General features: G+C 65.7%; 54 protein-coding genes and 1 riboswitch (2 of these 55 cut by a window edge). Of the genes, 13 read left to right on the top strand and 41 right to left on the bottom strand.

Going from position 1 to position 57,094, the window contains the following annotated elements; translation table 11 throughout:
- A protein-coding gene (locus WG908_RS01675) for a transglycosylase domain-containing protein (protein WP_445326642.1) crosses the window boundary here: on the top strand, nt 1–1,689 show its 3' portion. 366 nt of this gene lie to the left of the window's left edge; the window shows 1,689 of its 2,055 coding nt (coding positions 367–2,055); the start codon falls outside the window, past its left edge; the stop codon is at nt 1,687–1,689.
- A gap of 173 nt (nt 1,690–1,862) precedes the next feature.
- On the opposite strand, the gene rpmE is transcribed toward WG908_RS01675, so the two are convergent.
- The 16 genes from rpmE to WG908_RS01755 all read right to left on the bottom strand — a co-directional run bounded on the left by rpmE (nt 1,863) and on the right by WG908_RS01755 (nt 16,538).
- Nucleotides 1,863–2,087: a 50S ribosomal protein L31 gene (gene rpmE, locus WG908_RS01680; protein ID WP_340184809.1), complete on the bottom strand. Its 225-nt coding sequence runs from the start codon at nt 2,085–2,087 to the stop codon at nt 1,863–1,865.
- Between the two features lie 111 nt (nt 2,088–2,198).
- On the bottom strand, nt 2,199–2,639 hold the full coding sequence (gene fabZ, locus WG908_RS01685; protein ID WP_445326650.1) for a 3-hydroxyacyl-ACP dehydratase FabZ: 441 nt from the start codon (nt 2,637–2,639) through the stop codon (nt 2,199–2,201).
- A 45-nt stretch (nt 2,640–2,684) separates the two neighbouring features.
- On the bottom strand, nt 2,685–3,338 hold the full coding sequence (locus WG908_RS01690; RefSeq protein WP_340184811.1) for an OmpH family outer membrane protein: 654 nt from the start codon (nt 3,336–3,338) through the stop codon (nt 2,685–2,687).
- A complete protein-coding gene (bamA, locus tag WG908_RS01695; RefSeq protein ID WP_340184812.1) occupies nt 3,338–6,019 on the bottom strand; it encodes an outer membrane protein assembly factor BamA in 2,682 nt (893 codons plus the stop codon). The genes WG908_RS01690 and bamA overlap by 1 nt, the downstream gene beginning before the upstream one ends.
- A 92-nt stretch (nt 6,020–6,111) precedes the next feature.
- Entirely contained in the window at nt 6,112–7,245 is a 1,134-nt protein-coding gene (rseP, locus tag WG908_RS01700; RefSeq protein WP_340184813.1) for an RIP metalloprotease RseP, read from the bottom strand.
- On the bottom strand, nt 7,242–8,402 hold the full coding sequence (locus tag WG908_RS01705) for a 1-deoxy-D-xylulose-5-phosphate reductoisomerase (RefSeq protein ID WP_340184814.1): 1,161 nt from the start codon (nt 8,400–8,402) through the stop codon (nt 7,242–7,244). Before WG908_RS01705 ends, rseP begins: the two co-directional genes overlap by 4 nt.
- Nucleotides 8,399–9,175 carry a phosphatidate cytidylyltransferase gene (locus WG908_RS01710; protein WP_340184815.1) on the bottom strand — a complete coding sequence of 259 codons (777 nt, stop codon included), beginning with the start codon at nt 9,173–9,175 and terminating at the stop codon, nt 8,399–8,401. Before WG908_RS01710 ends, WG908_RS01705 begins: the two co-directional genes overlap by 4 nt.
- A 5-nt stretch (nt 9,176–9,180) precedes the next feature.
- The gene (uppS, locus tag WG908_RS01715; RefSeq protein WP_340184816.1) at nt 9,181–9,921 is read right to left on the bottom strand and encodes an undecaprenyl pyrophosphate synthase; all 741 of its coding nucleotides are present in this window, start codon (nt 9,919–9,921) and stop codon (nt 9,181–9,183) included.
- Nucleotides 9,922–9,970: 49 nt separating this feature from the next.
- Nucleotides 9,971–10,528 (bottom strand): ribosome recycling factor, encoded by a 558-nt coding sequence (gene frr / locus WG908_RS01720; protein WP_340184817.1) that lies wholly within the window; start codon nt 10,526–10,528, stop codon nt 9,971–9,973.
- Nucleotides 10,529–10,531: 3 nt separating this feature from the next.
- Entirely contained in the window at nt 10,532–11,257 is a 726-nt protein-coding gene (gene pyrH / locus WG908_RS01725; RefSeq protein WP_340184818.1) for a UMP kinase, read from the bottom strand.
- 312 nt (nt 11,258–11,569) lie between these two features.
- The gene (locus tag WG908_RS01730) at nt 11,570–11,869 is read right to left on the bottom strand and encodes a putative quinol monooxygenase (RefSeq protein WP_340184819.1); all 300 of its coding nucleotides are present in this window, start codon (nt 11,867–11,869) and stop codon (nt 11,570–11,572) included.
- A 146-nt stretch (nt 11,870–12,015) separates the two neighbouring features.
- The gene (gene grpE, locus WG908_RS01735) at nt 12,016–12,582 is read right to left on the bottom strand and encodes a nucleotide exchange factor GrpE (RefSeq protein WP_340184820.1); all 567 of its coding nucleotides are present in this window, start codon (nt 12,580–12,582) and stop codon (nt 12,016–12,018) included.
- On the bottom strand, nt 12,579–13,622 hold the full coding sequence (gene hrcA / locus WG908_RS01740) for a heat-inducible transcriptional repressor HrcA (protein ID WP_340184821.1): 1,044 nt from the start codon (nt 13,620–13,622) through the stop codon (nt 12,579–12,581). The genes grpE and hrcA overlap by 4 nt, the downstream gene beginning before the upstream one ends.
- A gap of 142 nt (nt 13,623–13,764) precedes the next feature.
- Complete coding sequence (locus WG908_RS01745) at nt 13,765–14,472, bottom strand: CatB-related O-acetyltransferase (protein ID WP_340184822.1); 708 nt, start codon at nt 14,470–14,472, stop codon at nt 13,765–13,767.
- Nucleotides 14,473–14,528: 56 nt separating this feature from the next.
- Nucleotides 14,529–15,803, bottom strand: a complete 1,275-nt coding sequence (locus tag WG908_RS01750; protein WP_340184823.1) for a hypothetical protein — start codon at nt 15,801–15,803, stop codon at nt 14,529–14,531.
- A gap of 444 nt (nt 15,804–16,247) precedes the next feature.
- Entirely contained in the window at nt 16,248–16,538 is a 291-nt protein-coding gene (locus tag WG908_RS01755) for a 4a-hydroxytetrahydrobiopterin dehydratase (protein WP_340184824.1), read from the bottom strand.
- Between the two features lie 42 nt (nt 16,539–16,580).
- Between WG908_RS01755 and WG908_RS01760 the strand changes: the two genes are divergently transcribed.
- The 5 genes from WG908_RS01760 (at nt 16,581) to WG908_RS01780 (ending at nt 19,590) form a co-directional block, all read left to right on the top strand.
- Nucleotides 16,581–16,988 carry a metallopeptidase family protein gene (locus WG908_RS01760; protein ID WP_340184825.1) on the top strand — a complete coding sequence of 136 codons (408 nt, stop codon included), beginning with the start codon at nt 16,581–16,583 and terminating at the stop codon, nt 16,986–16,988.
- A 10-nt stretch (nt 16,989–16,998) separates the two neighbouring features.
- Nucleotides 16,999–17,613: a heme ABC exporter ATP-binding protein CcmA gene (gene ccmA, locus WG908_RS01765; protein WP_340184826.1), complete on the top strand. Its 615-nt coding sequence runs from the start codon at nt 16,999–17,001 to the stop codon at nt 17,611–17,613.
- Nucleotides 17,610–18,257 (top strand): heme exporter protein CcmB, encoded by a 648-nt coding sequence (locus WG908_RS01770; protein WP_340184827.1) that lies wholly within the window; start codon nt 17,610–17,612, stop codon nt 18,255–18,257. The genes ccmA and WG908_RS01770 overlap by 4 nt, the downstream gene beginning before the upstream one ends.
- A gap of 40 nt (nt 18,258–18,297) precedes the next feature.
- Nucleotides 18,298–19,191: a DMT family transporter gene (locus tag WG908_RS01775; protein WP_340184828.1), complete on the top strand. Its 894-nt coding sequence runs from the start codon at nt 18,298–18,300 to the stop codon at nt 19,189–19,191.
- Between the two features lie 237 nt (nt 19,192–19,428).
- On the top strand, nt 19,429–19,590 hold the full coding sequence (locus WG908_RS01780) for a hypothetical protein (RefSeq protein ID WP_340184829.1): 162 nt from the start codon (nt 19,429–19,431) through the stop codon (nt 19,588–19,590).
- Here the strand turns inward: WG908_RS01780 and WG908_RS01785 are convergent.
- Nucleotides 19,587–19,874 carry a chorismate mutase gene (locus WG908_RS01785; protein WP_340184830.1) on the bottom strand — a complete coding sequence of 96 codons (288 nt, stop codon included), beginning with the start codon at nt 19,872–19,874 and terminating at the stop codon, nt 19,587–19,589. The two genes, WG908_RS01780 and WG908_RS01785, sit on opposite strands and share 4 nt — an antisense overlap.
- A gap of 98 nt (nt 19,875–19,972) precedes the next feature.
- On the opposite strand from WG908_RS01785, the gene WG908_RS01790 reads away from it, so the two are divergent.
- Both WG908_RS01790 and WG908_RS01795 read left to right on the top strand, forming a co-directional pair.
- Entirely contained in the window at nt 19,973–20,998 is a 1,026-nt protein-coding gene (locus WG908_RS01790; RefSeq protein WP_340184831.1) for a polyprenyl synthetase family protein, read from the top strand.
- A gap of 127 nt (nt 20,999–21,125) precedes the next feature.
- Complete coding sequence (locus WG908_RS01795) at nt 21,126–21,905, top strand: TSUP family transporter (RefSeq protein WP_340184832.1); 780 nt, start codon at nt 21,126–21,128, stop codon at nt 21,903–21,905.
- A 39-nt stretch (nt 21,906–21,944) separates the two neighbouring features.
- Here the strand turns inward: WG908_RS01795 and WG908_RS01800 are convergent, their stop codons facing one another.
- The gene (locus WG908_RS01800; RefSeq protein WP_340184833.1) at nt 21,945–22,298 is read right to left on the bottom strand and encodes a glycine zipper 2TM domain-containing protein; all 354 of its coding nucleotides are present in this window, start codon (nt 22,296–22,298) and stop codon (nt 21,945–21,947) included.
- A 125-nt stretch (nt 22,299–22,423) separates the two neighbouring features.
- Here WG908_RS01800 and hrpB point away from each other — a divergent pair, with 125 nt between their 5' ends.
- A complete protein-coding gene (hrpB, locus tag WG908_RS01805; RefSeq protein ID WP_340184977.1) occupies nt 22,424–24,880 on the top strand; it encodes an ATP-dependent helicase HrpB in 2,457 nt (818 codons plus the stop codon).
- Nucleotides 24,881–24,935: 55 nt separating this feature from the next.
- Complete coding sequence (locus WG908_RS01810) at nt 24,936–25,214, top strand: ETC complex I subunit (RefSeq protein WP_340184834.1); 279 nt, start codon at nt 24,936–24,938, stop codon at nt 25,212–25,214.
- Between the two features lie 3 nt (nt 25,215–25,217).
- Here WG908_RS01810 and WG908_RS01815 read toward each other — a convergent pair whose 3' ends face one another.
- Nucleotides 25,218–25,742: a Pycsar system effector family protein gene (locus tag WG908_RS01815; RefSeq protein ID WP_340184835.1), complete on the bottom strand. Its 525-nt coding sequence runs from the start codon at nt 25,740–25,742 to the stop codon at nt 25,218–25,220.
- 153 nt (nt 25,743–25,895) lie between these two features.
- On the opposite strand from WG908_RS01815, the gene WG908_RS01820 reads away from it, so the two are divergent.
- The 3 genes from WG908_RS01820 (at nt 25,896) to WG908_RS01830 (ending at nt 29,593) form a co-directional block, all read left to right on the top strand.
- On the top strand, nt 25,896–26,141 hold the full coding sequence (locus WG908_RS01820) for an acyl carrier protein (RefSeq protein ID WP_340184836.1): 246 nt from the start codon (nt 25,896–25,898) through the stop codon (nt 26,139–26,141).
- A 142-nt stretch (nt 26,142–26,283) separates the two neighbouring features.
- Nucleotides 26,284–27,516, top strand: coding sequence for a serine palmitoyltransferase (gene spt / locus WG908_RS01825; protein WP_340184837.1), 1,233 nt, complete (start codon nt 26,284–26,286; stop codon nt 27,514–27,516).
- Nucleotides 27,517–27,601: 85 nt separating this feature from the next.
- Entirely contained in the window at nt 27,602–29,593 is a 1,992-nt protein-coding gene (locus WG908_RS01830) for an ATP-binding protein (protein WP_340184838.1), read from the top strand.
- Here the strand turns inward: WG908_RS01830 and WG908_RS01835 are convergent.
- The 22 genes from WG908_RS01835 to WG908_RS01940 form a co-directional block, all read right to left on the bottom strand.
- Nucleotides 29,550–30,428, bottom strand: a complete 879-nt coding sequence (locus WG908_RS01835) for a hypothetical protein (RefSeq protein ID WP_340184839.1) — start codon at nt 30,426–30,428, stop codon at nt 29,550–29,552. The genes WG908_RS01830 and WG908_RS01835 overlap by 44 nt on opposite strands.
- 5 nt (nt 30,429–30,433) lie before the next feature.
- A complete protein-coding gene (locus tag WG908_RS01840; RefSeq protein WP_340184840.1) occupies nt 30,434–31,033 on the bottom strand; it encodes a DUF938 domain-containing protein in 600 nt (199 codons plus the stop codon).
- Nucleotides 31,030–32,598 carry an aminomethyl-transferring glycine dehydrogenase subunit GcvPB gene (gcvPB, locus tag WG908_RS01845; protein ID WP_340184841.1) on the bottom strand — a complete coding sequence of 523 codons (1,569 nt, stop codon included), beginning with the start codon at nt 32,596–32,598 and terminating at the stop codon, nt 31,030–31,032. Before gcvPB ends, WG908_RS01840 begins: the two co-directional genes overlap by 4 nt.
- Nucleotides 32,595–33,953 (bottom strand): aminomethyl-transferring glycine dehydrogenase subunit GcvPA, encoded by a 1,359-nt coding sequence (gene gcvPA, locus WG908_RS01850; RefSeq protein WP_340184842.1) that lies wholly within the window; start codon nt 33,951–33,953, stop codon nt 32,595–32,597. The genes gcvPB and gcvPA overlap by 4 nt, the downstream gene beginning before the upstream one ends.
- Before the next feature lie 46 nt (nt 33,954–33,999).
- Complete coding sequence (gene gcvH, locus WG908_RS01855; protein WP_340184843.1) at nt 34,000–34,371, bottom strand: glycine cleavage system protein GcvH; 372 nt, start codon at nt 34,369–34,371, stop codon at nt 34,000–34,002.
- Between the two features lie 26 nt (nt 34,372–34,397).
- A complete protein-coding gene (gene gcvT, locus WG908_RS01860; protein WP_340184844.1) occupies nt 34,398–35,558 on the bottom strand; it encodes a glycine cleavage system aminomethyltransferase GcvT in 1,161 nt (386 codons plus the stop codon).
- 174 nt (nt 35,559–35,732) lie between these two features.
- Nucleotides 35,733–35,831, bottom strand: a riboswitch (glycine riboswitch).
- A 68-nt stretch (nt 35,832–35,899) separates the two neighbouring features.
- Entirely contained in the window at nt 35,900–37,141 is a 1,242-nt protein-coding gene (locus tag WG908_RS01865) for a hypothetical protein (protein ID WP_340184845.1), read from the bottom strand.
- 100 nt (nt 37,142–37,241) lie between these two features.
- A complete protein-coding gene (locus WG908_RS01870) occupies nt 37,242–38,402 on the bottom strand; it encodes a deoxyguanosinetriphosphate triphosphohydrolase (protein ID WP_340184846.1) in 1,161 nt (386 codons plus the stop codon).
- A gap of 52 nt (nt 38,403–38,454) precedes the next feature.
- Nucleotides 38,455–40,494: a tetratricopeptide repeat protein gene (locus WG908_RS01875; RefSeq protein ID WP_445326643.1), complete on the bottom strand. Its 2,040-nt coding sequence runs from the start codon at nt 40,492–40,494 to the stop codon at nt 38,455–38,457.
- Nucleotides 40,495–40,732: 238 nt separating this feature from the next.
- Nucleotides 40,733–42,160: a cell division protein FtsZ gene (gene ftsZ / locus WG908_RS01880; RefSeq protein WP_340184847.1), complete on the bottom strand. Its 1,428-nt coding sequence runs from the start codon at nt 42,158–42,160 to the stop codon at nt 40,733–40,735.
- 106 nt (nt 42,161–42,266) lie between these two features.
- Nucleotides 42,267–43,550 (bottom strand): cell division protein FtsA, encoded by a 1,284-nt coding sequence (ftsA, locus tag WG908_RS01885; RefSeq protein ID WP_340184848.1) that lies wholly within the window; start codon nt 43,548–43,550, stop codon nt 42,267–42,269.
- Between the two features lie 3 nt (nt 43,551–43,553).
- A complete protein-coding gene (locus WG908_RS01890) occupies nt 43,554–44,492 on the bottom strand; it encodes a cell division protein FtsQ/DivIB (protein ID WP_340184849.1) in 939 nt (312 codons plus the stop codon).
- Nucleotides 44,489–45,427: a D-alanine--D-alanine ligase gene (locus tag WG908_RS01895; RefSeq protein WP_340184850.1), complete on the bottom strand. Its 939-nt coding sequence runs from the start codon at nt 45,425–45,427 to the stop codon at nt 44,489–44,491. Before WG908_RS01895 ends, WG908_RS01890 begins: the two co-directional genes overlap by 4 nt.
- Entirely contained in the window at nt 45,424–46,371 is a 948-nt protein-coding gene (gene murB / locus WG908_RS01900; protein ID WP_340184979.1) for a UDP-N-acetylmuramate dehydrogenase, read from the bottom strand. The genes WG908_RS01895 and murB overlap by 4 nt, the downstream gene beginning before the upstream one ends.
- Nucleotides 46,372–46,400: 29 nt before the next feature.
- Nucleotides 46,401–47,828, bottom strand: coding sequence for a UDP-N-acetylmuramate--L-alanine ligase (gene murC, locus WG908_RS01905; RefSeq protein ID WP_340184851.1), 1,428 nt, complete (start codon nt 47,826–47,828; stop codon nt 46,401–46,403).
- A 148-nt stretch (nt 47,829–47,976) separates the two neighbouring features.
- Entirely contained in the window at nt 47,977–49,143 is a 1,167-nt protein-coding gene (gene murG / locus WG908_RS01910) for an undecaprenyldiphospho-muramoylpentapeptide beta-N-acetylglucosaminyltransferase (protein WP_340184852.1), read from the bottom strand.
- Nucleotides 49,140–50,342 carry an FtsW/RodA/SpoVE family cell cycle protein gene (locus WG908_RS01915; RefSeq protein WP_340184980.1) on the bottom strand — a complete coding sequence of 401 codons (1,203 nt, stop codon included), beginning with the start codon at nt 50,340–50,342 and terminating at the stop codon, nt 49,140–49,142. The genes murG and WG908_RS01915 overlap by 4 nt, the downstream gene beginning before the upstream one ends.
- A gap of 41 nt (nt 50,343–50,383) precedes the next feature.
- Nucleotides 50,384–51,709 carry a UDP-N-acetylmuramoyl-L-alanine--D-glutamate ligase gene (murD, locus tag WG908_RS01920; RefSeq protein ID WP_340184853.1) on the bottom strand — a complete coding sequence of 442 codons (1,326 nt, stop codon included), beginning with the start codon at nt 51,707–51,709 and terminating at the stop codon, nt 50,384–50,386.
- Between the two features lie 7 nt (nt 51,710–51,716).
- Nucleotides 51,717–52,787, bottom strand: coding sequence for a phospho-N-acetylmuramoyl-pentapeptide-transferase (gene mraY / locus WG908_RS01925; protein ID WP_340184854.1), 1,071 nt, complete (start codon nt 52,785–52,787; stop codon nt 51,717–51,719).
- Nucleotides 52,787–54,181 carry a UDP-N-acetylmuramoyl-tripeptide--D-alanyl-D-alanine ligase gene (locus WG908_RS01930; RefSeq protein ID WP_340184855.1) on the bottom strand — a complete coding sequence of 465 codons (1,395 nt, stop codon included), beginning with the start codon at nt 54,179–54,181 and terminating at the stop codon, nt 52,787–52,789. Before WG908_RS01930 ends, mraY begins: the two co-directional genes overlap by 1 nt.
- Before the next feature lie 139 nt (nt 54,182–54,320).
- Entirely contained in the window at nt 54,321–55,748 is a 1,428-nt protein-coding gene (locus tag WG908_RS01935) for a UDP-N-acetylmuramoyl-L-alanyl-D-glutamate--2,6-diaminopimelate ligase (protein WP_340184856.1), read from the bottom strand.
- A protein-coding gene (locus WG908_RS01940) for a peptidoglycan D,D-transpeptidase FtsI family protein (protein ID WP_340184857.1) crosses the window boundary here: on the bottom strand, nt 55,748–57,094 show its 3' portion. 360 nt of this gene lie beyond the right edge of the window; only the last 1,347 of its 1,707 coding nucleotides appear in the window; the start codon falls outside the window, past its right edge — the gene reads right to left on this strand; it ends in the stop codon at nt 55,748–55,750. The genes WG908_RS01935 and WG908_RS01940 overlap by 1 nt, the downstream gene beginning before the upstream one ends.

Genomic DNA, 57,094 nt, shown 5'->3' on the forward strand with positions numbered 1-57,094 from the left:
CATTGGGGCATCGACCCGCGCGGCATCGCCCGCGCGCTGTGGCACAATATCTGGTCGGATGGCGCATCACAGGGCGGCAGCACGATCACTCAGCAGCTTGCCAAGGGCGTTTTCCTGTCGAGCGACCGCACCTTTGGCCGCAAGGCGCGCGAAGCGCTGATCGCGCTCTGGCTGGAAGCGTGGCTGACCAAGGACCAGATCCTCGAACGCTATCTGTCCAACGTCTATTTCGGCGACAATGTTTACGGCCTGCGCGCCGCCTCGCTCCATTATTTCAGCCGCCGGCCCGAACGGCTGACGGTGCCGCAGGCCGCGATGCTCGCCGGGCTGCTCAAGGCCCCATCGCGGCTCGCGCCCACCTCCAATCTCAAGGGCGCCCGCGCCCGCGCGGCGCTGGTGACGCAGGCGATGGTCGATGCCGGCTATCTTGGCCAGCGCGAACGCAATGCCCTGCCCCCTGCCCGCCTCGACGTCCGGCCGGAACCGGACGCGACCAGCGGCACCTATTTCGCCGACTGGGTGCTGCCGCAGGCGCGCGACCGCGCCGGCGCGGTCTATGGCGCGCAACAGGTCGTCACGACGCTCGATCGCAGCGTCCAGCGCTATGCCGAAGGCGCGATCCGCCGTGCGGGGCTGGGCGGCGCCCAGGCCGCGCTGGTGGCGATGAAGCCTGACGGCAGCGTCGTCGCCATGGTCGGCGGCAAAAATTACGCGAAAAGCAGCTTCAATCGCGCGGTCCAGGCCAGGCGCCAGCCCGGATCGACCTTCAAGCTGTTCGTCTATCTCGCCGCCTTCCGCGCGGGCATGACCCCCGACGACCTGATCGAAGACACGCCGATCACCACCGGCGCCTATCGCCCCGCCAACCATGGCGGGCGCTATCGCGGCCGCATCACCCTGCGCCAGGCCTTCGCCATTTCCAGCAATGTCGCCGCCGTGCGCCTGACCCAGAAGGTGGGCGTCGATGCCGTCATCAAGGTCGCGCGCGACCTTGGCATCCGCGCGCCGTTGACGCAGGATCTCAGCCTCGCGCTTGGCACGTCCGAAATTCCGCTGGTCGATCTGGCGCAAGCCTATGCCGCGGTCGCGGCTGGGGTCTATCCGGTCATCGCCCATGGCCTGCCGCCAGAGGAACGGGGCTGGTTCGAACGGCTGCTCGACCGGCAAAAGGCGTTCGACGACGACCATCTCGACATGATCCGCGACCTGTTGTCGTCCGCCGCCAATCGCGGCACCGGCAGCGCGGCGGCGCTGCGCACCAGCACCTTTGGCAAGACCGGCACGACGCAGGACAGCCGCGACGCGATCTTCGTCGGCTATGCCGGCGGGCTGGTGACGGCAGTATGGGTCGGCAATGACGATAACACCCCGCTGCCCGGGGGCGCGGCTGGCGGCGGGCTACCCGCGCGCATCTGGCGCGATTTCATGAGCCGCGCGATCGACGAGCCGGCGGACGAAGTCGCACCGGCGGAACTGGATGGCGACCTGGTCAACGCCATCGCCAATGTGACGGTCGAAACCGGCCTTGGCGACATGAACATCGGGCTGGATCAGGATGGCATGACCATCGACCTCGGCCCGGCCACCGTCCGCATCCCGGCCGACGCCCCGCCATCCCCCGCTCCGCCGCCGGTGCGCGTGGTGCCGACCCAGCCGCCCACCGCCCCGCAGGATGAAGGCGAACGATAATCCTGTCCTACAGCCAAGGCCCCGTGCCATATTTGTCGCGCGCGATTGGCGGCCGGGGCGGTCGGCGCAATAAAATGTCAAATCGGGCGGGAAAAGTGCGAAGTTAAGGATCGCACCCCACGAAAAAGGGCGCCCGCAGGCGCCCTGATCCGGTTCCGCTGGGCGGCGACGGATTATTTCTTGAGCGAAAGCCCGCCAAAACGCTTGTTGAAGCGCGCAACCTGGCCACCCTGGTCGAGCTGGCGCTGGCCACCGATCCAGGCGGGGTGCGACTTGGGGTCGATGTCGAGCGCCATCGTGTCGCCTTCCTTGCCCCAGGTGGAACGGGTCTGGAAGGTGGTGCCGTCGGTCATCTGGATGGTGATGAAATGGTAATCGGGGTGGGTATCGGCCTTCATGGCGGTAAAGCTCCATTAATGGCCGGTTTCCGACCGGCCGGGGATGCACAATATCTGGCAAAGCGCGCCGTTAGCGGGTTTGCCTGGACATGGCAAGGGGCGGCGCGCCGATCAATCCTTGGGCGGATCGGTGATCATCGCGACGAAATTGGCCTCCGCCGCCAGCTTGCCGTCGACCAGCGCCCTGCCGGCGAACTTGCAGATCGCCCCGCGATTCTGCGTCACCTCGACATGCAGGTCGAGCAGGCATCCCGGCTCCACCGGCACGCGGAACTTCGCGCCGTCGATGCTCATGAAATAGACGAGCTTGCCCGAATCGGTCAGGTTCATCGATTCGACCGCCAGCACCCCCGCCGCCTGCGCCATCGCCTCGACGATCAGCACGCCGGGCATGATCGGCCGGGTGGGGAAATGCCCCTGAAAGAAAGGCTCGTTGACCGACACCGCCTTGATCGCATGGATCGACTGGCTCGGCACCAGCGCGACCACGCGGTCGATCAGCAGCATCGGATAGCGATGGGGCAAAGCGGCCATGACCCGACGAATATCCATCGGGCCACGGACGGCATGCGTCTCGACGTCAGCCGTCATCGCTGGTTAGCGCGACGTCGGCTGCTGGGCCGGATTGGCTGGCGCGGGTGCAGCGGCGGGCTGACCCTGACGACCCGGCTGCCATCCGGCTGGCGGCTGGATACCGACGCTGGGCACCAGCGCGTTGAGTTCGTTCACGACCGCTTGGGTGATGTCGACGCCCGGCTGGTAGGACACTGTCGCTTCGGGCGTCAGCAACAGGTCGACCTTCGCCTTGCTCATCGCCGCCTTGAGCGCATCGGAAAGCTTGGCGCCGATCTGTTCCTGCACATAGGCGTCGGCAAGCTGGATCGGCTGGCCGAGGCGCTGCAATTCGGCCTGTGCGTTCTGCTGCTGCTGCTGGAACTGCTGATACTGGGTTTCGATCGCCGGGGTCGGCTTGTTGCCAGCCGCACGGAGCGCGGCCTGAAGCGCATCACCCTTGGTCTTGAGGTCGGCGTCGATCGCGGCCTTGCGTGTGTTGAACGCATCGATCTGCGGCTTGTAGGTCGTCTGCATCTGCGTCCGCGCGGTGGTGTAGGCGGAGCTGATGCCGACCGCACGCTGCAAATCGACGACGGCGATGCCGCTCTTCGATTGGGCGATGGCGGGTGCGCTGGCAAGCGCCAGGGCGGTCATGGGCGCCAGGCCAAGCGCCGCGGCCTTGAATAATGTCTTCATCAGAATTGAGTCCCTACGTTGAAGGTAATGAGTTTGCTGTCGTCCCCTGGTTCCTTGAGCAGCGCCTTGGCGATGTCGATGCGGAACGGGCCGAACGGCGAATTCCAGTTGACGCCAATACCCACCGAAACACGCGGTTTCAGCGTATCGCCCAGATATTCTTCCTCGAAGTTGCCACCCGCAAAAGTGAAATTCGCGGCGCAAGTCGGTGCGCGAGCCGTGCCGTCGGCACGAACGGTCGTCGACCCGGTAGGCGCGTTCGGTCCCGGAGCACAATATCCCGCAAAGCTGCCAGTGCCATTGTTCACCAGCACCGGATCCTTGATCCCCGCAACAGCGCCGGCATCAACATAGACAGAAGGCCGCAAGCCCATTTCACGCGCGCCCGAACCCAGCGGAATCTCGACCTCCGCACGGGCGAGATAGTACATCTTGCCACCCAGAGCGTCGTCGGACACGTTGTTGTTCCCCGTTCCCCGCTCGTACGTTATGTTTCCGGCTTCTCCTGTTTCCTGAAGAAAATACCGCTTCACGCGCGGCCCGACGCCGCGAATATTGAAACCGCGCATCTGCGGCTCACCCAGGAAGAAGCGATCGACCAGCCGGATTTTCTCGATCGGCAGCCCGTCGGGATCGAGTCGCTGACCTTCGAGCGATTGAATATAGCCGCCCTCACCCGATATCGAGAAGATGAAACCCCCACCAAGCGGCCAGAATTTCGCAGCATTGAGGCGTGTGCGAACATATTTGACGCTGCCCCCAAGACCGGCGAAATCCTGGCTGAGCACCGCATTATGGCCGCGGGTCGGACGGATCCGGTTGTCACGGGTATCGTAGATAAACGAATAGCCAAGCGAGGATGTCGTCCGCTTGCCGATCGCGTCGCACAGATAGCGTCCTGCCAGCAACGGATCGCACCGCGACGGCTGCGCCCCGGGACCATCGGGATCGGAGTAATAGCTGTCGCGATCCAGCGTCACATCGTCCAGATTCAGACTGTAGCGCAGCGCCAGCGACATATATTCGGTGATCGGCACACCGGCGCGGATCTGGAACCCGGTCGTCGTCTGTTCGTACGTGGTGTCGCGATCGTTGCTGTTGTTGTTGAGGAAACGGAAACTGTTGAGGTCGCGGCGGTAGATATCGCCGCCCAGCGCAATGTTCCGATCCATGAAATAGGGTTCGGTAAAGCCCAGTTCGACCGACTTGGAATAGGCCGAATAATTGACCGAAGTGCGCAGTTCCTGGCCCTTGCCGCGAAAGTTGCGCTGCGTGATCGAGGCCGAAACGATGAAGCGTTCGAGCGACGAGAAGCCGGCCGACAGCGACAGTTCGCCTGTCGACTTTTCCTGAACGTTGGTTTCGAGAATGATGCGGTCGGGCGCGGACCCCGGCTTCTGCTCGATTTCCAGCTTTTCCTGGAAAAAGCCGAGCGAATTGATGCGGTCGCGCGATCGCTTGACGAGGAAACTGTTGAAGGCATCGCCCTCCGCCAGACGGAATTCGCGGCGGATCACCTTGTCCTGGGTCAGCGTGTTGCCGTTGATATCGACCCGCTCGACATAGACGCGGGGCGCGTTGGCGATCTTGAAGGTGATCCCCATCGTCAGGTCGTCTTTCGACCGGTTGAAATCGGGCGACACGTCGGCGAACGCATAACCGAAAAGGCCAGCCGTTTCCGACAGCGTATCGACAGTATCCTCGACCTGCTTGGCGTTGTACCAATCGCCCTGCTTCATCGGCAGCCGCTTGGTCAGGCTGTCGCCCGACAGGTCGCGAATATCGGATTCGACCTTCACCGGCCCGAATTTATATCGGTCGCCTTCTTCCACCACATAAGTGATGATGAAGTCCTGCTTGTCGGGCGTGAGTTCGGCGACGGCGGAAATAACGCGGAAATCGGCATAGCCTTCGGTCAGGTAGAACTGCCGCAGCTTCTGCTGGTCATAGGCCAGGCGGTCGGGGTCATAGCTGGTGCCCGAGGAAAACAGGCGGAAGAACCGCGCCTGCTTCGTGACCATCTGGCTGCGCAGCTCGCCATCGCCGAACTTTTCGTTGCCGATGATGTTAATCTGGCGAACCTTCGACTTGGGACCTTCGCTGATTTCGAAAACGATATCGACACGGTTCTGATCGAGCTGCACCATCTTGGGCTCGACAGTGGCGGCAAAACGTCCCTGCCGGCGGTAAAGCTCGATTATGCGCGCGACATCGGCACGAACCTTGGACCGGGTATATATCTGGCGCGGGGCCAGCTTGATCTCGGGACGGATCTTGTCTTCCTTCAACCGCTTGTTGCCTTCCAGCACGATGCGGTTGATGACCGGATTTTCCTTGACCTCGATCGTCAAAGCGCCCGCATCGTTGCGGATCTGGACGTCGGCGAACAATTCGGTCTCGAACAGGTCGCGCAGCGCTTGATCAAGCGATTCCTGGGTAAAGGGCTGACCGATGCGCAGCTTGGTATAGGACATGATCGTGTCCGGTTCCAACCGTTGCTGACCCGTCACCACTATCGAACGCACCGTGCCGGCGGGTGCGGTCGGCAGCGTATCGGCAGCGGGGGTCGCGGCGGGCGGCGGCGCGGTCTGCGCGGCGACGGGCGTTGCGACGAGGCCGGCGATCATCGTGCTTGCCAACAGGGCTGCGACGACCGGACGGTGCCTCTTGCTGCTCTTCATCGCTGCCACTGCTTCACCCTCGTACAAATATGAAATATTTCGACATGCGTGGGAAAGACGCAGCCGGGCCGCGCTTCCCTGCCCGAAGCGGATCAACCGATCAAGCCGGACAGGCTCTGCCACAGCCCGAAAGACGACAAATCGTTGAATGTGACCAAAACCATCATGCCAAGCAGCACTGCCAGCCCTGACCGATACGCCCATTCCTGCGCCCGCGGACTGACCGGCCGACGCTGCACGGCTTCTATTGCGTAAAAGAGCAGATGCCCGCCATCCAGCATCGGGATTGGCAACAGGTTGATGAACCCCAAGTTAATCGAGATGAGCGCCATGAAAAAGACGAAGCTTTCCGGCCCCAGCGAGGCCGCCTGGCCGGACACTTCGGCGATCTTCAACGGCCCGCCCAGTTCCTTGACCGACCGGCCGCCGCCCAGGATCTGGCCCAGCGTCTCCACCATGGTCTGAAGAATGTCGCCGACCCGGTCGATCGCCACGATCGGCGCGCGCCAGACCGGAACGGGTTCGACGACGGGCTTGCCAGGGCCAATGCCCAGCCGCCCGACGCGGAAGCTGTTGCCAAAGCCGTCATCCTCCTTGATGGCGGCGATCGTCGCCGAGATCGTCAACTGGCGGCCGGCGCGGTCAATCACCACTTCCACCGGCTCGCCAGGGCGGATGCGCGTATACATCACCATGTCGGCATAGGTGTCCATCGCGCGTCCGTTGAACGAAACGATACGGTCGCCGACCCGGATGCCGGCCGCCTGCGCCGCGCTACCAGGCTGGACGATGCCAGCGACAGCCGGGGTACGGCTCTCGCCATAGACCAGGGCGAAAGCGGCGAGGATGAGGATGGAAAAGAGGAAATTGATCGCAGGACCGGCAGCGACGATGGCCGCGCGTTGCCAGAGCGGCTTGGCGGGAAAACTTGTCGCGCGATCCGCGGCGGACATGGTCAGCCAGGCGGGATCATCCTGACCCGCCGCATTCATGTCGCCCTTGAAACGGACATAGCCGCCAAGCGGAAGCGCACCGATCCGCCAGCGCGTGCCGCGTCGGTCGACCCAGGCGGCAACTTCTGGTCCAAAGCCGATGGAAAAGGCTTCGGCCTTTACCCCGCACCAACGTCCAACGAGATAATGGCCAAGCTCATGCACGAAAACGAGCGGGCCAATGACCGCCACGAATGCGAATATGGTCAACAGAAAACCGGGATTCTGGATCAAGCAGCCAAACTTTCCATCACCTGCCGGGCCGTCGCCCGCGCTGTCGCGTCCGCCAACAGAACATCTTCGATGCGGCCGGGCATCGGCGCGGTATAGCGTGTCAGCACCTCCTCCACAATCATGGCGATATCAAGGAAGCCGATCCGACCCGCCAGGAAAGCGGCGACCGCCACTTCGTTGGCGGCGTTGAGGATGGCTGGAGCCGCCCCGCCCTGGTTCGCCGCGGCGCGAGTCAGACGCAGCGCGGGAAAGCGTTCGGCATCGGGCGCCTCGAAATCGAGCCGGCCGATCCGCGCGAGATCGAGCGGCTCGCACGGCGTAGCGATCCGTTCCGGCCATGCAAGCGCATGTGCGATCGGGATGCGCATATCTGGCGAACCGAGCTGCGCTAGGGTCGAACGGTCCCGATATTCGACCATCGAGTGAATGACCGACTGCGGATGGATCAATATCTCAATCCGGTCGAGGCCGACCGGAAACAGATGCGCCGCCTCGATCAGTTCGAGCCCCTTGTTCATCATCGTCGCGCTGTCGACGCTGATCTTCGCGCCCATCGACCAGTTGGGATGGGCGACAGCCTGGGCAGGGGTGATGCCGAGCATCTCCTGTCGACTGCGCGTGCGGAACGGGCCGCCGCTCGCGGTGAGGATGATGCGCGAAACATCCTGGATGCGGCTGCCGGCCAGGCACTGGAAGATCGCATTATGCTCGCTGTCGACGGGCAGCAGCGTCGCACCCGATGAAGCGGCGCACTCCATCATCAACGCGCCGGCAGACACCAGCGATTCCTTGTTGGCCAGCGCCACAGCCCCACCCGCTTCCAGCGCCGCCATGGTGGGCGCCAGCCCTGCGCAGCCGACGATCGCCGCCATGGTCCAATCCGCGCCGGCGCGAGCCGCGTCGACCAGCGCCGCATGCCCCGCCGCCGCTTCGATACCCGACCCGGCAAGCGCATCCTTGAGCGATGGATAGAGCGCTTCGTCGGCAATGACCGCCAGTTCGGCACGAGCCGTACGGGCCGCCGCCGCCAGCGCCGCCACGTCGCTGTTCGCGGTCAGCGCCAGGACGGAATATGTGTCGGCTTGCCGATTGACGAGATCCAGCGTGGAGGTGCCGACCGAACCGGTCGCACCGAAAATCGAGATGCGCCGGGTCACGCCGCCCCCATTGCCAGGCAGAGCAGCGCGGCAATCGGCGCGGTGGTCACCACCCCGTCAAGCCGGTCCATCACCCCGCCATGGCCAGGCAGCAACGCGCCGCTGTCCTTGACCCCGGCTTGGCGTTTCATCCAGCTTTCCAGCAGATCGCCCGCCTGCGCCGCGACCGCCAGCAATCCGCTTGCCGCTGCCAGCTGGGCGGGTAGTCCAGCCCAACGGTTCAGGATGAAGCCGAGCAGCAATGCGGCGATGACGCCGCCGCCCAAACCCGCCCAGGTCTTTGACGGGCTGACACGCGGCGCAAGCTTAGGACCGCCAATCGACCGCCCGGCGAAATATGCGCCGATGTCGGTCGCCCAGACGAGGCCCAGAGACCAGAAGGCAAGCAGCAGCCCGTATCCATTGGGCTGCTGGCCGCGCAGGAACAACAGCGCCATGACGGGAACGCAGACATACAGGACGCCGAGCGCGAGCCGCAGCGAGCGAGCGACGATCAGCACGAAGAAGAATGCCGCCATCATCAGCCCGAACGCCAGCCAGGAAACACCGGCGGCAACGGGGCACAGGATCGCCAGCGGCACCGACACCGCCATCATCGACAGCCGTCGATGTTCGCGACCGCTGCGGCTCAGATCCGCCCATTCGCCCTGCATCAGCACAGCCGCGACCACCAGCAGCAGCCAGAACAGGATGCCCCCCGTCAGCAATGCGGCCATCGCCACCAGGATCAGGATGACGCCGACGATGGCGCGCGTCCGCAATTCACCCGTCATCACATTTACAAGCCGCCGAACCGGCGGTCCCTCTGCTTGAACGCGGCCAGCGCCCTTGCCAGCGCTTCGCCATCGAAATCGGGCCACAGCGTGTCGGTGAAATAGAGTTCCGCATAGGCCGCCTGCCACAGCATGAAATTGCTCAGCCGCAATTCGCCCGAGGTACGGATCAACAGGTCGAGCGGCGGCAGCGATGCGGTGTCGAGCGCGGCTTCGACCTGCGCCCTGCCGATCGCATCGGCGCTGATCTCGCCCGCCTGCACCTGCCGCGCCAACGTCTGCGCCATCCGCACCAGTTCGTCCTGCGCGCCATAATTGAGGGCAATGGCGATCGTCGGCCCGTCATTGCCCGCAGTGCGGGTCATGGCGCCTTCGATCAGATCGACCAGCGACGGTTCAAGCACGCGATAATCGCCAATCACCTGCAAGCGGACGCCGTTGGCATGAAACTCTTCCAGATCGGCCTGGATGAAATGGCGCAGCAGGCCCATCAGGTCCGATACTTCTTCGGCCGGACGCTTCCAGTTTTCGGACGAGAAAGCGTAGAGCGTCAGGCATTCCAGACCCAGTTCGCGCGCGACCCGCGCGATGCGGCGCACCGCGTCCACCCCCGCGCGGTGGCCGGCGATGCGGGGCAACAGCCGCTTTTTCGCCCAGCGGCCGTTGCCGTCCATGATGATCGCGACATGACGCGCCCCATGGTCGGGCGCGATCTGCGGCAGCGGGGTCTTGATCCGGCTGGCCATGATCAGCCTCTGCGATGTCGCATGGAGCAAAAAAGGCTGGACGCCAGGATCACTGACCGAGGATTTCCTTTTCCTTGGCCGTCGCGGCGGCGTCTATGTCGGCGATGGTCGCGTCGGTCAGCTTCTGGACTTCCGTTTCCTTGCGCTTGCGATCGTCTTCGCTGATCTCGCCCTTCTTTTCGTCGGCCTTGAGATGATCCATCCCGTCGCGGCGCACATTGCGCACGGCGATGCGGGCGGCTTCGGCATATTTGCTGGCGAGCTTGGCCAGTTCCTTGCGCCGCTCTTCGGTCAGGTCGGGTATGGGCAGGCGCAGCGTCTGGCCATCGACGATCGGGTTGAGGCCAAGGCCGGCCGAGCGGATCGCCTTGTCGACCGGGCCGACATTGGTCTTGTCCCAGACCTGAACCGACAACATTCGCGGTTCGGGCGCGGACACGGTCGCGACCTGGTTGAGCGGCATCGCGGCGCCATAGACGGTGACCGTCACCGGATCGAGCAGGGTCGTGTTGGCGCGGCCGGTGCGCAGGCCCGACAGGTCGCCCTTGAGCGATTCGACGGCGCCGGCCATGCGGCGTTCGAGGTCCGACTTATCATATTGGGCCATATTTCAGCTCTCCTGATTCTGTACGATCGTCGCAACGCCCTGCCCGGCGAGCACCGTGGCGAGGTTGCCGGTTTCGCGGATGTTGAAGACGACGATGGGGATGTCATTTTCGCGGCACAAGGCGATGGCGCTGGCATCCATGACCTTGAGATTGTCGTTGAGGACGCGGTCGAAGCTGATTTCGTCATAGCGGGCGGCGCCGGCCACCTTCTTGGGATCGGCATCATAGACGCCATCGACGCTGGTGCCCTTGAACAGCGCGTTGCAATTCATTTCGGCGGCGCGCAGCGCGGCGGTGGTGTCGGTGGTGAAGAAGGGATTGCCGGTGCCGGCGGCGAAGATGACGATCCGGCCCTTTTCCATGTGCCGCATCGCCTTGCGCCGGATATAGGGTTCGCACACCGACGCCATCGGGATCGCCGACTGGACGCGGGTGTCGTAGCCGATCTTTTCGAGCGCGTTCTGCACCGCGAGCGCGTTCATGACCGTCGCGAGCATTCCCATATAATCGGCGCTGGTGCGGTCGAAACCCTTGGCCGCGCCGGCAAGGCCCCTGAAGATATTGCCGCCGCCGACGACGACGCACAGTTCAAAGCCGGCATCCTTTGCCGCCGCGATCTCGCCCGCGACGCGATCGACGGTCTGCGGGTCGATGCCGAACTGCTCCTGCCCCATCAGCACCTCGCCCGACAGTTTCAGCAATATGCGCTTGAAGGCGGGCCGGGTCATGGGCGGGCGGTTATCCAAATCGAGGGCGGGGAGAAGCGCCGGGACATTAGGCGGGCGATGGGCGAATGCCAAGGGGGCGTTTGCGCCAAATGCCGCGCGCCCGAGCAAGGCTTAACTTCGCACTTTTCACGCTCGATGGGGTGTTTTGTTGCGCGGTCGTGATACAATCGACCAAATAGCGCATGTGAGGCAAATGATAGGAAAGAGCCGCAAGCCCGAATTTTATCATGGGTCGCGGAATGTAGGACAGCGCAGTGTTTCGAGCGAGGCGGCGTTCAGCCCGTCAAAGGCCGGGCTGGCGGCCGGCGATCATCAGACGGGTCGCGGCTCGCCGACATCATAGGCGCGAAGGTTGCGGTCGCCGATACCAAGGCCTGACCAGGCGGCGCGCCACTCGGCGATGTGCGTCGATGCAAAGTGACGGTCGAGCGCGGCCTGATCGACCCAAAGCTCTTTGACGTGAATCAGGCCGGGAATGAGAATATCCTGCGCATAGCCATATTCAAGACAGCCTTCTTCTCTCCGGCTCGCCTCGACCATCCGGGTCATGACCGGCAGCGCCGCTCGCAAATTGTCCGGGGGAATATGAACGGTTCCGGTGATCAACAGCATCGGCGACCTGTAAAACCATCGGCCTCCTTTAGAAAGGCCGTCATCCGCTTTTGCCGTGGCACTCCATCATATGGCGAGGCCGCCGCATGGAAAAGGCCGCCGCACGCCCGGAGCACCGGCCTTTTCCGATCGTTTCGCAGAAACGCTCAGTCCGGGGCCTTGGCCACGCCGACGAGCGCCGGGCGCAGCAGCCGGTCCTTGATCATGTAGCCCGCCTGCATTTCGGTCAGCACCGTGCCGGGCGCGGCGTCGGCGGAGGGGAGTTCCATCATCGCCTGATGCTTGTTGGGGTCGAGCGCCTCGCCCACCGACACCAGCTTTTCGATGCCGTTCTTGCGAAACACGCTTTCCAGTTCGCGGCCGGTGGCTTCCAGCCCCGTGACCAGGCTTTTCCACTTGTCGTCCTCGCGCAGTTCGGCGGGGATCAGCGACAGGGCGCGGCCCAGATTGTCGGCGACCGACAATATGTCGCGGGCAAAGGCGGTCGCCGCATAGACGCGCGTGTCGGCCAGTTCCTTTTCCAGCCGGCGGCGCACATTCTGCGTGTCGGCATGGGCGTAGAGAACATCCTGCTTGGCGGTCGCCAGTTCCGCCTCCAGCGCAGCGATTCGTTCCGCCGGGCCATCGCCCCCACCGTCGCTGGGCGGAGCCATATCCTCGGGCAGTTCGTCCACGATTTCGCTATTTTCCATATTCACTTTGTCTTCGCTCATCTCATCAATCTCGACAGGGTCTGCGCGGTGAAATCCACCATGGGGATCACCCGCGCATAGTTCAAGCGCGTCGGGCCGATCACGCCGACCACGCCAACCACGCGCCCGTCCCCGCTGCGGTAGGGCGCGGCTATGACCGAAGAACCCGACAGGGAAAAGAGCTTGTTTTCCGAACCGATGAAGATCTTGGTCGCGCTGCCGGCCAGCGCGCCTTCCAGCAGCCGGGCGATTTCCTGCTTGCCCTCCAGTTCTTCCAGCAATTGCCGGACCCGTTCCAGGTCCGCCGCCGTGCCTTCGTCGATCAGGTTCGCCTGGCCCCGCACGATCAGCACCGGGCGGTTTTCCGCATCGCTCGACCATAGTGCCAGTCCGCGCTCGACCAGTTCGCGCGCCGCCCCATGCAACGCCGTCTGGTCCGCCGCCAGTTCGCGGGTCAACTGTTCGCCCGCCTGCCGCAAGGTCAGCCCGGAAAAGCGCGCCGACATGTAATTCGCCGCTTCGCTGAGCAGCGAGGGCGTGACCCCGCCGGGCAGATCGACCACGCGATTTTCGACCGACCCGTCCTGCCCGACCAGCACGGCGAGCGCCTGACGACCGTTCAGGGGCACGAAACCGAACTGGCGCAGCAAGGCTTCGCGCTGTGGCACCATCACGATCCCCGCGCAGGCCGACAGGCCCGAAAGCGCCGCGGTCGCGGCCGACAACGCCTCCTCGACCCGCCCGCCTTCGGATATCCCCGCCTCGATCGCGCGACGTTCCTCCATCGACGGCTCAGTCGCCTGCATCATGCCATCGACGAACAGCCGCAGGCCGCTTTCGGTCGGCATCCGCCCGGCGGACGTGTGCGGCGCGGCCAGCAGGCCCAGTTCCTCCAGATCCTGCATGACATTGCGGATGGATGCAGGCGACAGCCCGAACGTCGCGAGCTTGCTGATGGTCCGCGATCCCACCGGCAGGCCGGTGCCCAGATAATTTTCAACCACCAGTCGAAAGACGTCGCGGGCGCGATCGTTGAGTTCGCTGATCGGGGTGATGGTCATTGCCCCAGTCTAGGGGGTGCGGACTGGTGGCTCAAGGGCGGACTGAAGGCTGCGCGCATGATCGGGGGTTCATCACATCGGCGCGGGCATCGCGCCGGCCCGCAGCCGGTCGGTGAAGGCACGCCCGTTGCGCAATGCGGCGTCAGGGCAGTTCCTCGACCGTTTCTCCGCCCTTGGAAATCCTCACTCGCTCCGGCTTCAGCACAGGAAGCCCCTGCGCCACTGACCGTTCAAGGAAATCCAGGGTTTCCACAATATTTTCAAGCGGCAGGTCCGGGCAGCTATCCCCCGAAATATCGTAATTCCACCACTTCAATGCGGCCAAGCGCGCGATAATGTTTTCCGAAAAACGGTAGCGCAGCACGCGTGCGGGTACGCCGCCCACGATGGCGTAGGGCGGAACATCCTTGGTCACCACCGCGCCGGCAGCGACAATCGCCCCATCCCCGATATTCGTACCCTTGAGCACGACAACATTGCGCCCAACCCAGACGTCATTACCGATCGAATTGGTCACGCACATGCTATTGTCCGCCAGGTCAGGACGAACCCATCGCGCAAAATCCTCCTGGCCGACAAAAGGGCCATAGCTTCCAAATGTAAACAGATGGCTGGAGATCTTGTCAATCGGGTGTTCCGTCGGCGCCACGACGACGCCGGGCGCGATCGAGCAAAATCTCCCGATATTGCAATCCCAGATCTCGGAACCACCCGCACCGATGTAGCTCATAAAGCCTAGACTGACCAAGCCTTTAATAAATCCCGCAGTTGCTGATGGAGCCTCCGCAGTCAAAACCCCCTGCATCATATGAGGTTTGAACTTTACTTTTCCATTATAGCCCCAGTCCATGCCACCATACTCAAAGGATTATTAAATTTTATGCAAAATTCAAATTAATCGGTGAATTATTGCGCATCCTTGCCTTGCAAAGCAACATGATAATCAGAAACAAGTTTAACAACCCAATGATTACCTGAATATAGCATTTCCATCTGTTCAATTATCAGGGAACACGCTTCCAAGTCACCCATCTTTAAGGAAATTTTTCCCAAATGGTGCATCTGTGTTACCGATAGAGGCCATTTTCTTATTAATGACTGACGAATACAATGAGATGCATTCTCATTTTCGTCCATTTCATGATAGAAGATGGCCATCACGACTGGATTAAACTTTTTCTCAGGTATATTTTCCAATATTTTATTAATTAAATCTAATATTATTTTCTTTTTTCCTGCAATCGCAATTAGATCATCCCCTGTTTTATTCTTAATTGAACCCGAAAATATAGTCATTGTTTCATACAATATTTTTGATTTTACAAGATGATGATAATCTTCTTTATGAAGCACTTGCAAAAATCGTACAAAAGACTCTAGAATCATATCGATGTTCTGAGTGGCGCCGGATATCGTACAAGCAAGTTTTGCTAAAACGAGAGAGCGTGGAAACGCTTGTATCGCTTGCTCGATCGCATCGCGAGCCTCTTGATGAGCGCCAAACTGCGAATGCAAAGAGGCCAGCACCGCCAGATCAAGCGCATCGGAATAGGTCAAGGCCGAACCGGTTGAGGGCGCCTTGAATTTCAAAAGACTGTCACGCCTTTCCGCGTCCGTAAGACAGGTCTTTATCTGCTCCCTTACATGCCCGCCCAAAAGCGCTCCTGCGGAACTGAATCCGCTGAAATCCGGCGCAATCACCCGCTGGCACTTCGACAGTGCAATCATATCTCTCCAAGCGAAATGAAGATCTGTTTCCCCAATATTGGGAAACAGATCTTCCGAAATCTTTACGCGATCATATTTCTCGCTGAGAAATCGGCGCAAATCATCGTCGTCGGATACAACCAGGAAGTACGTAAAATCGTCTTTATTCAGTTCTTTTTCGATAATAGCTTGATAGAATGAAATAGGTTCATACTTGTGAAACCAATCTCGCCCTTCATTTCTATCGATCATCAGGTCACCGCGGCGAATATGAAGTCCTATATACTTCTTATCATTACCCAATACCGAATAAACCTTAACCCAGATGTCACGACATATGTCATTAAAGTCATCTGGAGAGAATAACTGAGCAGCATCACTTGCAACCGCTCGCATATCATCACCAGGAAATAACAGCGGTCGTGGTATATTAATTGATATCGCGGTACCTTCCAAAAGCGATTTGTTCCCCATGTCGACCATCTGCGGCCTGGGCATGGAGGATATATTTATCGCAGAATCGCAGACAGTATTGTCGACGAAATTGCGGTCTATGAACGATTTGGAAAACAACTCTTCTGGATTATTGATCTCGAAATCATAATAGGACGGCCAGTAAATTTTCGGTTGGGAGCCAACCTTCGCTGCGAGGCGTGTAGCATTCAAGAAGGAACATATTCTGGTTCCAAGACGCCCACCCTCATTGGAAATTATGATCGACATATTGCTGCTACCGTCTCCGAATCGTCGTTAGGGATTGCCCCGCAGGATATGGCGATGCAACATTTTTCCGATTATAACAATATTGGTGCACCGGACGCGTTCAGCGCGCTATAGCTCACGGTCGATCAGCGGTTGTTGCCATCGAAAATGCCGCAGATGGCGCGCAAGCGAGTTCCCGCGAGGCGCATTTGCGCGTCACCGCAACAACCCGTCTATCGCCCTGGCCATGTCGACATCCCGTTGCGACAGGCCCCCGGCGTCGTGGGTCGTCAGGATGATGTCGACGCGGTTGTAGACGTTCGACCATTCGGGATGATGATCGGCCTTTTCCGCGATCAGCGCCACCCGCGTCATGAAGCCCAAGGCCTGGTTGAAATCGCCGAAGGTGAAGCGGCGGCGGATGCCGTCCGGTTCGTTCGTGACGGTCCATTCGGGCAGGTCGGCCAGCGCCGCCGCGCGCTGCGCCTCGTCCAGTTTCGCGATCATCGGCCTCTATCCTCCGCTCATGCTTTGCCTTATGTCGCAGCCATGCCCACCACCGGTCAACCGCCCCGTCTTCCCCCCACCGCCCGGACGATAGAAGCGCTGGCGCTCGAAGCGCTCAGCCGCCTGCCCGAGCCGTTCCGCGCGCACCTGCACGATGTCGTGCTGTTCGTCGAGGATTTCGCCAGCGACGATGTGCTCAAGGACATGGAGATCGACGATCCGTTCGGGCTGACCGGCCTGTATAGCGGCCGCCCGGTCGGGCAGGACGCGCAGACCGGCGACCTGCCCCCCACCATCCACCTGTTTCGCCGACCCCTGCTCGACGAATGGGTGGAAACCGGGGTGCCGCTCGACGCGCTGATCACCCATGTCGTCGTGCACGAGGTCGGCCATCATTTCGGCCTGTCGGATATCGACATGCACGTGCTGGAGGACATGGTCGCGCCATGACGCGACCGGCGTGAGGCAGCGGGCAACGACGGAAGCGGCCCTGCGCCTGTCGGGCGTCGCCTGCGTGCGCGGCGGGCGGTTGCTGTTCCGGGGCGTCGATCTGGCCCTGGCGCCAGGCGAAGGCGCGCTGCTGACCGGGCCGAACGGGGTGGGCAAGTCGAGCCTGCTGCGGCTGGTCGCCGGCCTGATCCCCGCCTGTGCCGGCACGGTCGAGCGGCGCGGCGCGCTGGCGCTGGCCGACGACCGGCTGGCGCTCGACCCTGACGAGACAGTGCGGCAGGCGCTTGGCTTCTGGGCGCGGATCGACCGCGCGACGCCGGCCGCGCTGGACGCGGCGCTCGACGCCATGGCGCTGGCGTCGCTGGGCGACGTGCCGGTACGGATGCTGTCGACCGGCCAGCGCAAGCGCGCGAGCATCGCCCGCGTCATCGCATCGGGCGCGCTGCTGTGGTTGCTGGATGAGCCGGCCAACGGCCTCGACAGCGCTTCGCTCGACCTGCTGGGGATGGCGGCGGCGGCGCATCTGGCGAAGGGCGGCATGATCCTGGCCGCATCGCACCAGCCGCTGCCGTTCGATCATCGGACGCGGATCGACCTGCGCGCCTTTCAGCCCGAGCCGGCATGACCCTGTTTCTCGCCCTCATCGCCCGCGACCTGACGCAGGGGTGGCGATCGGCTGGCCTGTGGCTGCCGGTCGCCTTCCTGCTGCTGGTCGCCAGCCTGTTTCCCTTTGCCGTCGGGCCTGACGCGGCGCTGCTGGGCCGCACCGGCGGCGGCATGATCTGGATCGCGGCGCTGCTCGCCAGCCTGCTGCCGGTCGACCGGCTGATCGCGCCGGACCGCGACGCAGGGATACTCGACCAGCTCGCCTGCCGGGGGGTGAGCGAGGAAACGATCGTCATCGCGCGGCTGATCGCCCACTGGATCGGCTTTGGCCCGCCGCTGATGCTGGCGACGCTGCCCGCCGCCGCATTGCTCAAGCTGGACGGAGGCACGGTCGCGCGGCTGGAGCTGGGGCTGCTGATCGGCACGCCGGCGCTGGCCGCGCTGGCGCTGCTGGTGGCGACGCTGACCGCGGGGCTGCGGTCGAGCGGCGCGCTGGCCGGGTTGCTCGCCCTGCCGCTCGCGGTGCCGTTGCTGATCTTTGGCGCGGGCACGCTGGGCGATGGCAGCGGCGCGGCGTTCAAGTTCCTGGCCGCCGTATCGCTGCTGCTGGTGGCGATCACGCCGATCGCGGGTGGAGCGGCGATCCGCACGGCGCGCGAATAGCCGGCTCGACAGCCGCCTGTTCATCGGCCAAGGACAGGCGATGATCGCCCTTGCCGCCGCCTGCCTGTTCGTCCTGATCTGGTCGACGGGCTTTATCGTCGCGCGCTTTGCCGTGCCCCATGCCTCGCCCGAACTGGTGCTGGCGATCCGCATGACGCTGACCGCGATCCTGCTCGGCCTGGTCGCCATGTCGCAGCGCCAAACGCTGCCGCGCGGCCGGCGACTGGCGCTGCACCTTGGCGCGGGCGCGATGCTGCATGGCGTCTACCTCACCATCGGCTGGTGGACGATCGGCCAGGGGATGCCGGCCGGGATCATGGCGCTGCTGGGCGCGCTCCAGCCGCTGATCGTGGCCGTGATCAGCGTCGCGCTGTTGGGCGACTATCTGCCGCCGCGCGGCTGGACAGGCCTGGGCATCGCCATTGCCGGGGTGGGCTGTGTCGTGGTGCCGGTGCTGGGCCGGACCGGATCGGACGCCGTCCACTGGTTGCCGGTGGCGGCGGGGATCGTCGGCATTTTCGCCATGGCGGGCGGCACGCTGATCCAGCGCGGCGCGATTGCCGGCGACGCCATATGGGTGTCGGGTGCGGTCCAGAATGCGGGCGGCGCGATGGTCGCGATCATCGCCACGCTGATCGTGGGCGATTATCGGTGGGACAGCAGCGTCACGCTGTGGGCCGCGCTCGCCTGGTCGGTGCTGGGCCTGTCCGCCGCCGGGCTGTCGCTGCTCGTCTGGCTGGTGCGGCATCAGGGGCCAACGGCGATGTCGATGCTGCTCCTGCTGGTGCCGCCGCTCGCCGCGGTCGAAGCATGGCTGTTGTTCGACGAAAGGCTGGGACCGATCCAGCTTGTCGGCTTTGCGCTGGCGCTTGGCGGGGTCCTGCTCGCACGCTCGCGCACCAGGGGCGGCACGCCGCCGGTGGAGCCGGCCTGATCCGCACAGGCCAGATCCGCACAGGCCAGATCCGCACAGGCCAGATCCGCGCAGGCCAGATCCGCGCAGGCCAGATCCGCGCAGGCCAAATCCGTACAGGCCAGATCCGTACAGGCCAGCGGCCATTTGTCGCAGGCCAGACTCATTCCGCCGCAGGCTGATCGCCGCGCCATTGCTGCGCTGCAACCTTATTGATGGCCAGGGTCTTTACCCGCCACCTTGATGGGAGGCAGACATATGGGAAACATTTTCGACCGCCGCTATTATGAGGAACGGCTGGAGCGCAACCGGACACTGGCGCAGCAGTCGCGCGATCCGGCGATCCGCAGCATTCATCTCGACTATGTCCGTCTCTACGAACATATGCTGGTCAGCGACAAGGAACTGGCCGAACGCTAGGCCGGCGGCGCCTCGCGCAGCCGCTCATGGTGGCGGATCACCTCGTCGATGATGAAACGCAGGAATTTCTCGGTGAAATCGGGGTCGAGCCTTGCATCCTGGGCCAGTTGGCGCAGCCGCGCGATCTGGCGTTCCTCGCGACTAGGATCGGCGGCGGGCAGTACATGTTCGGCCTTGTATCGCCCGACCGCCTGGGTGATCTTGAACCGTTCGGCCAGCATGAACACCAGCGCCGCATCGATATTGTCGATGCTTTCGCGGTAATGCTGCAAGATATCGTCCACGCCCGTCCTCCGTTCCCGCCGCGCTTTTTGCCGCATCCGTCGCGTCAGGCAAGCTATTCCGCTTGCCATTCGCATTTTGCCCCGCCACATGGCACTGCATGACCGCATCAGCCAGCGAGAATGTGCATTCGATCAAGCGCGCAGGCCCGCCTTCGCTCGACCCGATGATGGCGCTGGTGGCCGGCGGCATGAACAGCGTCAACGCCGTGATCCTGGACCGGATGCAGTCGCGCATCCCGCTGATCCCCGAACTGGCCGGACACCTGATCGCGGGCGGCGGCAAGCGGATGCGGCCGATGCTGACGCTGGCGAGCGCCGAACTGCTCGGCTATTCGGGCACGCGGCACCATAAGTTGGCCGCCGCGGTCGAATTCATCCACACCGCCACGCTGCTGCATGACGATGTCGTCGACGGTTCCGGCCTGCGGCGCGGGCGCAAGACCGCGAACATCATCTGGGGCAACAGCGCCAGCGTGCTGGTGGGCGATTTCCTCTTCTCCCGCTCGTTCGAGCTGATGGTCGAGGACGGATCGCTCAAGGTGCTCAAGATCCTGTCCAATGCGTCGGCGGTGATCGCGGAGGGAGAGGTCAACCAGTTGACCGCCCAGCGCCGCATCGACACCAGCGAGGAACAGTATCTCGACATCATCGGCGCCAAGACCGCCGCGCTGTTCGCCGCCGCCTGCCGCATTTCCGCCGTGGTCGCGGAGCGGGACGAGGCGCAGGAACATGCGCTGGACGCCTATGGCCGCTATCTGGGCATCGCCTTTCAGCTGGTCGACGACGCGCTGGATTATGAATCGGACGGCGCGACCATGGGCAAGGATGCTGGCGACGATTTCCGCGACGGCAAGGTGACGCTGCCGGTGATACTCGCCTATGCCCGCGGCGACGAGGGCGAGCGCGCCTTCTGGAAGGCCGCGATCGCCGGCCACAGCATCAGCGACGACGACCTGGCCCACGCCACCGGACTGCTGCGCCGCAGCGGCGCCATCGCCGACACGCTCGCCCGCGCCCGCCATTATGGCCAGCGCGCCATCGACGCGCTGGGCATGTTCGGCAACAGTCGCGCCAAGGCCGCGCTGGTCGAGGCGGTGGAGTTCGCGATAGCGCGGGCCTATTGAGGGATTTGGGCGGCGGATCGTTCCTATAGCCGTTCACCTCAAAGCAAAGTGCGGGACCTTTGCTCCGTTCAGGTGACGGCTTCGACTTCGTTCAGCCCGAACGGCCGATACAGCCCCGAAAGGCCCCATGACCCTTACCCCCGAAATCATTGCCTTCCTGATGCTGGCCGCGCTGATGGCGGCGTTTATCGACGCGATCGCGGGCGGCGGCGGGCTGTTGACCCTGCCCGCGCTGATGGCCGCCGGGGTCCCCCCGGTCGCGGCGGTGGCGACCAACAAGCTGCAAAGTTCGATCGGCACGGCCGGCACCTGCTATGCCTATGCCCGCGCCGGCCACATGAACCTTGGCGCCTATAAATGGCCGGTGGTCGCGGCCTTCTTCGGATCGGTCGGCGGCGCATGGCTGGTCCAGCGGATCAGCCCCAATATCCTGGCCGGGCTGATGCCCGCGCTGATGATCGCGCTCGCGGCCTATTTCACCTTTTCGCCAAAGCTGAGCGACATGGATCGCAAGGCGCGGGCGGGCACGGTTGCGCTGAGCCTGGCTGTCGGCCTGGTCGGATTTTACGACGGGTTTTTCGGGCCGGGCGCGGGCGCCTTCTACGCCACGATCTTCCTGGCGCTTGGCGGATTGAGCCTGATCCGCGCCACCGCCCAAACCAAGGCGGCGAACCTGGCGAGCAACGTCGCGGGGCTGCTGACGATGATCCATGGCGGCCATGTCGTGTGGATCGCGGGGTTTGCGATGGCGATAGGCAGCGTCATCGGCGGCCAGATCGGGTCGCGAACGGCGATGCGCTTTGGCAGCCGCATCATCAAGCCGCTGCTGATCGTCATGTCGCTGGCGCTGACCGCCAAGATGCTGATCGACCCGACCAACCCGATCCACATCTATCTGTTAGGGTGAGGGCAAAGGGCAGGCGACCAGAGCCGCCCGCCCGTCATATTATTCGCAGTTGACGTCGTTGCGGTCGATCGCGCGGCCGGCAAGGGCGCCGCCGCCCGCGCCCAATATGGTGCCGAGCGTCTTGGACCCGCCGGGCGCGATGATATTGCCCAGCACGCCGCCGGCGAGCGCACCCACGATGGTGCCCGTCGTGCCATCGTCCCGCTTGCAATAATAGCGACCGTCTCTGTCGCGATAGATCTGGTCATTGTCGCGCAACTGGCGGCGATAGGGCGGCCCGCGACGATCGCCCGGACGGTCATAGCCATAGCGGTCGTTGCGCCCGCCGTCGGTCACGCAGGCGCCCAGCGGAAGCACTGCGGCCATGGCGGCCAGGAGAATGGGGGTACGCATGATATTGCTCCAGTTATTGCGGATGAAGGTATAACTGGCGGAAGCCCCGCCAGTTGCGCCCCGCCGATGTTTATAATCGCGGCACGACCACCCACCCCATTGCCGACAGGTCGAAATCGCGCGAGATGGGCGGCGTGACGACCGCCCTGCCCATCCATGCCGTGCTGCCCGACCTGATCGCCGCCCTGCGCGCGGATAGCCGCGCGGTGCTGGTCGCGCCGCCCGGTGCGGGCAAGACCACCGCCGTCGCGCCCGCGCTGATCGACCAGCCATGGTGCGATGGCCAGGTGCTGCTGCTGTCCCCCCGCCGCCTGGCCGCGCGTGCGGCGGCCGAACGGATCGCCGAGCAGATAGGCGAGCAGACCGGCGGAACCGTCGGCTATGCCACCCGCATGGACAGTCGCCAGTCGGCGCGCACCCGCCTTCTGGTGCTGACCGAAGGCATTTTCCGCAACCGCATCCAGGACGACCCCGAACTGACGGGCGTGTCGGCGGTGCTGTTCGACGAGGTGCATGAGCGCAGCCTGGACAGCGATTTCGGCCTCGCGCTCGCGCTCGACGCGCAGGCCGCGCTGCGGCCCGACCTGCGGCTGGTGGCGATGTCGGCGACGCTCGACGGCGCGCGGTTTTCGAAACTGATGGATAACTGTGCGGTTATCGAAAGCGAGGGCCGCATCCAGCCGCTCGACCTGCGCCATATCGGTCGTAACGCGGAAAAGCGGATCGAGGACGAGATGGCGGCGGCGATCCGGCGCGCGCTGGCCGAGGAGAGCGAAGGCGACCTGCTCGCTTTCCTGCCCGGCGTGCGCGAAATCGAACGGACGGCCGAGCGGGTCGGTGATCTGGGCGCCGACATCCACCTGCTCCACGGATCGCTCGACCCCGCCGCCCAGCGCGCCGCGATCCGCCCATCGCGGTCGGGCGCGCGCAAGATCATCCTTGCGACGTCGATCGCCGAAACCAGCCTGACCATCGACGGCGTCCGCATCGTCGTCGACAGCGGCCTTGCCCGCCGCCCGCGCTATGACCGCGCCGCGGGCGTCACGCGCCTGGTCACCGAACGCGCGTCCCAGGCATCCGCGACCCAGCGCGCCGGGCGAGCCGCGCGCCAGCGGCCCGGCGTCGCCTATCGGCTGTGGGAAGCCGCCGCCACCGCCGGAATGCCGCCCTTCGACCCGCCGCAGATTTTGGAGTCGGACCTTTCCAGCCTGCTGCTCGACTGCGCGATGTGGGGCGTGTCCGACCCTGCGAGCCTGCGCTGGCTCGACCCGCCGCGCGCCGCAGCCATCGCCGAAGCGCGGGCGCGCCTCGCCTCTCTCGATGCGATCGACGCCGATGGCCGCATCACCGCCCACGGCCGCGCGCTTGCCCGGCTGCCGCTGGAACCGCGCATCGCTCATATGCTGGTGCGCGCGGGGGAGATGGGACTGGCCCGCACCGCCGCCGAGATCGCAGTGCTGCTGGGCGAGCGCGGGCTTGGCGGGCAGGACACCGACCTGACGCAGCGCCTCCAGCGCTGGCGACGCGAAAGCGGCAAGCGCGCCGAGGCCGGGCGCGGGCTGGCGAGGCGGTGGGAAAAGATCGTGCCCGCCGCGCCCGGCCGCGGGGGAGAGCCATCGGCCGGCCTCTGCCTCGCGCTTGCCTTTCCCGACCGCGTGGCCAGGCGCCGATCAGCCGATGGCGCGGACTGGGCGAGCGTGGGCGGGCGCGGCTTTCGCCTCGACCCGCTCAGCCCGCTGGCCCGCGAGGACTGGCTGGCGGTGGGCGAGGTGCAGGGCAGCGCGGCGGGGGCGCGCATATTGTCCGCCGCGCCGATCGGCGAAAGCGACGTGCTGGCGCTGTTTTCCGACCGGATCGTCGAGCATCGCACCGTCCGCTTGCGCCCCGACACCGGCGGCATCGAAGCCCTGCGCGAACGGCGGCTGGGCGCGGTTCGACTGTCGTTAGGCTCGGACGACCGGCCCGATCCGGCGGCGGTGGCGCAGGCGCTGCTGGAGGGGGTGCGCGATGGCGGGCTGGACCTGCTGCCCTGGTCCGAGGCCGCCTTGTCGTTGCGCACGCGCGCGGCCTTCGCGAAGATCGACGCGCTGTCGGACGCGGCGCTGCTCGCGACGCTGGACGACTGGCTGCCGCCGCTGATCGCGGGCAAGCGGCGGCTGTCCGATATCGACCGGTCGGCCCTGTCCACCGTCCTCGACAATCTGGTCGGGTGGGACGGCAAGCAGCAGATCGACCGGCTGGCCCCGCCCGATTTCCGGTCGCCCGCCGGCAGCAGCCATGCGATCGATTATGGCGCGGAGGGCGGCCCGCGCGTCGAATTGCGGGTGCAGGCGCTGTATGGATTGTCGGACCATCCGACCGTCGGCACGCAGCGCATCCCGCTTGTCCTGAGCCTCACGTCGCCCGCCGGCCGGCCGATCCAGACGACGCGCGACCTGCCCGGATTCTGGGCCGGCAACTGGCGCGATGTCGCCAAGGAAATGCGCGGCCGCTATCCCCGCCACCCCTGGCCCGACGATCCGGCCGCCGCATCGGCCACGCTGCGCACCAAAAGGGCGGACGCCGCGCGCGGGAAAGCTTGACGAGCCTCGCGTCGCTGGTGCAACGCAGCACGAGCATATGCAGGAGATTTCGGCCATGGCCGCGCGCATCTACCAGATCCAGAAGAACGCCATGCAATCGGGCAAGGCGCTGACGCATTTATGGGTGCTGGAATATGCGAACGCGCAGGCCAAGCAGCCCGATCCGCTGACCGGCTGGGCCGGGTCGGGCGATACCCAGGCGCAGGTGAAGCTGACTTTCCCGTCGCAGGCAGCCGCCTGCGCCTATGCCGAGCGCGAGGGCATAGCCTATAGCGTCATCGCCACGCCGCCCAGGACGTTGAAGCTGCAAGCCTATGCCGACAATTTCCGCTAAGCCCTAACCGCGCGCCATTTCCACCGCCAACGCCGCGAAACTCGCCACCACCCCGACCAGGAACAGGCGATAGGCATAGCCCAGCCAGCGATATTTGCGGCGCTGGAGCACCTGGCCATTCTGGTAGATGTCGCGCAGCATCGCCCGGTGCAGGGCGACGTCATCGGCCAGCAACGCCATCACCCGGTCGGTGAATTCCGCCTCGTCCAAACTGGCGAATATGCCAAAGAACAGCAGGTTGTCCGTGTCGGCAACGCTGCCGCGCGCCCGCGTGACGCTGGGCAGCACCGCCAGTATGGCGCAGACCGCCGCCAGGAACACCGCCGTCGCCAGGATCGCGACCGGCAGCACCAACTGGCCCGCGCGCAATTGCCCGACGCACAGGGTGAAGATCACCATCGACGCACCGATCAGCATGTTCGCCTTCTGATCGGCCATCTGGCTGAGCTGCATCGTCGTCGCGACCGTGGTGCGCAGCAGGTGTATCGCGTTGACGCTGGGCAGCGGCCTGGTGTCGGGAGCATCCATGATGCCGAGCCTAGCCTGAGCCATGCGGGTCGCGCTAGCACGGAATCGTCGGCACATTCGGGCAAGATGATGCCCGATTGCCGCCTTATTCACTTGCCAAACAGCCGGGCTTGGGGGCAAAAGCCGGCCCTTCACGGGAACGCCAGGACGATAATGACCGATCGCGCAGAACTTTTCGACAGCATCACGGCGCTGATCGCGCCGTTCAACAAGAAGGACGTCGCGCTGACCGACGCCACCACGTTCGCCGGCGACCTGGAGTGGGACAGCCTGACGGTGATGGATTTCGTCGCCGCGGTCGAGGATGAATTCGACATCCTCATCACCATGAACATGCAGGCCGAAATCGAGACGGTCGGCCAGCTGGTCGATGCGGTCGCAAAACTGAAGGGCGCGTAAGTACAACATACCGTTCGTCCTGAGTAGCTGTCGAGCGAAGTCGAAACGGCGTATCGAAGAAGCGTTCGAAGCGCGGATGCTTCGATACGGGCCATCGACAAGCTCAGCCCCTACTCAGCGCGAACGGGTTGAGGACGATATTATGACCGACATTGCCATCGCCGCCGACACCCGCGACCTGTTTTCCAAGTTCGATCCGCTGATCGCGGAGCGCGAAGCGCTGCTCGCGACCGGCGTGCGCGATCCGTTCTCGATCGTGATGGACGAGGTGAAGTCGCCGACGCTGGCGGTGATCAGGGGCAAGGAAACGATCCTGCTTGGCACCTATAATTATATGGGCATGACATTCGACCCCGATGTCATCGCGGCGGGCAAGAAGGCGCTGGACGAGTTCGGCGCCGGCACCACCGGCAGCCGGGTGCTCAACGGCACCTATCAGGGCCATGCCGAAGTCGAGACGGCGTTGCGCGAATTTTACGGCACCAGCGGCGCGATGGTCTTTTCAACGGGCTATCAGGCCAATCTGGGCGTCATATCGACGCTGGCGGGCAAGGGCGATTATGTCGTGCTGGACGCCGACAGCCATGCGTCGATCTATGACGGCTGTTTCCTGGGCGATGCCGACATCGTCCGTTTCCGCCACAACAGCGTCGAGGATCTCGACAAGCGGCTGGGCCGCCTGCCCCCGCAAGCGCTCAAGCTGGTCGTGCTGGAGGGCGTCTATTCGATGCTGGGCGACGTCGCGCCGCTGCCCGCCATGATCGCCGCGGTGCGCAAGCATCCCAACTGCATGATCCTGGTCGACGAAGCGCATGGCATGGGCTTTTTCGGCGAACATGGCCGGGGCGTATATGAGGAACAGGGCGTCGAGGCCGATGTCGATTTCGTCGTCGGCACCTTTTCCAAATCGGTCGGCACGGTCGGCGGCTTTTGCGTTTCCAACCATCCCAAGTTCGAGATCCTGCGCCTGGTGTGCCGCCCCTATGTGTTCACGGCGTCGCTGCCGCCCAGCGTGGTCGCCACCGCCGCGACATCCATCCGCAAGCTGATGCACGCGGGCGACAAGCGCGCGCATCTGTGGAAGAACAGCCGGCGGCTGCACCAGGGGCTGACCGACCTGGGCTTTACGCTGGGGACGAAAACGCCGCAGTCGGCGATCATCGCCGTCATCCTGAACGACCAGGCCCAAGCGGTCGCGATATGGCAGACGTTGCTGGAACTTGGCCTCTACGTCAACATGGCGCGCCCGCCGGCAACCCCGGCCGGCACATTCCTGCTGCGCTGTTCGCTGTGCGCGGACCATAGCGACGAACAGGTCGAACAGATAATCGGCATGTTCGCCATCGCCGGCAAGGCGACCGGCGCGACCGGCTGATCATGGGGCGCCGGGTTGCCGCGCGGGCGGAACCCGTACGCGCCTTGCCCTTCCGCCCTGCCTATTGTTGGGTTACCATGCGGTCATGAACGCGACGCCCCTCAACATGGATCGCACGCGCGAATACCGGGCATGGGCACGGCGCAGCCTGCCCTGGCTGCTGGGCCTGCTGCTCACCGGCGCGCTGGCGGCGCTGCTCTACAGCGCGGGCACCGCATCGCGCGACCATGACAAGGCGCTGAACGAACAGCGCAGCAGCCTGGAAGTCATCGCGTTGGTGCGCCAGTTCGACGCAACCAGCGCGCGCGCCGAAACCACGCTGGCGCGTTATGTCATCAGCATGGACGTCGACACCGGACGGCTGTTCCAGTCGCAATTGCGAGCGGCCGCTTCCCAATTGCGCCGCATGGCGTTCGTCACGCGCCGGTCGGGCTGGCAGCAGGATAATGTCGAGCAGCTGGCCCAGGCGTTCGGCCGGCGGAGCAAGACGCTCAACGACGTCGCGCTGCGCACGACCTATGACCAGAAGATGGCGGCGCTGTCCCACTTCCACGCGGCCGGCAAGGCGCCCGAGGTGGCGCGCATCGCCGCCCTGCTCGACACCATCAGCGACGCGGAACAGCAAAGGTTGAAGGAACGCAGCCTGGCGGTCAGCCTGGCGGGCGACCGCACCGAGCGTGCCGGCCAGACATCGCGCCTGCTCGGCCTTGCCCTGCTGGTGTCCATTCTCTTTGCGATCTGGATCGCGCAGTTCGCGCTGGCCGAACGGCGCGCCGCCCGTCGCCTGGCCGAGGATGAAGGCGAACGCGCCGACCGTCTGGAGGCTGCCGTCGCCCAGCGCACCACCGAGTTGCGCGACGCCAATGAACGGCTGAAACAGGAAGCGAGCGAGCGCGAAGCCGCCGAAAGCCATCTGCGCCAGATGCACAAGATGGAAGCGGTCGGCCAGCTGACCGGCGGCATCGCGCATGATTTCAACAATATGCTGGCGGTGGTCGTCGGCGGCCTGGAACTCGCGCGGCGCAAGCTGCGGCTCAGCCCGGAAGAAGCGAACCGCCACATCGACAATGCGATCGAAGGCGCCAATCGCGCTTCGGCGCTGACCCGGCGGCTGCTGGCATTCGCCCGGTCCGAGCCGCTGTTGCCGACGATGGTCGATCCCGACACGCTGGTTTCAGGGATGGGCGACCTGATCGACCGCACCATCGGCGACCAGATCGCGGTCGAACTGCGCCATCGGTCGGGCGGCTGGCACGTCTTTGTCGATCAGCACCAGATGGAAAATGCGATCCTCAACCTGTGCGTCAACGCTCGCGACGCGATGGACGGGCGCGGCACGCTGACCATCGAAACCGGGCAGGCGGTGCTGGGCGCGGGCGAGGTCGGCGAATGTTCCGCCGGCGATTATGCGACGTTGACGGTGCGCGACAACGGCTGCGGCATGACGCCCGAGATAATGGCGCGCGTGTTCGAACCCTTTTTCACCACCAAGCCGGTCGGCAAGGGCACGGGCCTGGGCCTCAGCCAGATTTTCGGCTTCGTTCGCCAGAGCCAGGGCGAAATCCGCGTCGAATCCGAAGTCGGCCGGGGCACCGCCATTCATATCTACCTGCCCCGCCAGACGATGGTGGAAGCCGAAGGGCTGCGCCAGTCCGCCGCCGCTCCGCAGGAAGACACCCGCCATCCGCCGACCCGCATCCTGGTGGTCGAGGATGATCCGCGCGTGCTCAACCAGACGCTGGCGGCGATCGCGGAACTGGGGCACCTGCCGCTCTCCTGCGACCACCCATCCAAGGTCGTGCGACTGCTCGCCAACCATGGCGACATCGGCCTGATCGTCAGCGACGTGCTGATGCCCGACATGACCGGCCCGGAAATGATCCGCGCTCTGCCGGCGGCCTTCCGCCATATCCCGGTGCTGTTCGTGACCGGCTATGCCGGGGACATCAGCGACGCCGAAGCCTTTGGCGGGCATGAGGTGCTGCGCAAGCCCTATACGCTCGCGGGCCTGTCGCGGGCGCTGTCGACCGCGCTTAGCGAACAGCGCCAGTCCGGAACAGCCGCGGCAGCAGAGTGATCGCCCCCAGCAGCGGCCAGCGCCGCTGCCATGGCCTGATGACGATCTGCGTTCCGGCGTGGCGATTGATCTTCCAGGCGAGATAGTCGATCCCGCCGGCAAAGGTGAAGCTCGCCTTGGCCAGCCGCACCACCGACAGCCATTTGCCGCGCCGCTGAAGCGCACGCCAGCGCCTGGCGGCATCGGCCGACGACGCCGCCGGCGGCATGTCCGCCAGCGCCGCTTCGCCAAAGCGCCGGTAGCGTTCGGGATCGGCATCGACGATCGAAAAGGACCGCCCCGTCCGTTCGGCGCGCAATTCGGCATCATAGGTCAGCGCAAAGCCGGTCTTCCACAGCGCCAGCACATCGGCGTCGCCTCCCGCCATGGGTCGCGCCAGCGCCAGCAGCGTCGGCGCGGCGTTCGCGACCGCCGCCACCGCGCGCTGCCGCGCGACATCGTCGGCCACCCATGGCAGCCGCGCCGGTTGGGCAAAGCGCGCCCATACCGAGACATTATCCGCCCGCGCCCCGCACAGCCGCGCGAAATCCGCTTCCGACAGCACCGCATATTTGGCGATCAGCCCGCCATGTTCGAATGGAAAGACATTGGGCGGGACCAGCCGGTTGGCACGGGCCAGCCAGCTTTTGCCATAGGCGGCACGATAGTCCGACACGATCAGGTAGAAATCGAGCATCAGCCCGTCGAGATTGGCCTCGCGCAGGCACGAGCCATAGAACAGCACCGCACGCGCCGCCTGGGGATACCGCGCCGCCAGCGCGCCTGCCATAGCGGAGGCGCGCGGGTCAACCGCCTGGGCCAGCTCGGCGGCGACCAGAGGCGTCAGGAGAGACAAAGCCGCTAGCGCCGTCGCAGCAGCAGCGACAGGTTGTTCGCCGGCATGTCGGTAATCCGCTCCAGGTCCAACCCCTCGGCCGCGCCCGCCGCGACGACATCGGCCACCGCGCGCAAGCCCCATGCCGCATCGCGCGCCTTGAGCCAATCGTCGAACGCCAGGTTGCTCGCCGCCGTCTCCACGCCCTCGCGCAGATAGGGACCATAGAGATACAGCAGCCCGCCCGGCGGCAATGCCGCCCCCGCGCCGCGCATCAGCCCCAGCGTCGCCGCCCATGAACTGATATGCACCATGTTGATGCACAGGATCGCGTCCGCCTGTATCGCCGGCCAGTCCCCCGCCGCGTCCAGCGCCAGCGGCGGGCGGATATTGTCCAGCCCCGCATCTGCAACCCACGCCGCGATCGACGCGCGCGCGTCTGGGTCGGGGTCGCTGGGCTGCCAGTCGATAGCGGGGAAGGCGGCGGCGAAATGGACGACATGCTCGCCGGTCCCGCTCGCCACTTCCAGCGCCCGCCCCTTCGCCGGCAGCGCCTCGCGCAGCACGGCCAGGATGGTGTCGCGGTTGCGCGCGGTCGCGGGCGCGTGCTGACGGACCTCGTTCATTCCGCCGCCTGGGCCAGCGTCGGCGCTTCCCAAGTCAGCACGGGCTTGCGCGCGGCCAGCGTTTCGTCCAGCCGCCGTCGCGGCGCATGATAGGGCGCGCCCTTGAGCGCTTCGTCCCCCGCCTTGGCGCGCTGCGCCAACGACCGCAGCGCCATGATGAACTGGTCGAGCGCCGCCTTGCTCTCGGTTTCGGTCGGCTCGATCAACATCGCGCCATGGACGACCAGCGGGAAATACATGGTCATCGGATGGAAGCCCTCGTCGATCAGCCCCTTGGCGATGTCGAGCGTGGTGAAGCCTTCGGCCAGCCCCTTGTCGCTGAACAGCGCCTCATGCATGCACGGGCCGCTGCCGCCGAAGGGCGCATCGAGCACATCGTCCAGGCTGCGCAGGATGTAGTTGGCGTTGAGCACCGCATCCTCCGCCACCTGCCGCAAGCCATCCGCGCCGTGGCTGAGGATATAGGCGAGCGCGCGCGTGAACATGCCCATCTGGCCGTGGAAGGCGACCATGCGGCCAAATGTGCCGGCATGATGGTCCTGCGCCGATTCCTCCTCGATCAGGACGAACCTGTCGCCCTGCTTCTCGACGAAGGGCAGCGGCGCGAACGGCACCAGCGCTTCCGACAGCACCACCGGGCCGGAGCCGGGACCGCCGCCGCCATGGGGCGTGGAAAAGGTCTTGTGCAGGTTGATGTGCATCGCATCGACGCCCAGGTCGCCGGGGCGGACCCGGCCGACGATGGCGTTGAAGTTGGCACCGTCGCAATAGACGAAGGCGCCGGCGGCATGGACCGCGTCCGAAATCACCTTCATGTCGCGTTCGAACAGGCCGCAGGTATTGGGGTTGGTGATCATCACCGCCGCGACATCGGGACCAAGGCGGCGTTTCAGCGCCGCCAGGTCGACGCGCCCTTCCGGCGTCGCGGGAATATCCTCGACCTTGTAACCGCAAAAGGCGGCGGTGGCGGGATTGGTGCCGTGCGCGCTTTCGGGCACCAGCACCACCGAGCGGGCATCGCCGCGCGCCTCCAGCGCCGCGCGGATCGCCAGCAGGCCGCACAATTCGCCATGCGCGCCCGCCTTGGGGCTCATCGCGACGCCATGCATGCCGGTCAGCGTGATCAGCCATTGGGCAAGCTCATGAATCACCGCCAGCGCGCCCTGCACCGTCGACTGCGGCGCCAGCGGGTGAAGGTCGGCAAAGCCAGGCATCCGCGCGACCTTTTCATTCAGGCGCGGATTATGCTTCATCGTGCAGGAGCCGAGCGGGAACAGACCCAGGTCGATCGCGTAATTCTGGCGCGACAAGCGGGTATAATGGCGCACCGTTTCCTGTTCCGACAGGCCCGGCAGGCCGATCGCCCGCCGTTCCAGCCCGCCAAGACGGCTGGCGACCCTGGGCGCAGGGGCGAAATCGACGCCGGTGGTGTCGGTCGACCCGATCTCGAAGATCAGCGGCTCTTCCAGCATCAGCGCACGGTTTCCGGTCGCGGTGGCCGGGGCCATATGCGCTTCGTTGACAGGCGCGGGAGCGGTCGGCCGACCTTCCTTGATCATGGTCATGCCAGTTCCTCCTCCAGCGCCACTGCAAAGGCTTCGATATCCTCCGCCGTCACCGTCTCCGTCACTGCCACCACCAGACCGTGACCGATGGCGTCTTGCGCCGGGAACAGCCGTCCCAGCGACACGCCGCCCAGCACGCCCCGGTCGGCCAGGTTGCGCACGACATCCCGCGCGTCCTTGCTCAACACCAGGGTGAACTCGTTGAAAAAACTGTCGTTGAGCAGCGTCACGCCCGGCACCTGCGCCAGCCGGTCGGCCGCCTGCACCGCATAGGCATGGTTCAGCCCCGCCAGGTCGCGCAGGCCCGCTTCACCCAGCAGGGTCATGTGGATGCTGAACGCCAGCGCGCACAGCCCCGAATTGGTGCAGATGTTCGATGTCGCCTTTTCCCGGCGGATATGCTGTTCGCGCGTGGACAGCGTCAGCACGAAGCCGCGCTTGCCCGCCGCGTCGACCGTTTCACCGCACAGGCGGCCGGGCATCTGGCGGACATATTTCGCCTTGCACGCGAACAGGCCCAGATACGGCCCGCCGAACTGGAGGCCGACGCCGATCGACTGGCCTTCGCCCACGACGATGTCGGCGCCCATTTCGCCCGGCGGCACCAGCGCGCCCAGCGCCACCGGTTCGGTGACGACCGCGACCAGCAGCGCGCCGGCGGCATGGGCGGCGGCGGCGAGCGGGGTCAGATCGGCGATACGGCCCAATATGTCGGGATATTGCACGACGACGCAGCTTGTATCCTTGTCGATCGCGGCGATCAGCGCGTCGATATCGGTCGCGGCATCGAGCGAGGGCGCTTCATATGCCAGCATGTCGCCGGTGAACTTCGCCATGGTATTGGCGACCGAAACATAATGGGGGTGCAGCCCCGACGACAATATCGCCTTGCCGCGCTTGGTGATGCGCCGGGCCATGCCTATCGCTTCCCAGCAGGCGGTCGACCCGTCATACATCGACGCATTGGCGACGTCGCAGCCCAGCAGGCGCGCCACCTGGGTCTGGAATTCGAACAGCACCTGCAACGTCCCTTGCGCGATTTCCGGCTGATAGGGTGTGTAGGCGGTCAGAAACTCGCCGCGCTGGATCAGATGATCGACGCTGGCGGGGACATGATGCCGGTACGCGCCCGCGCCCAGAAAGAAGGGCGCTTCCCCCGCCGACAGATTGTGCCGCGCCAGCTTGCTCATATGGCGTTCGACCGCCATTTCGCTGGCATGGTCGGGAAGGCCGGCGATGGTGCCGGACAGCCGCGCCTCAGCCGGCACGTCGACAAACAGATCGTCGATCGATGACGCGCCGATGACGGACAGCATCGCCTGCCGGTCGGTGTCGGTAAGGGGTAGGTAGCGCATGTCCGATACTCCCCCCTCCCCCTTCAAGGGAGGGGCCTGTTGCGTCTTAAAGCGCGGCCACGAACGTCTTGTAGGCCGCTTCGGTCATCAGTCCTTCCAGCTCGCCCGCATCGGTGATGCGCAGCTTGAAGAACCAGCCGTCTTCTTCCGGGTCGCTGTTGGCGAGCGCCGGCTCATCCTCCAGCGCGCCGTTGGTTTCGATCACTTCGCCCGAAATCGGCGCATAGACATCGGACGCGGCCTTGACCGATTCGACCACGGCGGCGTCGTCGCCCTTGTCGAAGGTCGTGCCCTCGGCGGGCAGTTCGACGAAGACGATGTCGCCCAGCTGTTCCTGCGCATAGTCGGTGATGCCGATGGTCGCGATGTCGCCATCGACGTCGATCCATTCATGTTCGTCGGTAAAATAACGGCTCATGGGTCCTGGCTCCCCTTGGACAAAATTCAGGCGGATATTTTCTGGCGGCGGTAACGGTGCGGCACGAACGGCATGGGCGCGACGGTGGCGGCGATCCGCTTTCCCCGCACCTCGATGTCCAGCGCGGTGCCGATGCCGGCATGGGGCAGGCTGACCCAGCCCATCGCCACCGGCGCGCCAACCGTAGGCGCAAAGCCGCCCGATGTGACCTCGCCGACCTGCTCGGCCCCCGCAAAGATCGCGGCGCCTTCGCGCGCGGGCAGGCGACCTTCTATGGTCAGGCCGACGCGCCGCGTGCCCGGCCCGTCGGCAATGTCCTTCATCACCCGGCCATGGCCGATGAAGCCGCCCTCCTCGCGCCGGCGCTTGCCGATCGCAAAGCCAAGGTCCGCACCGATCGCGCCGACATCGGGGGTCAGGTCATGCCCATAGAGCGGCAACCCCGCCTCCAGCCGGAGCGAATCGCGCGCGCCCAGCCCGACCGGCCTGACCTGCGGCAACGCGCACAGCGCCTGCGCAAAGGCTTCCGCCGCGTCGCCGGGCAGGCTGATCTCGAACCCGTCCTCGCCGGTGTAGCCCGACCGGCTGATCCACAGCGGCACGCCGTCCCATGCGAACAGGCCGCACTGCATGAAATACAGGTCAGAGACGCCCGGAACGAGGCGTTCCAGCGCCTCGCCCGCTTCGGGGCCCTGCAACGCCAGCAGCGCCTGTTCATCCATATGGTTCATGGTGACGTCGTCGGGCAGATGTTCGATCATCCAGCCGATATCGTCATATTTGGTCGCGCCGTTGACCACCATATAGAGCGCCGCGTCGTCGAAGGCGCCGCTCCCCGGCCGCGCGATCATCAGGTCGTCCAATATGCCGCCATCCTCGTCCAGCAGCATCGAATAGCGCTGGCGAAACGACTTCAGCCCCTTGATGTCGCTTGGCAGCAGCACTTCGAGCGCCGCGTCGACGCCTTCGCCCGAAAAGCCGATCTGGCCCATATGGCTGACATCGAACAGCCCGGCATGCGCGCGCGTCCAGGCATGTTCGGCCATGATCCCTTCATACTGGATCGGCATGTGATAGCCGGCGAAGCCGACCATCCGCGCGCCCCTGGCGCGATGCCAGGCATCGAGCGGCAGGTGGCCGAGCGGAAGCTCTTCCTCGATCGAACTGATATCCTGGGTGTCGGTCATTCGATCTGGAGCCTTCCGTACAATTGGGTTCGCAACGCACAGTCGTCCGCAAAAGGACCAACTGTCCGTCACCCCCTCTGTCACGGGAACCTGAGAGCTTTGACCGCGCGGATGCGCGGCTTACCCCTTCGGTGGGACGGCGCCTGCGCGCGCGTCCGCTTTCCAGAGTGCCTATGCCACGACGCGGTCCTTGTGGCCTGAGAGATTCCGGGGTGGTTGCTCCTTCGGCGACGCCGAGCCTTGCGACCCGCCATGCTCTCCCGCGTCATTGCCCGACCCGAATCCTCGGCCCGGAGACATATGCTGCATCGCGCAATCGACGGCCTGCGTCAATCACCTCGCTACACTTGGGCATAGCGGGCAACGAAGTCTTCCTTGCTGAGGCCGCCGCGCTGTCCCGGAATCAGGATGGGGAAGGACGAGCGCTCCAGCGGCGTGAAGCATACCGGCTCCAGCTTCCATTGCGGATAGGCGCCCGCCGCCACCTCCGCCAGGATCGACAGGATATATTGGTCGATCCACCATTGCCGGTTGTGGCCGGATATTTCCGGGCGGTAGGCGTCGCAATAATAAGCGAGCAGCCAGCGCAGCAGCCGGCGCCCCTCCTCCCCTCGCCACATGCTGAACACCGCTGCGGAGCTGCGCCAGGGGAAACGGCCCCGGCTGTAGATCGCCGATCCGCCGGGCGGGGCGGCGGCGATGAAATCGCCATAGCGATCTTCCTGCACCAATATGTCGATATCGGTGCAGACCAGCCGGTCATAACGCCCGCCGCGCGCAAGCTTTTCCGCCAGGATGAACCGGGTCATCGTATAATAGGGCATCTTATTGGCGAAATCGTTGAAATCCAGCGAGACACGGGCAAAGGGCGCGCGCTGGCGGACGTCGGCGATCATCTCGTCCGAAAAATTGGTGCAGTTGATCCAGATGTCGACCAGTTGGGACAGCGGCTTTGCCCAGGTGACGAACAGATCGCGATATTTGAGCCAATAGCCCTCATCGCAGCCAATGATGTGGCAGCAATCATGGTCCGCCGGCTTTATATCGAGGATATAGGGGAACAGGGCGTCCGTGCGGGCATCGGAAGCATGCTCGGCCAGCTGCTCGAACTCCTCGAACGACCGCGCCGACACCACGCCCCTGATCGACCCATCGACGTAGCGGCCATATTGGACCACCATATTTTCCACGCCCGGCCGGGCCTTTGAAAAATAGTGCAGCGCCTGCTGCACCCTTCCCTGCCCGTATCTGCCGATACCGCGATAATAGTTGAGCAGATAGGGCGGCACGCCCGGTCGCGCCAGCAGGGCCAGGAACTGGGCGGGACGGATCTGCTTGCGGAACAACATGGCCAGAGCCGATTCAAGACGCAGATACCAGACCATATCGTCGAGCGCGCTGACATCTTCCTGCAACGGCGCGACATTGGCCGCATGGTCGCCGGCAGCATAGGCCATCGCCACTTCGCGCAGTTCCTCGGGCAGCGCGGCGGCATCCGCTTCCGGCACGTCATGGCCATGGGCCAGCTTGAACGCCGTATCCAACAGCCCATTTTCGGTCGGGTCATCCCGGTTCAGCGTCATTCCATATTCCTTCTGCGCCATCCTTGGAGAACTGGCCCGACATTGCAACGCACCATTTGGACGGGGGCGGCCATGGTCAACGTGCGCCCCGACCGTGCGTTCAGGCGGACGCGGCCGCGTCCCCAAAAATCTCCGCATGGCATTTCTGGGCATAACGGTCGGTCATGCCGGCGATGAAGTCGGCGATGTGGCGGCTGCGCGCCGGCTCGTCCGCGCGGCTGCCGGCGACCCATTCGGGCGGCATCAGGCACGGATCGGCCTGATAGGCGGCGAACAGGCCGGTGACGACCACCCGCGCCGCACTGGCCGCCGCCAGTTGCGAGGGATGGTGATAGAGCGCGGCATACATGAAGCGCTTGAGGTCCCGTTCGCGCGCGGCGAGCGCCGGCGACAGGCCGATGAGCGGCCCGCCCGCCTGGCGCACATCGTCCACGCTGCCGACCCCAGCCGCCGCGATGGTGGCGCGGCTGTGGTCCAGCAGGTCGGTCACCATCATGCCGATCTGTTCGCGCACCAGTTCGCGCAGCAGTTTTTCCGCCGGAAGATCGGGATAGCGCGCGCGCACCCGGCTCCAGCAGTCCGCGACCATCGGCACGTCGAGCAACTGGTCGAGCGTCAGCAGGCCGGCGCGCAGGCCATCGTCGATGTCGTGATTGTCATAGGCGATGTCGTCGGCGATCGCGGCGACCTGCGCCTCCAGGCTGGGCCAGCTGTCCAGCTGCATCGGGAACAGCGCATCGACCTCGCGCATCGCCCAGCCGGGATGGAGGACGGGGCCATTATGCTTGGCCAGCCCTTCGAGCATGTCCCAGCTCAAATTCAGCCCCGCAAAGCGCGGATAGGGCGATTCGAGCAGCATCAGCGTGCGCAGCGTATGGGCGTTATGATCGAACCCGCCATGCGCCTCCAGCGCCGCTTCCAGCGCGTCTTCGCCGGCATGGCCAAAGGGCGGGTGGCCGATATCATGCGCCAGGCACAGCGCTTCGGTCAGATCCTCGTTCAGTCCCAGCGCCCGCGCGATCGTCCGGCCGATCTGTGCCACTTCCAGGCTGTGGGTCAGGCGGACGCGATAATGATCGCCATCGGGCGACACGAACACCTGCGTCTTGTGCCGCAACCGGCGAAAGGCGATCGAATGGACGATTCGGTCGCGGTCGCGCTGATAGGTGTCGCGCGGCCCGCGCGTTTCGCCGCCGGCTTCGGGATGCAGCCGCCCCCGGCTGCGGTCGGCATGGCAGGCATAGGGCGCAAGGTCGGTCATCGCGCCGCCTTAACGGCTTTGCCCGCCATGCGAAACGTGCTTGCCGCAAAAGCTACTTGCCCAGGCGTTCGACCTCTTCGCCGTCATCGCTCTGCCATGCGAATGCGTCTGCGCCCTTGCCTTTCAACTCGGCTTCCACCGTCTTGGCGCGCGTGAAGCTGGCGAAGGGACCGATCACCATGCGGTTGGTCCGGCCCCAGCTGGCGACCCAGGCGTCCTGCGGCGCGATGACCGCATATTTCCCGCGCAAGCCCTTCAGCGTGAAGGCGAGCGCGGCGCGATTGGCGCCCGTGGCGATCTGGACCCAGTTACGCGAAGGATTGGCGGCGATGCGCGCCTTTTCCCTGGCCTCGGCCTTTGCCTTCGCGTCCGCTTCCGCCTTCGCCTTGGCGGCGGCCTGCCTCGCCTTTTCCGCCGCTGCCAGCTTCGCCTTGTCGGCCGCCGCTTGCCGCTCGGCCCGCCGTGCGGCCTGCAATCTTTCGACCTCGGCCAGGTCGGCCGCCGCGACGGTCGCCGCCTTCTCCGCCTCTGGCACGTCGATCGCGCGGATGATGTCGGCGAGCGAGCGAGTCGCCTGCGGATCGGGCTGTGCCGGGACCGGCGCGGGCGGCGGGGCTGTCGGTTGCGGCGCAGCAGCGCTCGCGGGCGCAACGGCGATCGGGGCGACCGTCTCGAAACCGGGCGCGGGCGGGCCCTGCACTTCGCCACGGCCCGACGCCGCGGCTGCCGCCACGGGTTGCGTCGCTTGTGTGGCTGGCGAGGCGGCTGGCGAGGCGGCTGGCTGAACCGGAGCAGCCTGGACCGGAGCGGGCTGAGCGGGGGCGGGTGCTTGCGCGACGGCGACGGGCCGGGGTTCGGCAGGCGGGATGGGCGATGGCGATGGCGATGGCGATGGCGATGGCGATGGCAGGGGCTGGACGACTTCGGTCGCGCGCGATGGCAAGGGCGCAGCCGACACGGGCGCCGGTGTCATGGCTATCGGCCGCTGAGGCGCGGGGGGATGTGCGGCTGGCGAGTCGGCGGCGGGCGCGGCCGGCACGGCCTGCACGATCTCGGTCGCGCGCGATGGCGCGGGCAGCGGCTTGGGCGGAGCGGGAGGGACCGGAGCGATCGCAGTCGGTGCGGCGGACGTGGGCGGCGTCGGGATCGCTGCCGACGCGCTCGCGACGAGCGGCTCCTCGCCCCGCCGAGGCACCCGGTCGCCCGCGCGCCGCAGCCCCAGCCCGCGCCGTTCGCCCACGCGCCGCGCGGGTCCTGCTTCGGGCGGGATCGGCTGCGCAGCGGCCGGAGCCGACGCATCGGCCCCGCCAGCCGCCGGTGGGGTCGGCGTCACCGCCGCGATCTGGGTGCCCACATGGGTCGGGAAATGACCGAAATGCACCGCCGCCGCCTTTTGCGCCGCCGTCAGATAGGGCATGCGCTGCATATAGGGCAAAATTCCCGCCACCAGCGGCGCGGGCATGGTCTGGTCGGCGATCTTGCGCGCCTCTGCCTGCTTGTTGTTCATCGCCAGGATGAACGCGCGATAGCGCCACGCCGCCCGGTCGCTCTTGTACAGTAGCGGCTGCAATATCCGTTCGGCAGCCTCTGTCTGGCCCGAAATGCCCAGCGAAGCGGCGTAGCGGCGGATAAGTTCGGCATCATCGGGCCGCGTCTTGAGCGCCGCCTGATAATCGCGCTGCGCACTGGCCTGATCGCCGGTCATGTCGTGCGCCAGCCCGCGATCGGACAGAAAGCCGGTGGCGGGATAGCCCAGCCGCACCGCCTGGTCGAACAGACGCAACGCTTCGTCCGGGCTCTGCATCGCCAGCATCACGCGGCCAAGGCCCGCCTTGATCCGGCCATTGCCGCTGGTGATGGCGTCGGCACGGGCGAAAAATCCCGCCGCCGCCCGCGGATCATCCAGCGCCAGCGCCGCTTCGCCCGCCCCGATCAGGGCATTGACGTCGCGGGGATTGGTCGCGAGTCGCGCGAGATGGGTATTGAGGTCCGCCGCGCCCGACGGCCGGACCAGTTCGGCCTGATTGACTTGGGCGATGGCAGGCACAGCCAGCAGGGCCGTGGGCAGCATCCAGAAAAAAGCCTGTTTCACGAACCCGCCTTAGAGTTTTTTTCACATCGGTGGAAGCGGCACCGCCCCCCGCGCGCCCCGTCATTCAGGATGCGCTGAAGAAGGCGTGATGGCGTTCAAACGAGCCGTGTCGCTCGAACGAACGCCGGCGCCGTTTCACCGGGCAAAACGTAGCAAGCCGATGCGTGAATGGGCAATTTACAAGCTGCGGCAAAGCGTCGGACCGCCCGAACCATTGGTTCAGGCGGTCCGCCGGCGCCTACTGGTTGCTCTGCCGGTTGAGGAAGCGCGGGATTTCGACATTGGGCGCGGCGTCGCCATCGCCCGGCCTGTCGGCGCTGCGCGTCAGCCCCGCCATCCGTTCGAACAATGTGCCGCCCGATGCCACACGGGGGGCCGGCGCCGCCACGGGTTCCTCGGCGGGCGCGGGCGCCTGCACGCTTTCGGCGTCCAGCAGCAATTCGTCTTCGTCTTCGTCGGAAAAGACGGCGGCGGGCTTGGGCGCGGCGAACGGGGCGGCTTCGGCAACCGGGGCGGGAGCGGGCGTCGCGACCGGCGGCGCGGCAGGGACGTCCAGTTCCAGCGGTTCAAGTTCGGCCTGGGGCGCGACCGCCGGTGCGGCGGCCGGCGCGGTCGATGGCGCGCGCGAAGCGGGCACTGCAACCGCCGGGCGATTGGCGAAGCTGAACGGCTGGGTCAGCGGCGGCGCATGTTCGCCCACATCATTGTCGATGCCGGTGGCGACCACCGATACGCGGATCTTGCCGTTCAGATTGTCGTTGAACGCGCTGCCCCAGATGATGTTCGCGTCGGGATCGACCAGTTCGCGGATATGGTTGGCGGCTTCGTCGACTTCCATCAGGCGCATGTCCTCGCCACCGACGATCGACACGATCACGCCCTTGGCGCCGCGCATCGAAACGCCGTCGAGCAGCGGGTTGGCGATGGCCTTTTCCGCCGCCTGAAGCGCGCGGCCGTCGCCTTCCGCCTCGCCCGTGCCCATCATCGCCTTGCCCATTTCGCCCATGACGGACCGCACGTCGGCAAAGTCGAGGTTGATGAGGCCGGGCATGACCATCAGGTCGGTGATGCCGCGAACGCCCTGTTGCAACACCTCGTCCGCCATCTGGAACGCTTCCTTGAAGGTGGTGTTCGGGTTGGCGATCAGGAACAGATTCTGGTTGGGGATGACGATCAGCGTGTCGACATGCTTTTGCAGTTCTTCGATACCCGCTTCGGCCGACCGCATCCGCCGGTTGCCTTCGAACGTGAAGGGCTTGGTCACCACGCCGACGGTCAGGATACCGCGATCACGCGCCGCCTTGGCGATGACCGGGGCCGCGCCGGTGCCGGTGCCGCCGCCCATGCCGGCGGCGATGAAGCACATATGCGCGCCGTCGAGCGCGCTCTCGACCATGGCGATGGTTTCTTCCGCCGCCGCCTTGCCGATTTCGGGCCGCGATCCCGCGCCCAGACCTTCGGTGATCTGGGGGCCAAGCTGGATGCGGCGCTCCGCCGGCGAGGCGTTGAGCGCCTGCGCATCGGTATTGGCGACGATGAAATCGACGCCCTCGACACGAGCGGCGATCATGTTGGCGATGGCATTGCCGCCCGCCCCGCCAACACCGATCACCGCGATTCGAGGCTTCAGTTCGTCCACATGCGGCGGGCTGATCTCGATGCTCATATATATGCTCCTTCAGCTTCCTCGACGCGAAGCGAAACTGTCACTTTTAGTTAACACCAGAAAATAGCGTAGTTCACCAGCTAATTTCGTTCTAGCACGATCCGCATCAATAGTTGGTCCGCATCGCCTTCATCATTCGTTGCCACCATAGCGGCGCACCGACACGATGCACAGTCTGCTGGCTGGGGGCCATGGTGCGGAGATCAACCGGGTTGGATGCGCCGTAAAGCGCAAGCCCCGCGAGCGTCGCGAAGGCCGGGCCGCTATGCGCTTCGGGCATCGCCGACAGCCCGCGCGGCCGCCCGATCCGCACCGCCCGGCCCAGCGCACCCTGGGCATAATCGGCGATCCCCTTGAGTTCCGCACCGCCGCCGGTCAGCACCACCTGCCGCCCGGTCGGCGAACTGAACCCCATGCCGACCAGCGTCGCGTTGACCTCCGTCATCAACTGGTTGAGCCGCTCGCAGATCACGCCGACCAGCGCGGCGCGGGTGATCCGTCCGCCTTCGGCATTGGGACCTGCTGCCTGGCCGCTCGACTGGTCGCCGGCCAGCGGCGCGATCTCGATCATCTCGCGAAAATCGCGACGGTTCTGCATCGCCGACCCGTAGAAGCATTTGATCCGCTCCGCCTGACTGCGGCGAATGCCGAACGCCGAAGCGATGTCGTCGGTGATGTCGGCCGCGCCGATCGGGATCGAATGCAGGCCCACCAGCATGCCCCCGGCATAGAGCGACACATTGGTCACCCCCGCCCCCATTTCGACCAGCGCCACGCCCAGGTCGCGTTCCTCTTCCGACAGGCAGGCCAGGCCCGTCGCGATCGGCGAGGCGACGATGGAATTGACGTTCAGATAGGCGCCGCGCACGCACAGGTCGAGATTGGCGAGCGGCGCGCCATCGGCCAGCACGACATGGATGTCGACGCCCAGCATGTCGGCATGCATGCCGAGCGGCTTTTTCACGCCGATCCGGCCGTTGAGCGTGAAGCAGGTCGGCTGTGCATGCAACACCACCCGACCGTCGGGGTCGATGCCCTGCCGCCCGGTGTTGAGCAGATCGTCGATATCGGCCTGTTCCACCCGGTCGCCGCCCATGTCGCGTTCGACGGTGACGACGTCGCTGACCAGGCTGCCGCCCGAAAAGCTGACCCAAACATCCTCGATATTGGTGCCCGCCACCCGTTCGGCCTGTTCCACCGTTTCGCGCACGGCCAGTTCGGTGCGCTCCATGTCGGCGATGAAGCCGCGCCGCACCCCCCGGCTTTCGCGCTGGCCGGTGCCCAATATCGCCAGCTCGCCGCTATCGGTCCGCCCGGCGATCAGCGCGGATACCTTCCACGACCCGATGTCGATGGCGGTGATCAGCTTTTCGACCCTGGGTTGCACCATGATTCAGCCCTCCTCGCCAGCCCCGGCGGCCTTGGCGGTTGCAGCGTCATCCTTCGCGCTCTGCTGCTGGGGCAGGCGCAGGACGAACCGGTCCGGGTCGCGCATGTCGAAGCGCACGATGCCGCGGCCCAGCAGCCGGTTGACCCCATCCATCCGCGCGAAATTCACAAGGGCGCCGGACGACGCCTTGTCGCCTTCGGGCAGCGACAATGTCTCGCCCGACTGAAAGCGCAGGTCCCAGCGCCGGTTCCCGACCCAGGTGGCGCCAGCGAGCATGGGCTTCAATGCCGGCGCATTTTCCATCAGCCGGTTCAACCCCGCCGTCTGCCGGTTGGCGTTGGGACCGACCACCAGCGGCAGGTCCGGCATCGCGCTCGCCGCCACTTCCTCCAGCACCGCGCCGCCCACGTCAATGAGGTGCAACTGGCCATGATGCTGCCAGACCGCCACCGGCTGGCGCTCGACGATATCGACGACCAGCGTGTCCGGCAGCCGCCGCGAAATGCGCGCATCCTTGACCCAGCCGAGCTTGAGCATCTCGCCCCGCACCTTGGGCAGGTCCAGCGCCAGCATCGACCGGTCGACCTGCCCCAGCGCGATGTTATAGACGGGCAGTTCGTCCATCCGCTCGACGCCCTGCACCTCGACCTTCTGAACCTCGAAGCCCGACCGCGCCGCCAGTTCGGCCGCTTCCTGATGCACCATGCCCGGCAGGCCGAAGAATATGGCCGCCAGCCCGGCAAGCCCCGCGACCACCGCCACGATCGCCCAGGTCGCCAGCCGCTGAAGGCTCGCCGCGCTGATCGGCAGCGCGTCGAGCAGCCGGTCGAAGCGCGACTGGCGCTTGAGCGAGCGTTCGCGTCCCGCGCTCCGCACGCGGACCTTGCTGCGCGGATTGCCCAGCCGCGCCGATCCGCCGCGCCTGATCCTGGCCTCACTCATCGCCCGTCCCCCACCAGCGCCTGTTCGACAATCCGTTCGACCAGTTCGGCATATTCGATCCCCAGCCTCGCCGCCTGTTCGGGGACGAGGCTGAGCGGCGTCATCCCCGGCTGGGTATTGACCTCCAGCAGGAACAGCCCCTCGACCCCCTGGCTATCGTCCCAGCGGAAATCCGAGCGCGACGCCCCGCGACACCCCAGCAACCGATGCGCGCGCAATGCGATGGCCTTGCATGCCTGGGTGATATCGTCGGGGATTTCTGCCGGGCAGACATGTTCGGTCATGCCGTCGGTATATTTGGCGTCGAAATCGTAAAAGCCGCTCCTGGGCCGCAGCTCCGTCACCAGCAATGCGTCGCTTCCAAGCACCGCCGTCGTCAGCTCGCGCCCGCGAATATAGGGTTCGGCGAGCAATTCGGGGAAGTCCCGCCACGGCCCCACGCTGTCGCGGGCGATGGGATTGCCATAATTGCCCTCGTCGGTGACGATCGCCACGCCGACCGAACTGCCCTCGTTCACGGGCTTTAGCACATAGGGGCGCGGCAGCGGATCGCGCGCATACAGGCTCTCGCTCGTCACCATATGGCCGCCGGGCATCGGCACGCCATGGGGCACCAGCGCCTGCTTGGTCAGTTGCTTGTCGATGGCGATGACGGACGTCGCGAGGCCCGAATGGGTATAGGTGAGGCCCATCAGGTCCATCATGCCCTGCACCGTCCCGTCCTCGCCCGGCACGCCATGCAGCGCGTTGAACACGACATCCGCGCCCGCTTGCGCCAGGCGCGCCGCGACGTCGCGATCCATGTCGATCCGCGTGACCCGATGCCCGCGCGATTCCAGTGCGCTCGCGACCCCTTCGCCGCTCGACAGCGACACCGATCGTTCGGCGGACCAGCCACCCATCAGGACGGCGACATGCCAGGGACCGCGCGTCACTTCACCACCCCGACGGGCTGGTCGTCGTCGTCGGCAAACATGCCGACACGCTGGTCGTCGTCGTCGGCAAACATGCCGACACGCTGAATTTCCCACTCCAGTTCGACGTCGCTCGTCGCCTTCACCCGCCGCCGCACTTCCTCGCCCAGCGCTTCGATCTGCGCGCTGGTCGCGCTACCCAGGTTGAGCAGGAAATTGGTATGCTTCTCGCTCACCTGCGCGTCGCCGATCCGCAGGCCCCTGCATCCCGCCGCGTCCACCAGCGCCCAGGCCTTGTGCCCGTCAGGATTCTTGAAGGTCGATCCTCCGGTCTTGCTGCGCAGCGGCTGGCTTGCATCCCGCGCGGCGGCGATGCGGTCCATTTCGGCCTGGATCGCCGCCGGTTCGCCGGGGGCGCCCCTGAACGTGGCGCTCACCACGACGGCGCCGTCGGGCAAATTGCTGTGGCGATAGCTGTATTCCAGGTCGCCCGCCGCCAGCGTCACCCGCTCGCCGGACCGCAGCACCACGTCGCAATCCACCAGAATGTCGCATGTTTCACGGCCATAGGCGCCGCCGTTCATCCGCACGAAGCCGCCCACCGTGCCGGGGATCGACCGCAGGAACTCCAGCCCCGCCACGCCCCTGTCGCGCGCGGTCGAGGATACCAGGATGCCGCTCGCCCCGCCGCCACAGCGCAGCGTCGTCGCGTCCAGCGGCTCGACGCGGGCAAAGGCCTTGCCCAGCCGGATCACCACGCCCCGAACCCCGCCGTCGCGCACGATCATGTTGGAACCAAGGCCCAGCGCCATCACGGGAACCGCCGGATCGAGCACCGCGAGGAAATCAGCGAGATCAGCCTCATCCTTCGGCTCGAACAGCCACTCCGCCGCGCCGCCGCTCTTGAACCAGACGAGCGGCGCGAGCGGCGCGCGCGACGTCAACCTGCCATGAACGGGGGGCATCGTCGCATCAAGGGATGGCGCAAATGCGCTCACGCCGCCTCCCTCGCCTTGGCGCTGACGGCATCGGCCAGCCCGGCCGCCCATTTGGTGATATCGCCCGCGCCGAGGCAGATCACCATGTCGTCGGGCCGCAGGTCCGCCGCGATCGCTCGCGCCAGATCGTCGGCGTCGGCCACGGTGCCGGCGGCATGATGCCCGCGCCGCTTCAACCCCGCCACCAGCGCGGCGCTGTCCACGCCCTCGATCGGCTGTTCGCCGGCGGTATAGACGGGCGCGGCATGGACGATGTCGGCGTCGTTGAACGCCTGGGCGAACTCTTCCATCAGGTCGTGCAGCCTTGTGTAGCGATGCGGCTGGACCACGGCGATCACCCTGCCCTTCGCCCCCTCGCGCGCGGCGGCCAGCACCGCCCTGATTTCGACCGGATGGTGGCCATAATCGTCGATCACGGTCACCACGCCATCGCCGACGGGAATTTCCCCGACCTTGGTGAAGCGCCGCTTGACCCCGCCGAACTTGGCGAAGCCCGACTGGATGGTGGCGTCATCGATGCCCATGTGCAGCGCCACGCCGATCGCGGCCATGGCGTTCAGCACATTGTGCCGCCCCGGCATCGGCATCTCGATCCCCTCGATCCGCCGCGTCGACCCGTCGCGCTCACGAATTTGCAGGTCGAACCGGTTGCCGCCGGGAAAGCTGACGACATTTTCGCCGCGAATTTCGGCCTGCGCCGAAAAGCCGTAGGTGACGATCCGCCGGTCCTGCACGCGCGGCAGGATCGCCTGCACCTCGGGATGATCCAGACACAGGATCGCCGCGCCATAAAAGGGCACATTGCCGACGAATTCGACGAAGGCGTCCTTGACCCGGTCGAACGATCCATAATGATCGAGATGTTCGGGGTCGATATTGGTGACGACCGCGATCGTGCCGTCGAGCCGCAGGAAACTGCCGTCGCTCTCGTCGGCTTCCACCACCATCCAGTCGCTGTTGCCCAGCCGCGCGTTGGAGCCATAGCTGTTGATGATGCCGCCGTTGATGACCGTCGGATCGACCCCGCCCGCGTCCAGCAGCGCCGCCACCATCGACGTCGTGGTGGTCTTGCCATGCGTGCCCGCGATCGCGACGGTGGATTTGAGGCGCATCAGTTCCGCCAGCATCTCCGCGCGGCGGATCACCGGCACGCGATTTTCCAGCGCCAGCTCGACCTCCGGGTTGCCGCGCTTGATCGCCGTCGACGTCACCACCACCGCGGCGTCGCCCAGATTTTCAGGCCTGTGGCCGATCATCACCTTGATGCCCTTGGCGCGCAGCCCTTCGACGACATAGCCTTCGGCCACGTCCGATCCCTGCACGACATAGCCAAGATTATGCATCACCTCGGCGATGCCGGACATGCCGATGCCGCCGATGCCGATGAAATGGATGGTGCCGATATCGGTCCCGACGCCCTTCATGCCATTCCTCTCCAATATGGTAAGGAGGACCGCCGCGAAGCGGTGATGGAGGGGGTTCGTCCCCCGCACAACGCCCGGACGCTGGCCCCCTCGGTCAGCCCTTTGCGCTGACGCCTCCCCGCATCGGAGAGGATTTCGAACTGATACATCAAGCCGGAACCCCCGCCAGATTCAGCGTCGTCGGCACCGGCGCAACCCGTACCGGATCGTTGACGATCGGCGCCTGGCCGATGCTTTCCAGCAGATCCGCCATGTCGCGCGCGGCGTCGGGCCGGCCGCAGGCGCGCGCGCGCCGGGCGGCGTTGACCAGCGCGCCCGGCTCCATCGCCATCTTCTGGATCTGCTTGGCCAGTTCCACCGCGGTGAATTTCGATTGCGGGATGGAGCGCGCGCCGCCCGCGTCCACCATTTCGCGCACATTGGCGGTCTGGTGGTCGTCCATCGCGCTGGGCAAGGGCACCAATATGGCGGGCCGCCCGGCGACGGTCAGCTCGGCGAGCGTCGATGCGCCCGCGCGCGCGATCACCAGATGCGCCCAGCCCAGCTTTTCGGGCACATCGTTGAAATAGGTGGCGAGGTCGGCGGGAATTTCCATCTCCGCATACACTTTGCGCACCCGCTCGATATCCTCGGCCCGGCATTGCTGGGTGACCTGCAACCGGCGGCGCAGGCCAACGGGCAGCAGCGACAGCCCTTCGGGCACCACGCTCGACAGGATCGTCGCGCCCTGGCTGCCGCCGATCACCAGCACGCGGAACACGCTTTCGTCGGTCAGCGCGGGAAAGTCCTCGTCGCGCAGCGCCTTGATTTCCTCGCGCACCGGATTGCCGACCAGATGCACCTTGTCGGCATATTTGTCCTTGAGCCGTTCGATCGCCGGATAGGCGGTGGCGATGGCGTCGACGCGCGCCGCCAGCAGGCGGTTGACCCGGCCCAGCACCGCATTCTGCTCATGCACCGCGGTCGGAATACCATCGGCCAGCGCCGCGAGCAGCGCGGGCAGCGCCGGATAGCCGCCAAAGCCGACCACGGCGGTCGGGCGGAACGTCTCGTTCAACCGGCGCGCCATCGCCCGGCCCGCCATGATGCCCCTGACGCCCGACGCCCAGCTGCGCGGATTGCCGGTCACGCGGCCGGCGGGCAGGATATGGACCTGCGCGCGTTCGAAAATGTCGGGGATCTTCGCCCCCCGGTCGTCGGTCACCAGCGCGACATGATGCCCGCGCGACATCAGTTCCTGCGCAACCGCATGGGCCGGGATCATATGCCCGCCGGTGCCGCCGGCGGCGAGGACGAAGTGACGGGAAATGCTCATCGACCGCTCCATTTGACGACCGTGTGCCGACCCATGAAGGGGTTGCGCCGCGTGAATGCGAGCAACAGGCCGACGCCGATGCAAAGCGCCAGCATAGAGGAGCCGCCATAGCTGATAAAGGGCAGCGTCATCCCCTTGGACGGAAATATCTGGGCGTTGACGCCCATGTTGATGATCGCCTGCAACCCGAACTCGGTGGTAAGGCCGGCGGCGGCAAGGATGGTGAAATTATCCTCCTCATCCAGCAGGCGCAGCAGCACGCGGACCACCACCGCCAGATAGACGATGGCGATGGCGATGCAGGCGAGCAGGCCGAACTCTTCGCCGATCACCGAAAAGATATAGTCAGTATGCGCTTCGGGCAGGCGGAATTTCTGTTGGCCTCCGCCCGGCCCCACCCCGGTAAAGCCGCCATTGGTGATGGTGCGGAACGCCAGGTCGGTCTGGTCGGGACCGACATCCTGCTGGACGCCGATGCCAAGGAAATCGTTGATCCGCTGCCGGCCATTTTCGTAGAACATGTACGCCAGCACCAGCAGCGCCATCGCCCCCGCGCCCAGCGCGCCGATCCATCGCATCGACACGCCCGACAACAGCAGCAAAGTCCCCCAGCAGGCGCAGAAGATCACCGTCTGGCCGAAATCGGGCTGCTGCATCAACAATGCCGATATCAGCAATGTCAAAACGCCGGTCAGCGGAATGACGGGCAGGCCACCGTCCTTGGTCCGCAGCGACAGCAGCCAGGCGATCGTCACGACGAATACGGGTTTCAGGAATTCCGACGGCTGGAACCGCAGGCCGGGCAGGTCGATCCAGCGTTTCGCGCCGTTGACCGTGCTGCCGAGCAGCGGCACGAGCAGCAGCATGACCAGGAAGATCACCGCCAGAAAGGTCGCCAGCCGTCGCGCCTGCGTGCGGGGCAGCATGGATATGACGAGCATCACCGGCACGCCGATCACCACCCATATGAGCTGGCGATAGAAGTAGATCAGCGGATTGACCGCGATCGCATCGGTCGACCGGTCGATCGCGGCGACGGGCGACGCGGCGGCGACCGCGACCAGCCCGACCGCCATCAGCGCGACGATCAGCGACAGGAGAACCCGGTCGATTTCCCAGAACCAGATGGCAAGCGCCGTCCGCTCGCGGGGCACGGTGCCGCCCTTGAAGCCCTTTACCAGGCGGCCGGCCTTGAACATTCTGATCGACCCTTCATTGTGCGCGTCACGCCCGCCGCCGGTCATGCCCGATCATCCCCGCCCAGCGCCTCTACCGCGGCGGCGAACGCATCTCCCCGCGCTTCGAAATCGCGAAACTGGTCGAAACTGGCGCAGGCGGGCGACAGCAGCACGATATCGCCGGGCTGTGCGATGCGCGCGGCGCGGCGAACGGCGGCGCTTAGCATTTCACTGTCGTCCACCGCCATATGCGGGCGCAGCAGATCGGCGAACATATGCCCCGCTTCGCCGATGGTATAGGCGTGGGCGACATTGCTAAAATGGGCCGTGCACTCATCCAGATTGTCCGACTTGGCGACCCCGCCCAATATCCAGTGGATGCGCGGACGGCCATCGACCGGCGGCCAGGCGGCCAGCGCCGGCGCGGTCGAGGCGGCATTGGTCGCCTTGCTGTCGTTGACGTAGAGCACGTCGTCGCGGGTCGCCACCGCCTGCATCCGGTGCGGCAGGCTGGCGTAGCTGGCGAGCGCCGGAAAAATATCGTCGTCGGATATGCCGAGCGCGCGCGCCACCGCGATCGCCACCGCGGCATTCTGCGCATTATGCGGCCCTTGCAACGCCGGCCAGGCGAGCTGCGCGACCGGGTCGATATCGCCCGAAGTCACCGCCGCCACGCCCCGCGCCGCCGCGATGGCGCGGCTTGGATCGTCCTCGCCCGCGATCACCGCCGCGTGCGCGGCCGACTGCATCGCAAACAGCCGCGCCTTGCTCGCGACATACCCCTCGAACCCGTCATAGCGGTCGAGATGATCCGGCGTAATATTCAGCAGCACCGCGACATCGCAGTCGAGGCTCTTGGTCAGGTCGATCTGGTAGCTCGACAGTTCCAACACATAGACGCCGACACCATGCAGGTTCGGTTCCAGCGGCGGCTGGCTCAGGATCGGCAGGCCGATATTGCCGCCCATCACGGTGGGATAGCCCGCCTGGCTGACGATATGGTGGATCAGAGCGGTCGTGGTCGACTTGCCGTTGGTGCCGGTGATGCCCACCACCTTGTGCGGCGGCAGGGTCGGCCGGGCGAGCGCGAACAGTTCGATATCGCCGATGATCGGCACGCCTGCCAGCGCCGCGCGCTGCGCGATGGGATGGCGGTTCAAGGGCACGCCGGGCGACACCACCACCCCGTCGAAGCCGGCAAGGTCGATTTCCATCGGATCGCCGATCTCGGCCAGGCCCGCCACGGCCTCGCGCGCTGCTTCCTGGCTGTCCCAGGCGACCACCCGCGCGCCGCTCGCCGCCAGCGTCGCGACGGTCGCAAGTCCCGACCGCGCCAGCCCCAGCACCGCATAGGTCCTGCCCGCGAAGATGCTCGAAACGACCCCCATGCCCCCCTTACCTCAGCTTCAACGTGGCGAGGCCCGCCAGCGCCAGCACGATGGATATGATCCAGAAGCGAATGACGACGGTCGGTTCGGACCAGCCGATCTGTTCGAAATGATGGTGGATCGGCGCCATCTTGAACACGCGCTTGCCGGTGCGCTTGTAGAAGAAGACCTGGATGATGACGCTCATCGCCTCGACCACGAACAGCCCGCCGATGATGCCCAGCACGATTTCATGATGCGTGCTGACGGCGATCACGCCGATCGTCCCGCCCAGCGCCAGGCTGCCGGTATCGCCCATGAACACCGCGGCGGGCGGCGCGTTGAACCACAGGAAGGCGAGGCCGGCACCGATGATCGCCCCGCACAATATGGTCAGGTCTCCCGCGCCCGGCACATGCGGTATGCCCAGATATTCGGCGAAGTCGGCGCGCCCGACCAGATAGACGATCAGCAGGAAGGCGAGGCTGGCGATGATCACCGGCATGGTGGCCAGACCGTCCAGCCCGTCGGTCAGGTTGACCGCATTGCCGAACGCCACGATCACGAAGGCCGCGAACAGGAAGTAGAATGGCCCCAGATTGATGGCCGGCCCGTTCCAGAACGGCACATAGAGCGCGGTGCCGTTCTGCTGCACGATCATCCATGCCGCGATCCCCGCGATCAGGAATTCGAAGAACAGCCGCATCTTGCCCGACAGCCCCTTGTGGCTCGCCTTCGTCACCTTGTCATAGTCGTCGAGAAAGCCGATCGCGCCGAAGCCCAGCGTCACGAATATGCACGCCCAGACGTAGATGGACGACAGGTTCATCCACAGCATCACCGACGACACCATGGCGGTCAGGATCATGAGGCCGCCCATGGTCGGCGTGCCGCGCTTGGCCAGGTGGCTTTGCGGCCCGTCGTCGCGGATCGGCTGGCCCTTGCCCTGCCGCACGCGCAACCAGCCGATGAATTTGGGGCCGATGAGAAGGCCGATGACCAGCGCGGTCGCAATCGCCGCGCCGGTGCGGAAACTCAAATAGCGGACAAGGTTGAACACCCCCGCAAAATCCATGGTCTGGGCAAGCCAGTAGAGCATCAGCCGTCTTCTCCGTCGCGCGCCCGCGCATTCAGCGCCGCGACCAGCCGCGACAGGCCGATCCCGTTCGATCCCTTGACCAGTATCGCATCGCCCGCGCGCATCGAATCCCGCAACCGCTGCGTCGCCGTCGCCGCGTCGGGCACATGGTCATAGGCGATCGCGCCGTCCAGCGCATCGGCCAGCGGCGCCATCTCGTCACCCACCAATATCGCATAGTCGATGTTGCCCGCGCGCAGCGGCACGGCCAGTCCCGCATGCAGATCCGCGCTCTGCCCGCCCAGTTCGCGCATTCCGCCCAGCACCGCGATCCGGCGGGCGGCATCCTCGCGGCCCAACTGCTTCAACGTCGCGGCCATCGACAGCGGATTGGCGTTGTAGCTTTCGTCGATCAGCAGCGCCTGCCCGCCTGCAACCTGCACCATGCGCCGCTCGCCGCGCCCGGCAAGGCCCGGCATTTCGGCCAGCGCCAGCCCCGCCGCCGCCAGGTCGCCGCCCAGCGCCTCGACGCAGGCCAGCACCGCCAGCGCATTGGACACCCAATGTTCGCCCGGCGCGGCGACGGTGAAGCACAGTTCGGCTTCGGGCAGCCGCGCCGTGACCAGCGTGCCCCCGCTCGCCGCCGGCACCGCTTCGGTCGCGCGCACGTCCGCGCCATCGCCAAAGCCAAAGGTCAGGATGCGCGCGGCATGGCGTTCGGCCTTGCCATACAGCGTCGCGACATGCGGGCTGTCATAGGGAATGATCGCGGTGCCGCCCGGCTCCAGCCCCTCGAAAATCTCCGCCTTGGCCTGCGCGATGGCCGTTTCCGACCCGAAAAATTCGATATGCGCGGGTGCGATGGCGGTGACGATCGCGACATGCGGCCGCACCAGCCGGGTCAGCGCCGCCAGTTCGCCCGCATGGTTCATGCCCATTTCGAACAGGCCATGGCTGGACTCGCGCGGCATCCGCGCCAGGCTCAGCGGCACGCCAACGTGATTGTTATAGCTTTTGACCGAACGGTGGACGGTGCCTGGATTGGCGCGGTCGAGGCTGAGGAACAGCGCTTCCTTGGTCCCGGTCTTGCCGACCGAGCCGGTGACGCCGACCACCTTGCCCTGCATCCGCGCCCGCGATGCGCGGCCCAGCGCGTCGAGCGCCTTGGCGCTGTCCGTCACCGCGACATGCGGGCGATCGACCGCCTCGCTGACGATCGCGCCCGCCGCGCCCTGGTCGAACGCCTTGCCGACAAAGCGATGCCCGTCGGTCGCTTCGCCCTTCATCGCGATGAACAGGTCGCCCGGCGTCACTTCCCGGCTGTCGAACGCCACGCCGGTGACCGCAAAGGCGGCGGATGGCGTGCCGCCGGTGGCGAGGGCGATTTCATCGGAGGTCCAGAGCGGCTCCGTCACGCCCACCCCTCCCCGTTCGCGCCGAGCGCAATCGAAGCGCCGGACGGACGTTGCCGAACCGGGCCGGGGCGCGTCGCCGCGTACGGTGAACGGCTGGAGCCTCGCTCCACCTCAGGCGATTTCAGGCATCGGCTCCAGCTCACCCCGCGCACTCCCGCGCCACGGTGACATCGTCGAACGGCAACACCCGGTCGCCGATGATCTGGCCCTGTTCATGCCCCTTGCCCGCCAGCAGCACGATGTCGTCCGCCCCGGCCTGGGCGATGGCGGCGGCGATGGCGGCGCGGCGACCGCCGATTTCCTCGGCGCCCGGCGCGCCGGCCATGATCGCGGCGCGAATGGTCGACGGTTCCTCGGATCGCGGATTGTCATCGGTCACGATGACATGGTCGGCAAGATCGGTCGCCACCGCACCCATCAGCGGGCGCTTGCCCGCATCGCGGTCTCCGCCCGCGCCGAACAGAGCGATCAGGCGGCCGCGCACATGCGGCCGCAGCGCCTCGATGGCGGCGCGCAGGCCGTCGGGCGTATGGGCATAGTCGACATAGACCGGCGCGCCCGCCCGGCTGATCACCGCCCGTTCCAGCCGCCCGCGCACCGGCTGGACCCGGCCCAGCAGTTCCATCACCCTGGCCGTATCGCCGCCGGTGGCGATGATCAGGCCGGCGGCGGTCAGCGCGTTCGCCGCCTGATAGGCGCCGATCAGCGGCAGATCGACCGTCCAGATCCGTCCGTCCGCTTCAATCTCCATCCTCTGGCCCAACTGGGTCGGGGTGCGGTTGACAAGGCGCAGCGCCTGTCCCTGCACCCCGACGCTCAGCGCACGAAGCCCCCGCTTCGTAACCCGCGCCATGACCTTGTCCGACCAGGCGTCGTCGGCCCACACGACCGCCGAGCCGCCGTCCGCGACGACCTCGTCGAACAGCCGCATCTTGGCTTCGAAATAGCTGTCCATGTCGCCATGATAGTCGAGATGGTCGCGCGACAGGTTGGTGAAAGCCCCGGCCAGCACCGGCAGTCCTTCGGTGCGATATTGGGCAAGGCCGTGGCTCGACGCCTCGAACGCGGCATGGGTCACGCCCTCGCGGCGCAGGCCCGACATGTTGGACAGAAAGGTGACGATGTCGGGCGTGGTCAGGCCGGTGGAGACCTGATCGACCGAGGTGGTGACGCCCAGCGTGCCGATCGACGCCGATTTCTCGCCCATCATCCGCCACAACTGGCGCGTCAGTTCTACGGTCGATGTCTTGCCGTTGGTGCCGGTCACCGCCACGGTGACATCGGGAAAGGGCGCAAAGAAGCGCGCGGCGGCCTCCGCGAACAGCCGGCGCGGATTGGCGTCTGCTATATGCAGCGCGCCGTCGACCCTGGCCTCGGGTCGGGCGACGACGGCGACCGCGCCCGATGCTATCGCCTGCGGGACATAATCCTCGCCATTGACGCTCAGCCCCTGGAACGCGCCAAAGACGGTGCCCGGCGCGACCTTGCGATTGTCGATCGCAAAACCGGTCACGCCGATGTCGGCGGCCTCGCCAGCAAGCCCGTCGATCAGTGCGCCCAGGCGCATCACTCGCCCTTGGCTTTCCACAATAACGGCATCAAGTCGGACATTTCGACATCGCGATTTTCGTCGGGCATGACGCCCAGCATCGGGCCGATCCGTTCGACCACGCGCCTGACCACCGGCGATGCGGTCCAGGCGGCTGTGCGCAGGCCGAATGTCTCGGCATTGCCCTTGGGCTCGTCCATCATCGCCAGGACGACATAGCGGGGGTTATCCATGGGAAAGGCGGAGGCGAACGTCGTCACCAGCGAACTCTTGTTGTAGCGCCCCTCGAAGGGCTTTTCTGCGGACCCGGTCTTGCCGCCCACCCGGTATCCCTTGGCGTCGGCGCTCCGACCAGTACCTTCGGCCACGATCATCCGCAACAGCTGGCGCATCCGCGCGCTCGTGGCGGCGGAAAAGACGCGCTTGCCGCGCGGCGCTTCGTCCGCGCCCAGCTTGCGCAGCGTCGCGGGACGATAGATGCCGCCATTGACCAGCGCCGCATAGGCGCTGGCCAGATGCATCGGCGTCACCGCGATGCCATGGCCGAAGGATACGGTCATGGTGGTGATGCGCCCCCATTGCGTGGGCCACAGGCTCTTGGCCCGCTCCTTCAGCTCGATTGCCGGGCGCTTGTCGAAGTCCAGGTCGCGGAACAGATGCTGCAACGGTTCGGCCCCCAGTTCGTCGGCGATCCGGGCGGTGACAATGTTGGAGCTGTGGACCAGCGTTTCGGGCACGTTCAACCAGCGGCCCGACGGGTGATCGTCCTTGATGCGAAAGCCGCCGATGGAGATCGGCGCGGTGGCGTCGTAGCGACGGCTCATCGACGTGACGACGCCGCGATCCATCGCCGCGCCGATCGACAGCGGCTTGAAGGTCGATCCCAGTTCCAGCCGCGCCTGCACGATCTGATTGCAGCGGGGCGAATCGCTGCACGTCCTGCCGGCGCCCGATTGCAGCTTGTTGGGATCGAACACCGGGATCGACGCCATGGCGATGACCTCGCCCGTATTGGCGTCGAGCACGATGCCGCCCGCGCCGCGCGCGCTCTGCGAGACCATCTGTGCGTACAGTTCGCTTTCCAGCGCCGCCTGCACCCGGCTGTCGATCGACAGCATCAGCGGCTGGTTGCGCCGCATCGGGTCGGTCAGGCGATCGTTGAACGCGGCCTCCACGCCCATGCCGCCCTCGCCATCGGCGCGCGGCGCAAAGCCCAGGACGTGCGCGGCCAGCGTGCGCTGCGGATAGAGCCGCTCCTTTTCGCGCGGGAACTCGATGCCGATTTCACCGAGCGCATTGACCGCCGCCACCTGCTCGGGAAGCGCGCGACGGCGCAGATAGGCCCAGCTCCTGCCGGTCAGCTT

The organism is Sphingobium anseongense, assembly GCF_037725245.1.
Lineage (GTDB): Bacteria > Pseudomonadota > Alphaproteobacteria > Sphingomonadales > Sphingomonadaceae > Sphingobium.

What these genes read in the sequence shown, in the direction of transcription:
- rpmE (WP_340184809.1), bottom strand. Translation starts at nt 2,087, where the DNA reads ATGAAGGCCGATACCCACCCCGATTACCATTTCATCACCATCCAGATG.
- fabZ (WP_445326650.1), bottom strand. Translation starts at nt 2,639, where the DNA reads ATGGATATTCGTCGGGTCATGGCCGCTTTGCCCCATCGCTATCCGATG.
- WG908_RS01690 (WP_340184811.1), bottom strand. Translation starts at nt 3,338, where the DNA reads ATGAAGACATTATTCAAGGCCGCGGCGCTTGGCCTGGCGCCCATGACC.
- bamA (WP_340184812.1), bottom strand. Translation starts at nt 6,019, where the DNA reads ATGAAGAGCAGCAAGAGGCACCGTCCGGTCGTCGCAGCCCTGTTGGCA.
- WG908_RS01710 (WP_340184815.1), bottom strand. Translation starts at nt 9,175, where the DNA reads ATGACGGGTGAATTGCGGACGCGCGCCATCGTCGGCGTCATCCTGATC.
- uppS (WP_340184816.1), bottom strand. Translation starts at nt 9,921, where the DNA reads ATGGCCAGCCGGATCAAGACCCCGCTGCCGCAGATCGCGCCCGACCAT.
- frr (WP_340184817.1), bottom strand. Translation starts at nt 10,528, where the DNA reads ATGGCCCAATATGATAAGTCGGACCTCGAACGCCGCATGGCCGGCGCC.
- pyrH (WP_340184818.1), bottom strand. Translation starts at nt 11,257, where the DNA reads ATGACCCGGCCCGCCTTCAAGCGCATATTGCTGAAACTGTCGGGCGAG.
- WG908_RS01730 (WP_340184819.1), bottom strand. Translation starts at nt 11,869, where the DNA reads ATGCTGTTGATCACCGGAACCGTTCATATTCCCCCGGACAATTTGCGA.
- grpE (WP_340184820.1), bottom strand. Translation starts at nt 12,582, where the DNA reads ATGAGCGAAGACAAAGTGAATATGGAAAATAGCGAAATCGTGGACGAA.
- hrcA (WP_340184821.1), bottom strand. Translation starts at nt 13,622, where the DNA reads ATGACCATCACCCCGATCAGCGAACTCAACGATCGCGCCCGCGACGTC.
- WG908_RS01745 (WP_340184822.1), bottom strand. Translation starts at nt 14,472, where the DNA reads ATGGACTGGGGCTATAATGGAAAAGTAAAGTTCAAACCTCATATGATG.
- WG908_RS01750 (WP_340184823.1), bottom strand. Translation starts at nt 15,803, where the DNA reads ATGGGGAACAAATCGCTTTTGGAAGGTACCGCGATATCAATTAATATA.
- WG908_RS01755 (WP_340184824.1), bottom strand. Translation starts at nt 16,538, where the DNA reads ATGATCGCGAAACTGGACGAGGCGCAGCGCGCGGCGGCGCTGGCCGAC.
- WG908_RS01760 (WP_340184825.1), top strand. Translation starts at nt 16,581, where the DNA reads ATGCCCACCACCGGTCAACCGCCCCGTCTTCCCCCCACCGCCCGGACG.
- WG908_RS01770 (WP_340184827.1), top strand. Translation starts at nt 17,610, where the DNA reads ATGACCCTGTTTCTCGCCCTCATCGCCCGCGACCTGACGCAGGGGTGG.
- WG908_RS01775 (WP_340184828.1), top strand. Translation starts at nt 18,298, where the DNA reads ATGATCGCCCTTGCCGCCGCCTGCCTGTTCGTCCTGATCTGGTCGACG.
- WG908_RS01780 (WP_340184829.1), top strand. Translation starts at nt 19,429, where the DNA reads ATGGGAAACATTTTCGACCGCCGCTATTATGAGGAACGGCTGGAGCGC.
- WG908_RS01790 (WP_340184831.1), top strand. Translation starts at nt 19,973, where the DNA reads ATGACCGCATCAGCCAGCGAGAATGTGCATTCGATCAAGCGCGCAGGC.
- WG908_RS01795 (WP_340184832.1), top strand. Translation starts at nt 21,126, where the DNA reads ATGACCCTTACCCCCGAAATCATTGCCTTCCTGATGCTGGCCGCGCTG.
- WG908_RS01800 (WP_340184833.1), bottom strand. Translation starts at nt 22,298, where the DNA reads ATGCGTACCCCCATTCTCCTGGCCGCCATGGCCGCAGTGCTTCCGCTG.
- hrpB (WP_340184977.1), top strand. Translation starts at nt 22,424, where the DNA reads ATGGGCGGCGTGACGACCGCCCTGCCCATCCATGCCGTGCTGCCCGAC.
- WG908_RS01810 (WP_340184834.1), top strand. Translation starts at nt 24,936, where the DNA reads ATGGCCGCGCGCATCTACCAGATCCAGAAGAACGCCATGCAATCGGGC.
- WG908_RS01815 (WP_340184835.1), bottom strand. Translation starts at nt 25,742, where the DNA reads ATGGATGCTCCCGACACCAGGCCGCTGCCCAGCGTCAACGCGATACAC.
- WG908_RS01820 (WP_340184836.1), top strand. Translation starts at nt 25,896, where the DNA reads ATGACCGATCGCGCAGAACTTTTCGACAGCATCACGGCGCTGATCGCG.
- spt (WP_340184837.1), top strand. Translation starts at nt 26,284, where the DNA reads ATGACCGACATTGCCATCGCCGCCGACACCCGCGACCTGTTTTCCAAG.
- WG908_RS01830 (WP_340184838.1), top strand. Translation starts at nt 27,602, where the DNA reads ATGAACGCGACGCCCCTCAACATGGATCGCACGCGCGAATACCGGGCA.
- WG908_RS01840 (WP_340184840.1), bottom strand. Translation starts at nt 31,033, where the DNA reads ATGAACGAGGTCCGTCAGCACGCGCCCGCGACCGCGCGCAACCGCGAC.
- gcvPB (WP_340184841.1), bottom strand. Translation starts at nt 32,598, where the DNA reads ATGACCATGATCAAGGAAGGTCGGCCGACCGCTCCCGCGCCTGTCAAC.
- gcvPA (WP_340184842.1), bottom strand. Translation starts at nt 33,953, where the DNA reads ATGCGCTACCTACCCCTTACCGACACCGACCGGCAGGCGATGCTGTCC.
- gcvH (WP_340184843.1), bottom strand. Translation starts at nt 34,371, where the DNA reads ATGAGCCGTTATTTTACCGACGAACATGAATGGATCGACGTCGATGGC.
- gcvT (WP_340184844.1), bottom strand. Translation starts at nt 35,558, where the DNA reads ATGACCGACACCCAGGATATCAGTTCGATCGAGGAAGAGCTTCCGCTC.
- WG908_RS01865 (WP_340184845.1), bottom strand. Translation starts at nt 37,141, where the DNA reads ATGACGCTGAACCGGGATGACCCGACCGAAAATGGGCTGTTGGATACG.
- WG908_RS01870 (WP_340184846.1), bottom strand. Translation starts at nt 38,402, where the DNA reads ATGACCGACCTTGCGCCCTATGCCTGCCATGCCGACCGCAGCCGGGGG.
- ftsZ (WP_340184847.1), bottom strand. Translation starts at nt 42,160, where the DNA reads ATGAGCATCGAGATCAGCCCGCCGCATGTGGACGAACTGAAGCCTCGA.
- ftsA (WP_340184848.1), bottom strand. Translation starts at nt 43,550, where the DNA reads ATGGTGCAACCCAGGGTCGAAAAGCTGATCACCGCCATCGACATCGGG.
- WG908_RS01890 (WP_340184849.1), bottom strand. Translation starts at nt 44,492, where the DNA reads ATGAGTGAGGCCAGGATCAGGCGCGGCGGATCGGCGCGGCTGGGCAAT.
- murB (WP_340184979.1), bottom strand. Translation starts at nt 46,371, where the DNA reads ATGCCCCCCGTTCATGGCAGGTTGACGTCGCGCGCGCCGCTCGCGCCG.
- murC (WP_340184851.1), bottom strand. Translation starts at nt 47,828, where the DNA reads ATGAAGGGCGTCGGGACCGATATCGGCACCATCCATTTCATCGGCATC.
- murG (WP_340184852.1), bottom strand. Translation starts at nt 49,143, where the DNA reads ATGAGCATTTCCCGTCACTTCGTCCTCGCCGCCGGCGGCACCGGCGGG.
- WG908_RS01915 (WP_340184980.1), bottom strand. Translation starts at nt 50,342, where the DNA reads ATGTTCAAGGCCGGCCGCCTGGTAAAGGGCTTCAAGGGCGGCACCGTG.
- murD (WP_340184853.1), bottom strand. Translation starts at nt 51,709, where the DNA reads ATGGGGGTCGTTTCGAGCATCTTCGCGGGCAGGACCTATGCGGTGCTG.
- mraY (WP_340184854.1), bottom strand. Translation starts at nt 52,787, where the DNA reads ATGCTCTACTGGCTTGCCCAGACCATGGATTTTGCGGGGGTGTTCAAC.
- WG908_RS01935 (WP_340184856.1), bottom strand. Translation starts at nt 55,748, where the DNA reads ATGCGCCTGGGCGCACTGATCGACGGGCTTGCTGGCGAGGCCGCCGAC.